At 37.2% G+C, this 47,439-nt stretch carries 46 protein-coding genes, 2 tRNA genes and 1 pseudogene; 7 read left to right on the forward strand and 42 right to left on the reverse strand.

Annotated elements, in window-relative coordinates; genetic code table 11:
- The 5 genes and pseudogenes from WMO42_RS13450 to WMO42_RS13470 all read right to left on the reverse strand — a co-directional run.
- Window positions 1-916, reverse strand: a 916-nt coding sequence (locus WMO42_RS13450) for a restriction endonuclease subunit S (RefSeq protein ID WP_349192550.1), incomplete at its 3' end; no start/stop codon positions are given.
- Window positions 916-2,346 (reverse strand): N-6 DNA methylase, encoded by a 1,431-nt coding sequence (locus tag WMO42_RS13455; protein ID WP_349192552.1) that lies wholly within the window; start codon window positions 2,344-2,346, stop codon window positions 916-918. The genes WMO42_RS13455 and WMO42_RS13450, both read right to left, overlap by 1 nt.
- Window positions 2,343-5,612 carry a type I restriction-modification system endonuclease gene (gene hsdR, locus WMO42_RS13460; RefSeq protein WP_349192553.1) on the reverse strand — a complete coding sequence of 1,090 codons (3,270 nt, stop codon included), beginning with the start codon at window positions 5,610-5,612 and terminating at the stop codon, window positions 2,343-2,345. Before hsdR ends, WMO42_RS13455 begins: the two co-directional genes overlap by 4 nt.
- 114 nt (window positions 5,613-5,726) lie before the next feature.
- Window positions 5,727-5,927, reverse strand: coding sequence for a helix-turn-helix transcriptional regulator (locus WMO42_RS13465; RefSeq protein WP_349192555.1), 201 nt, complete (start codon window positions 5,925-5,927; stop codon window positions 5,727-5,729).
- Between the two features lie 338 nt (window positions 5,928-6,265).
- Window positions 6,266-6,367 (reverse strand): annotated as a pseudogene (locus tag WMO42_RS13470) (AbrB/MazE/SpoVT family DNA-binding domain-containing protein); the annotation flags it as partial.
- Between the two features lie 425 nt (window positions 6,368-6,792).
- Here WMO42_RS13470 and WMO42_RS13475 point away from each other — a divergent pair.
- Entirely contained in the window at window positions 6,793-7,632 is an 840-nt protein-coding gene (locus tag WMO42_RS13475; protein ID WP_318255858.1) for an amidohydrolase family protein, read from the forward strand.
- Between the two features lie 357 nt (window positions 7,633-7,989).
- Here the strand turns inward: WMO42_RS13475 and WMO42_RS13480 are convergent, their stop codons facing one another.
- Both WMO42_RS13480 and WMO42_RS13485 read right to left on the reverse strand, forming a co-directional pair.
- Entirely contained in the window at window positions 7,990-9,657 is a 1,668-nt protein-coding gene (locus tag WMO42_RS13480; protein WP_349192557.1) for a SulP family inorganic anion transporter, read from the reverse strand.
- Between the two features lies 1 nt (window position 9,658).
- Window positions 9,659-10,822: an FKBP-type peptidyl-prolyl cis-trans isomerase gene (locus WMO42_RS13485; protein ID WP_055173834.1), complete on the reverse strand. Its 1,164-nt coding sequence runs from the start codon at window positions 10,820-10,822 to the stop codon at window positions 9,659-9,661.
- A gap of 133 nt (window positions 10,823-10,955) precedes the next feature.
- Here WMO42_RS13485 and WMO42_RS13490 point away from each other — a divergent pair, with 133 nt between their 5' ends.
- The 3 genes from WMO42_RS13490 (at window position 10,956) to WMO42_RS13500 (ending at window position 13,362) form a co-directional block, all read left to right on the forward strand.
- Window positions 10,956-12,011, forward strand: coding sequence for an FAD:protein FMN transferase (locus tag WMO42_RS13490; protein ID WP_349192559.1), 1,056 nt, complete (start codon window positions 10,956-10,958; stop codon window positions 12,009-12,011).
- A gap of 39 nt (window positions 12,012-12,050) precedes the next feature.
- Window positions 12,051-12,782, forward strand: a complete 732-nt coding sequence (locus WMO42_RS13495; RefSeq protein WP_349192560.1) for a lysophospholipid acyltransferase family protein — start codon at window positions 12,051-12,053, stop codon at window positions 12,780-12,782.
- Between the two features lie 130 nt (window positions 12,783-12,912).
- Entirely contained in the window at window positions 12,913-13,362 is a 450-nt protein-coding gene (locus tag WMO42_RS13500; RefSeq protein ID WP_022501440.1) for a hypothetical protein, read from the forward strand.
- Window positions 13,363-13,499: 137 nt separating this feature from the next.
- On the opposite strand, the gene WMO42_RS13505 is transcribed toward WMO42_RS13500, so the two are convergent.
- The 14 genes from WMO42_RS13505 to WMO42_RS13570 form a co-directional block, all read right to left on the reverse strand.
- Complete coding sequence (locus WMO42_RS13505) at window positions 13,500-15,734, reverse strand: PBP1A family penicillin-binding protein (RefSeq protein ID WP_349192563.1); 2,235 nt, start codon at window positions 15,732-15,734, stop codon at window positions 13,500-13,502.
- Window positions 15,735-15,747: 13 nt separating this feature from the next.
- Window positions 15,748-18,285 carry a hypothetical protein gene (locus tag WMO42_RS13510; RefSeq protein ID WP_349192565.1) on the reverse strand — a complete coding sequence of 846 codons (2,538 nt, stop codon included), beginning with the start codon at window positions 18,283-18,285 and terminating at the stop codon, window positions 15,748-15,750.
- Between the two features lie 13 nt (window positions 18,286-18,298).
- Window positions 18,299-19,447 (reverse strand): SAM-dependent methyltransferase, encoded by a 1,149-nt coding sequence (locus WMO42_RS13515; RefSeq protein WP_349192567.1) that lies wholly within the window; start codon window positions 19,445-19,447, stop codon window positions 18,299-18,301.
- A gap of 117 nt (window positions 19,448-19,564) precedes the next feature.
- Window positions 19,565-20,356, reverse strand: coding sequence for a YwmB family TATA-box binding protein (locus tag WMO42_RS13520; protein WP_349192569.1), 792 nt, complete (start codon window positions 20,354-20,356; stop codon window positions 19,565-19,567).
- A gap of 62 nt (window positions 20,357-20,418) precedes the next feature.
- Complete coding sequence (gene atpC, locus WMO42_RS13525; RefSeq protein ID WP_055173823.1) at window positions 20,419-20,823, reverse strand: ATP synthase F1 subunit epsilon; 405 nt, start codon at window positions 20,821-20,823, stop codon at window positions 20,419-20,421.
- 54 nt (window positions 20,824-20,877) lie between these two features.
- Window positions 20,878-22,269: a F0F1 ATP synthase subunit beta gene (gene atpD, locus WMO42_RS13530; protein ID WP_022501446.1), complete on the reverse strand. Its 1,392-nt coding sequence runs from the start codon at window positions 22,267-22,269 to the stop codon at window positions 20,878-20,880.
- 77 nt (window positions 22,270-22,346) lie between these two features.
- The gene (gene atpG / locus WMO42_RS13535) at window positions 22,347-23,207 is read right to left on the reverse strand and encodes an ATP synthase F1 subunit gamma (protein ID WP_055173821.1); all 861 of its coding nucleotides are present in this window, start codon (window positions 23,205-23,207) and stop codon (window positions 22,347-22,349) included.
- Window positions 23,208-23,255: 48 nt separating this feature from the next.
- Window positions 23,256-24,764, reverse strand: coding sequence for a F0F1 ATP synthase subunit alpha (gene atpA, locus WMO42_RS13540; RefSeq protein ID WP_022501448.1), 1,509 nt, complete (start codon window positions 24,762-24,764; stop codon window positions 23,256-23,258).
- Window positions 24,765-24,799: 35 nt separating this feature from the next.
- Window positions 24,800-25,348 (reverse strand): ATP synthase F1 subunit delta, encoded by a 549-nt coding sequence (gene atpH / locus WMO42_RS13545; protein ID WP_022501449.1) that lies wholly within the window; start codon window positions 25,346-25,348, stop codon window positions 24,800-24,802.
- Window positions 25,336-25,887 (reverse strand): F0F1 ATP synthase subunit B, encoded by a 552-nt coding sequence (atpF, locus tag WMO42_RS13550; RefSeq protein ID WP_321774656.1) that lies wholly within the window; start codon window positions 25,885-25,887, stop codon window positions 25,336-25,338. The genes atpH and atpF overlap by 13 nt, the downstream gene beginning before the upstream one ends.
- Window positions 25,888-25,945: 58 nt before the next feature.
- Window positions 25,946-26,203, reverse strand: coding sequence for an ATP synthase F0 subunit C (gene atpE / locus WMO42_RS13555; RefSeq protein ID WP_022205028.1), 258 nt, complete (start codon window positions 26,201-26,203; stop codon window positions 25,946-25,948).
- A 41-nt stretch (window positions 26,204-26,244) separates the two neighbouring features.
- Entirely contained in the window at window positions 26,245-26,973 is a 729-nt protein-coding gene (gene atpB, locus WMO42_RS13560) for a F0F1 ATP synthase subunit A (protein WP_022501451.1), read from the reverse strand.
- Between the two features lie 4 nt (window positions 26,974-26,977).
- Entirely contained in the window at window positions 26,978-27,394 is a 417-nt protein-coding gene (locus tag WMO42_RS13565; protein WP_349192573.1) for a hypothetical protein, read from the reverse strand.
- Window positions 27,378-27,641 carry an AtpZ/AtpI family protein gene (locus WMO42_RS13570; RefSeq protein ID WP_022501453.1) on the reverse strand — a complete coding sequence of 88 codons (264 nt, stop codon included), beginning with the start codon at window positions 27,639-27,641 and terminating at the stop codon, window positions 27,378-27,380. The genes WMO42_RS13565 and WMO42_RS13570 overlap by 17 nt, the downstream gene beginning before the upstream one ends.
- Before the next feature lie 209 nt (window positions 27,642-27,850).
- On the opposite strand from WMO42_RS13570, the gene WMO42_RS13575 reads away from it, so the two are divergent.
- Window positions 27,851-28,333, forward strand: a complete 483-nt coding sequence (locus tag WMO42_RS13575; RefSeq protein ID WP_022501454.1) for a DUF402 domain-containing protein — start codon at window positions 27,851-27,853, stop codon at window positions 28,331-28,333.
- A 25-nt stretch (window positions 28,334-28,358) separates the two neighbouring features.
- Here WMO42_RS13575 and WMO42_RS13580 read toward each other — a convergent pair whose 3' ends face one another.
- The 8 genes from WMO42_RS13580 to WMO42_RS13615 form a co-directional block, all read right to left on the reverse strand.
- Window positions 28,359-28,844 (reverse strand): dCMP deaminase family protein, encoded by a 486-nt coding sequence (locus WMO42_RS13580; RefSeq protein WP_022501455.1) that lies wholly within the window; start codon window positions 28,842-28,844, stop codon window positions 28,359-28,361.
- Between the two features lie 5 nt (window positions 28,845-28,849).
- The gene (rpiB, locus tag WMO42_RS13585; protein ID WP_055173813.1) at window positions 28,850-29,278 is read right to left on the reverse strand and encodes a ribose 5-phosphate isomerase B; all 429 of its coding nucleotides are present in this window, start codon (window positions 29,276-29,278) and stop codon (window positions 28,850-28,852) included.
- A 42-nt stretch (window positions 29,279-29,320) separates the two neighbouring features.
- Window positions 29,321-29,782 carry a low molecular weight phosphatase family protein gene (locus tag WMO42_RS13590; RefSeq protein ID WP_022501457.1) on the reverse strand — a complete coding sequence of 154 codons (462 nt, stop codon included), beginning with the start codon at window positions 29,780-29,782 and terminating at the stop codon, window positions 29,321-29,323.
- A 58-nt stretch (window positions 29,783-29,840) separates the two neighbouring features.
- Window positions 29,841-30,896 carry an L-threonylcarbamoyladenylate synthase gene (locus tag WMO42_RS13595; protein WP_116444161.1) on the reverse strand — a complete coding sequence of 352 codons (1,056 nt, stop codon included), beginning with the start codon at window positions 30,894-30,896 and terminating at the stop codon, window positions 29,841-29,843.
- Between the two features lie 92 nt (window positions 30,897-30,988).
- Window positions 30,989-31,729, reverse strand: coding sequence for an N-acetylmuramoyl-L-alanine amidase CwlD (cwlD, locus tag WMO42_RS13600; protein WP_082421489.1), 741 nt, complete (start codon window positions 31,727-31,729; stop codon window positions 30,989-30,991).
- A 127-nt stretch (window positions 31,730-31,856) separates the two neighbouring features.
- Window positions 31,857-33,551: a glycosyl hydrolase family 18 protein gene (locus WMO42_RS13605; RefSeq protein WP_349192577.1), complete on the reverse strand. Its 1,695-nt coding sequence runs from the start codon at window positions 33,549-33,551 to the stop codon at window positions 31,857-31,859.
- Window positions 33,552-33,955: 404 nt separating this feature from the next.
- Window positions 33,956-34,648 carry a hypothetical protein gene (locus WMO42_RS13610; RefSeq protein WP_349192579.1) on the reverse strand — a complete coding sequence of 231 codons (693 nt, stop codon included), beginning with the start codon at window positions 34,646-34,648 and terminating at the stop codon, window positions 33,956-33,958.
- A complete protein-coding gene (locus WMO42_RS13615) occupies window positions 34,605-36,281 on the reverse strand; it encodes a serine/threonine-protein kinase (RefSeq protein WP_349192588.1) in 1,677 nt (558 codons plus the stop codon). The genes WMO42_RS13610 and WMO42_RS13615 overlap by 44 nt, the downstream gene beginning before the upstream one ends.
- Window positions 36,282-36,528: 247 nt before the next feature.
- On the opposite strand from WMO42_RS13615, the gene WMO42_RS13620 reads away from it, so the two are divergent.
- Window positions 36,529-37,440, forward strand: coding sequence for an adaptor protein MecA (locus tag WMO42_RS13620; RefSeq protein WP_022501463.1), 912 nt, complete (start codon window positions 36,529-36,531; stop codon window positions 37,438-37,440).
- 205 nt (window positions 37,441-37,645) lie between these two features.
- Here the strand turns inward: WMO42_RS13620 and WMO42_RS13625 are convergent, their stop codons facing one another.
- The gene (locus WMO42_RS13625) at window positions 37,646-37,852 is read right to left on the reverse strand and encodes a DUF1858 domain-containing protein (RefSeq protein WP_022205867.1); all 207 of its coding nucleotides are present in this window, start codon (window positions 37,850-37,852) and stop codon (window positions 37,646-37,648) included.
- 194 nt (window positions 37,853-38,046) lie between these two features.
- Here WMO42_RS13625 and WMO42_RS13630 point away from each other — a divergent pair, with 194 nt between their 5' ends.
- A complete protein-coding gene (locus tag WMO42_RS13630; RefSeq protein WP_022501464.1) occupies window positions 38,047-38,217 on the forward strand; it encodes a 4Fe-4S binding protein in 171 nt (56 codons plus the stop codon).
- Window positions 38,218-38,359: 142 nt separating this feature from the next.
- Here WMO42_RS13630 and dnaB read toward each other — a convergent pair whose 3' ends face one another.
- The 12 genes from dnaB to WMO42_RS13690 form a co-directional block, all read right to left on the reverse strand.
- Window positions 38,360-39,700: a replicative DNA helicase gene (gene dnaB, locus WMO42_RS13635; RefSeq protein ID WP_349192581.1), complete on the reverse strand. Its 1,341-nt coding sequence runs from the start codon at window positions 39,698-39,700 to the stop codon at window positions 38,360-38,362.
- A gap of 23 nt (window positions 39,701-39,723) precedes the next feature.
- Window positions 39,724-40,170 carry a 50S ribosomal protein L9 gene (gene rplI, locus WMO42_RS13640; protein WP_022501466.1) on the reverse strand — a complete coding sequence of 149 codons (447 nt, stop codon included), beginning with the start codon at window positions 40,168-40,170 and terminating at the stop codon, window positions 39,724-39,726.
- Between the two features lie 42 nt (window positions 40,171-40,212).
- Complete coding sequence (locus tag WMO42_RS13645) at window positions 40,213-42,267, reverse strand: DHH family phosphoesterase (RefSeq protein WP_349192583.1); 2,055 nt, start codon at window positions 42,265-42,267, stop codon at window positions 40,213-40,215.
- Window positions 42,268-42,569: 302 nt separating this feature from the next.
- Entirely contained in the window at window positions 42,570-42,833 is a 264-nt protein-coding gene (rpsR, locus tag WMO42_RS13650) for a 30S ribosomal protein S18 (RefSeq protein ID WP_022205046.1), read from the reverse strand.
- An 18-nt stretch (window positions 42,834-42,851) separates the two neighbouring features.
- Window positions 42,852-43,301, reverse strand: a complete 450-nt coding sequence (locus tag WMO42_RS13655; RefSeq protein WP_055307073.1) for a single-stranded DNA-binding protein — start codon at window positions 43,299-43,301, stop codon at window positions 42,852-42,854.
- A 48-nt stretch (window positions 43,302-43,349) separates the two neighbouring features.
- Window positions 43,350-43,637: a 30S ribosomal protein S6 gene (rpsF, locus tag WMO42_RS13660; RefSeq protein ID WP_022501469.1), complete on the reverse strand. Its 288-nt coding sequence runs from the start codon at window positions 43,635-43,637 to the stop codon at window positions 43,350-43,352.
- Between the two features lie 106 nt (window positions 43,638-43,743).
- Window positions 43,744-43,941, reverse strand: coding sequence for a DUF951 domain-containing protein (locus WMO42_RS13665; RefSeq protein ID WP_022501470.1), 198 nt, complete (start codon window positions 43,939-43,941; stop codon window positions 43,744-43,746).
- A gap of 4 nt (window positions 43,942-43,945) precedes the next feature.
- Window positions 43,946-44,530, reverse strand: coding sequence for an AAA family ATPase (locus WMO42_RS13670; protein ID WP_022501471.1), 585 nt, complete (start codon window positions 44,528-44,530; stop codon window positions 43,946-43,948).
- Window positions 44,531-44,548: 18 nt separating this feature from the next.
- Entirely contained in the window at window positions 44,549-45,931 is a 1,383-nt protein-coding gene (locus WMO42_RS13675; protein ID WP_349192585.1) for a hypothetical protein, read from the reverse strand.
- Between the two features lie 36 nt (window positions 45,932-45,967).
- A complete protein-coding gene (locus tag WMO42_RS13680; protein WP_022501473.1) occupies window positions 45,968-46,849 on the reverse strand; it encodes a hypothetical protein in 882 nt (293 codons plus the stop codon).
- A 285-nt stretch (window positions 46,850-47,134) separates the two neighbouring features.
- Window positions 47,135-47,205 (reverse strand) — tRNA-Cys (locus WMO42_RS13685).
- A 33-nt stretch (window positions 47,206-47,238) separates the two neighbouring features.
- Window positions 47,239-47,310 (reverse strand) — tRNA-Glu (locus tag WMO42_RS13690).
- Window positions 47,311-47,439: the final 129 nt, after the last annotated feature.

Below are 47,439 nucleotides of genomic sequence, written 5' to 3' on the forward strand. Positions count from 1 at the left end.
ATTCCTTCTTATCACGCTTGATTTTACCCGCTTTTATGAGTTCCTCTTTCTCTGCCCGAATGCGTTCAAGCAGAACCAAAGCAGGTTCATCATTAGGGTCTTGTGGAACAAGTTGACCTCTAATTGCAAGGTCGAGGATTTTTGCTTTTGCCAACTTAATATAGTTGACTACTGATTCTTGGTTAAGTTCAACAGCTGAAACAATTTTTTCTGTTTCTATCAATTTGTTGGATATTCTTGTCTGTTCTGAATATGGTGGTATCGGAATTAATTTAGGCTTTATTCCAGGCACAGTAAGCTGTGGAATACTTGAGCCTTCCCCTGTTTCAATTAGTGCTTGGAATACAATTCTCAAATATTCAATATTTATCCCCTCAGCAGGAACAATAGTAATTAACCTCACTATTGGTACAAAGGGCATGTGCCTAATACAGCAAAAGCCAATAGTTCCTCTTGCAGAGACGGTAATTGCAGATTTATTTACTCTTGCTTTATTGGTAAAACCATACAGACCATCATTTTCGGCGCCATTAGCAAATATAGGAATGGAAAACTCATCTGTTTGTGTCTTGGAGTAATTTTCAGGCTTATCTCCACCAGCAAAGATTTCAAAAGTAATCTCCGTTAATCTACACCATTCCCACCCTTCCGGCACATCAAAAGGTATCTCATCTTCAATACATTTTACGCTACCATCTTGAAACTTCTCATAATGTAAATTATCCTCACCAACAAAGATAATGGTATCATTCTTAATATCCTTAGGTTTTAACTTGCCATCCTTGACCATCTGTTGTTTTTCAGCCCTGATACGCTCCAGCAATACGGATGCTGGTTCATCGTTTGGATCCTGTGGAACTAATTTACCGCGAATAGCAAGGCCAAGAATTTTTTGTCGTAATGCTTTTGTATCCATTATTCTTCCACCTCTCCTATAAGTGCTTCCAATTCCGCAACTGCCTTAGATATGTTGGAGGATTTTTCCTTTATTTGTTCTAACAATTCTGCAAGAGTGTAATCATCTGTCCCCGAATCACTCTTCATCCATGTAATATCAAGACTTGTTTTATCCCTTGCTAAAATTTCATCATATGTGAATTTTCTCCATCTTCCATTCGGATTTTCTTCACTATATGTTTCTTTACGTGCTGACAAATCACCATCCGCATAGCAAGCAACAAAGTCATCAAAATCTTCTTTCTTCAAAGGATTTGTCTTTCCAAATGATGGCATGTCATTTCTAAGGTCATATATCCAAACTTCTTTAGTATTCGCCTTGTCCGTTTTACCTCTCGTAAAGAACAATACGTTTGTCTTTACTCCCTGGGCATAGAAAATACCGGTAGGCAGTCTAAGGATTGTATGCAGGTTACATTTTTCCATAAGGTCTTTACGGATTTTTTCGCCATCTCCATCTGCAAATAAAACATTATCCGGCAATACAACTGCTGCTCTTGCTTTTCCATCTGTATTCAAGCTTCTGTAAATATGCTGCAGGAAATTGAGCTGCTTATTGCTTGTTGGGAATGTAAAGTCGTCTCTTGTAGCACGTTCTCCACCCTTCTTGGTTCCAAAAGGCGGATTCGTTAATACTACATCATATCCTTTCATTTCTTTTCCAGCATTAGACAAAGTATCTGCCAGCTTTATTTCACCTTCAATATCATGTAGCATTGCATTCATCAATGCAAGCCTATGTGTATCATGCACAAGCTCACAGCCGGTAAATGCCTCTTCTCTTTCGAATTTTGCAGTATCCGCATCTAATTGGAATAAATCGTCTGTATTCTCTCTCACATACTGGCTTGCAGAAATCATGAATCCAAACGTTCCGCAAGCTGGATCATTACAGCGTTCTCCCGGCTGTGGTTTCATTAATCTTGTCATCACATCAATAAGAACTCTAGGAGTAAAATACTGACCTGCTCCGGATTTCTTTTCATTCGCATTTTTCTCCAATAATCCCTCATAAAGATTGCCCAATCCCTCTTCACGAGCTGAAAACCAATCAAGTCCATCAATCGTCGTAATAATTTTTTCGAGGTTCTTCGGCTCCTCAATATTAGTTGCGGAACCCTGATAAATCTCTCTTACGTGTCCTGTACAGTTTTCTCCCAGATGATTCAGCAATTCTTTGTAAAATTTCTTTAATTCAACACCACTTTTTGATTTTAATACATCCCAACGATAACCTTCCGGTATCTGCTTCTCTGCACCGGTTTCCTTTGCCATTTTAAGAAACAGAATATATGTAAGCTCAGTTACATACTGATGATAGGTAATTCCATCATCTCTTAATACATTACAGAGATTCCAAAGTTTTGATACGATTTCTTGTGTTGTCATGCAGTTCTTCCTCCATCATCATATAGATACTCATTGAGTTCTAAAACGACACTTTCTAATTTGTCACTAAATATTTTATTTATCTTGGTGAACCCACCCTGCGATTTAAAACGACTGTCCTCATCGAATACTGTAATATTCAATACCCATTCATTCAGCAAATAATCTTCCATTCTCTTAATCCAATTTTGTTCCTGCATAGTAAAAGAATGTGCTTTTCGCAATCGATCCACAGCCTTTCTAATTCTTGCCTCATGGCTGATAAGCACTGAACCTATAGCATATCTGCGAATCAAGCTTATAATATCTGCTGCCATTTCCTCATTTGACAATTGTGATATTGCCGTATTTAATTGCTGTGTTGTATATCCCTCTCTATCCAACGTAAGCATCAGGGACTTCAAGCTATCCCTGGTAAGTTCACACGGCTTTGTACAGATAATTTTTAATGCTGCAATCTCATTGATATTATTTTGAATATAGCTTGAGAATGCATCTATGTAATCTTCTGGGCGGGCATCTTTATTTCCGTAACCCCTTCTCTCTTCGATAAAAGTATCTTGTTTATCAGAAATAACAACAGGTCGTCCACCATTTGGCTTACTTTCCTGAAGCATACGAAATAAATCGTAATATGCCAACAATCTCTTTTTAGCATCTTCCGGACTGCGTTTTTGAATATCAACTACAAACTGTGTCGGATCCATTCCTCCTGACATATCAATGAAATGCTCCATCGTTTTTGCATCAATATTTTTCTTTTTACGCTGTAGCTTTGCAATTACCTGATTAATCTGATTCTTTACCTGTGCTTCATCATTCAATTCCTCTAAACCATCTAATAACTGTGTAAATGATGTGCTTGGATTTGCTACTACTGGTTTCATTGTATTGACATCCTCTAAAGCATCGTAAACACCAACAGGGTCATAAATATCAAAATGTGTCTTGTGAATCTCTTTGCACAAACGTGTAGCACGTCCCAACATCTGCTCAAACAAAATACGTGATTTAACACGGCGCATAAACACTAACGTTGAAATCGAAGGTACATCAATACCCGTTGTCAACAAATCAACCGTGACAACAATGGATGGATAATCTTCATTTTTGAAACGCTTTATTGCCTCTTGTATTTTCTTTTTATTTCCGTTGGCTACACTGCCAGTAATCTTCATAATTGCATCATTATCAACACCATATTCTGTGTAAATATCCTTAAGTATTGATACAATCATATCTGCATGGTCATCATTAACAGCATAAATCAATGTTTTCCCCTGTTCCCTCGGAGATTCCGGATCTATATTTTTTGCTATTTCTTCCAAAACCGTTCTATTAAAGGATTCTACTATAACCTGCTTATTAAATGAATCTACATCAAAATCCAGTTCATCCTCTATCAACTCACTATTTTCGATTTCTCCGGTGATTGGGTCATATATTGTAACCGCATCACCCTTTTTATAATGAATACCTTCTGTATTTAATTTAGTCTTTAACTCATGAGGTGCATCATGATCTACCAAATATCCCTCAATAACAGCCTCACGGTAGGTATATTTAAAAACCGGTTCTCCAAAGATTTCTGTAGTCTGTAATGCCGGTGTTGCTGTAAGTGCAATTTTCACAGCATTAAAATATTCTATAACTGACCTATACTTACTCTGATATTCTCTTTGGTCTCTATAAAGAGCCTCATCTTCTCCCATTTCTTTGTCTAGGATGTATCCGCGGTGTGCTTCATCTATTATGAGCAAATCATAATCTGAAACAGCAGGCATGGTTTCACCATCATTGTACATAATTCGCTTAACCATTCCCTGAACAGTCGAAATGTGGATACGAGTCTCCTTATCAATTGTTTTGTCTTCTAAACCTTTAATATTATAAATATCATCAAGCGTGAGGAGATCTTCCATTTTTACTTCTTCGAAAACATCCTGAGCCTGTTCTCCTAATGCTGTACGGTCTACCAAAAACAAGATGCGACGAAATCTCTCTGTCTTAAGGAAGCGGTAAATCATACCTAATACAGTTCTTGTTTTACCTGTACCGGTAGCCATTGCTAATAATGCGGTTTGCTTTCCGTTAATAACAGCCTCCTCTGCCGCCTTGATTGCGTTCAGCTGATAAGGTCTCAAATTCAGTCCGTCTTTATCTGTCAAAAGGTCATATGACATTTCCTTCAGATTCTTATTCTTACCTTCTATATCCGCAGCAAGCAATTCTTCCATTCCGTCAGGACTCATCCAACCCCGCAATGGCATCGGTGAATTATCTGGTTTTCTTAAATCCAAAAACCAGATACCGGATTTTGTTTTGTACTGCTCAAGATATGGTCTTCCGTTTGTTGCAAAGGTAAAAGGAACTTTAAATTCCCCCCATGTATCTATAACGTATTTTTCATCTTCTTTTCGAATACATCTAGGATAGTCTTTTCCCTGATAATCAATAACAGAAGGGATATCCTTATGAATAGCTTTTGCTTCGATAATACCAACTAATTTCTCTCCTACAAAAAGTGCATAATCTGTATATCCCCTATTTCCCACTTTAGAATTCGTAGGATATTCAGCGATTGCGAGATTTCTACCTTTTGTAGGACGAGTTCCCTTGGAGTAGCGCAGATTTTCGGTATCTGCATCCCATCCTACCATTCGTAATTGTTCATCAATCAAGAAACGAGTTTCCGCTTCTGTTTTTGGTCTTTGATTGGCTGCTTTATAAGCTTGCTTCTTACGCTCTGTCTGTTCAACAATCGGAGCCGCTGCTGCCGTTTGTTCTGCTAACTTTGTGAGCTCTGATTCCTTTTTCTCTTCAGCCTCTTTATCAACTGTAACTGATACTGTATTTTCTTCCGGCATGACAAAATCTTTATGAGAATAGTTCCAATCTCCATAGGTCTGCATAAACCATTCGCAGAGACTGTGTGCCATCGGCAAAAATGTTTTGTCATCTGCTATCGAAGCATAATTTTCATGTACTGCTTTATTTCTTACCTTTCTAAGACCATGCAAAATAGTAACTAAGTCACTTGTAAGTAACCCTTCTCTACTTAATGTGTCTATACGTGCAACTGCTGTGTTATCATGTGGAAATGCAATTCTATCATATGTAAACATTAAATTTACAATAGTTTCTCCAATCATACCCAACTTCATTAAACATGAATTTGAATCAGAGTAACAATATTTCTCAGCCATTTCTCCAAAATTTGAAAGAACCGGAAAATCTTTCTTCAAAAAATCAAAATTTGAAACCATCGCTACCTCCTTCACGCATCTTTAAACTTCTCATAATTTTGTATTATCGGAAGTTCAAGTAAACAAAAATTCCACTATCCCATATAAAATCTTCTCACAAACCCTGTCCCATTATCAGGACTCTATCTCTACAATATCATCCAACTTACACCCTAGCGCCACACAAATCTTTGCCAATACTGCAACTCGGACATCTTCATTTTTGCCCAACTTTGCCATAGCATTTGTGCTTATCTTTGCCTCTTTTATAAGCTCCGTTTTCATCATTCCACGCTCATTTAATATGTTCCACAACTTATCGTAATTAACTGTCATCGTTATCCTCCAAGAATACCTAACACGAAATGTCTAACTATATCTCAGTATACCACCATTTCTATTCTTTCACAATTACAAATTGAACATTTCAATTTGCAATTTTCAATTTATTTGAATGCAAAAACACCGGTCAGATTTCTCCGACCGGTGCCATAATACCACCTTCATCCTTTCCCCACTCTCTCTGCCAGTCCAATCATTCCCCCAACAAACAATTCTCTTTTTACCTGTCTGATTCTCTCCTCCGCCAGTGCCCTATTCTCATTATCCGGCACCTTTGAATTCTCACAAACGCCCTGTTTATCAGCATTTCGGCACTGTGTCAATGTTGTCAATAGCGGGTCAGTTTCCCTTATTCTTAATGTTCTTCTTATCTCCTTTGGTATTACAATTCTTCCTAAATCATCTATACGACGAACAATTCCAGTGGCTTTCATACAATCCTCCTTATTTTCAACATAATCCATACACGCTGTTTCTCTATGCTCATTCAATGGTTTATCGAACTATTTTCCATATATTGCGTTGTATGGGTAGTATGTGAAAATTGTGAAAAATTATACATTTTAAAAAGGCTGGTCATCTAAATTCTGCCATTCTTCTCTTTTACTGACTATATCCATATTGCCAGCATATAAACCACCTAGTATAATACAATAATTATCTGTGGTTTTTCCACATAATATGCAACACGAAATCCATATAGGCAGGTTGTTCTGTGCGTTTTGACCTGCTCCTTTTATTATGTTATCATTTAATTATTAAATGTTTAAATGCGTTCTTAAATGGTAAAAATATGAATTAGTGTTATGCGCACCCGACACGCTATACTTATAACTGGGGCGCAGAAATGAGGATATTTATGATTATAGATTTTCATACTCACAGCTTTCCTGATGACATTGCGGACCGTGCCGTAGGACGACTTGCTCAAAGCGGCGGTATACCTAATTATCTGGATGGACGTGTAGACTCTATCAAAGCTTCTATGAAAAAAGCTGGCATTGATTACTCTGTCTTACTGCCTATAGCAACAAAGCCGTCACAGCATACGACTATCAACAAAATAGCCATAGAAACTAATAAATCCTTTAAATCTACTGGAATAATATCATTTGGTACAATTCATCCTGATAATGATGACTACAAGACTATAATAAGTGACCTTGCCAAAGCTGGTGTTCCAGGAATTAAGCTTCACCCTGTATTCCAGCGCACCAATATAGATGACCCAAGATGTCTTAGAATAATAGAATGTGCAAACGACAACGACCTTATTGTATCTATCCACTGCGGTATGGACATAAGCTTTCCTAACTGTGATGAGGCAAGTGTCGAACGTCTTGCCAATATGATAAAAGAAGTCCCACCACACAAACTTGTATTAGCCCATATGGGTGGCTGGTCTATGTATGACGAAGTATGTGACCAGCTAATTGGAACACCAAATGTATGGCTCGACACTGCACTTGTCTTAAAAAGCACTCCGGACAACAACTTCCTCTCCAAAGAGAAATTCGTCCAGATGGTCCGCACACATGGCTCTGACCACATTCTCTTTGGAACAGACAGCCCCTGGTCCGACCAGTCCGAGTCCCTCCACCTCCTAAGGACAAGCGGTCTCACCCCGGACGAACTCACCGCGATTGAAGGCAGCAACGCCGCCACACTGCTCGGCAGTTTCCTGACAAATACACCATAACCATTTTTCTCCTTCCACAAGGGCAACAGCACAGCGCATTGCCCGCCCCGCCCCGCACGAACTGGCAACGAACAGGCGAAAAGCAGGACAGCCCCCTGCCGCGTGGCACTGCATTATAAGAGAATTGTGATATTACCAGTGTTTCCGCCCCCATAAACAGCAATGACCAGACACGAGGTCTGGTCAAGCGAATACTGAGGCAGGATGCCGAATATGAGCGTGTGCGTCCACCGCCACAACACTCCCTCGGAAACACCCGGTAATATCCAATTGTCTTATCCGCAGTTCCACACGGCAGGGGGCTGTCCCGCCTTTCGCCGTCCATCCGTCCGTCTGCCAGCTCCGCTCTTGCCGCTCTTACCCCACTATCTCCTGTGCATATGCCAACGCCGCATCAATATTAGCACAGAAGTTATCTTCTCCAACTTCTGCCGCAAATCCAGCCTTCTCCATCATAGACTTAGGCTGTTCCTGGACGTGGGATAATACCATAGTTATACCACGCTTCTTACATACATTGTGTATATTCTTAAGCGAACGCAATGCTGATATATCCATAGCTGGAACACCACGCATTCTGATTATAACTACTTTTACATCTGACTCCATATGTATATCCATAAACTTATCCGCTGCCGCAAAGAACATTGGTCCGATTATTTCGTATACTAAAGTCTTATCAGGAACTTTCTTTAAATTAATACTCTCAGGGTCGTTATTCTCATCAATATTTTCCCCGATATATTTCCAGCTTCTTACTTCTGTTACGTCTGCCATTCTCTTCAGGAAAAGAAGTGCAGACATAACAATACCTACTTCTATAGCCACAACAAGGTCAAATACAACTGTAAGCACCATAGTTGTAAGTAATACTAATGTATCTGACTTTGGTGAGTGCTTAACAAGATTAACCATCTCTCTCCAGCCACTCATATTGTATGCAACAATAAATAAAATTGCCGCAATGGCTGGCATTGGTATCCAGGCCGCATATGGCATAAGCACCACAAGCACAATAAGAAGTGTAACTGAGTGAACCATACCTGCTATAGGTGTACGTCCACCATTCTTGACATTAGCCGCTGTTCTTGCAATAGCGCCTGTCGCTGGAATACCACCGAAAAGTGCGGATACGATATTACCTGCTCCCTGTGCAACAAGCTCCATATTAGGCTTATGTCTTGAACCTATCATTCCATCTGATACTACACACGAAAGCAGACTCTCTATTCCTGCAAGAACCGCTATTGTAAGAGCATCTGGAAGAAGTGTAAGTATCATATCCATATTAACTGATGGTACTGACACTCCTGGAAGTCCTTTCTTTATTGTATACAGACTTCCGATTGTATTGACATCTTTTAATGGTCCGATGAATTTAACCATAAGAACTGATACTATAACCGCAATAAGTGATGGTGGAATTTTATCAAGAGACTTGAACTTAGGCCATATAATAAGAATTGCAAGTGATACCGCACCAACTATTAATGCTTTTATATTAAATGTTCCTATATTGGCAATTATCGCCTTTAACTTATCCATAGTTTCAACTGTAGCAGTTCCTGCCGGATAAGTAAGGCCAAGAAAATCTTTAATCTGTCCTATAACAATAGTCACAGCAATACCAAATGTAAAACCTGTAGTTATTGTATAAGGAATAAATCTTATAAGGTTACCGAACTTAAGAAGCCCCATAATAACAAGTATTATACCTGCCATAATTGTAGCAACTATAAGTCCATCCATACCATTTTTCGCAACTATACCAGCTACTATTGTAGCAAATGCTGCTGTAGGTCCAGCTATCTGAACCCTGCTTCCTCCTAAGAAGGAAATAACAAATCCAGCAAATATTGCTGTATATATACCCTGCTCCGGGCTTACTCCTGATGCAAGTGCCAGTGCAATGGATAATGGCAGGGCTATTATCGCAACAATAATCCCTGCCACTATATCCTTTACTAACTGGTCCTTGGAATATGTCTTCATTACATCAAATATCTTTGGTACCAATTCATTCATTTTACTGTTCTACCTCTGTAATCTGGCTGCACTCAAATTCTACAACTTTCTGATAAAGTATTTCATAACCTATCTCTGATACAACTTCACTGCCGACTGCATCTACAATTGCATTGAAGTCATCGTAACCATAATACTGAGCTAAATCGTTACCATATGAGTTAATTTCATCTTCTGACACATGAATATCATTATCTGCGGCAATAATGGTTACTATCATTTTCTGTAAAAGATACTGCTGTGCAGATGATGTAGCATATTCATTAAATGCGTCAATTGAATCAAATCCATATACTGATTTCTTATATGTATCTAAATCTGATATGCCATAGTATGAACCATAAGTGTTAAATTCACTCTCAATATTAGTATTAAGTACTTCTACCAATGAATCTATTTCATCCTGTGGATAATTAACATCTCCGATATTCTCGCTTATAATCTGGTATGCTGATGTAAATGTGTTATTAAGATAAGTATCATTAGCATTAGCTTCTACTATCTTTCTTACTTCTTCCCTGAAATCTGCAACTGTATCACCTGAAAGATTAAGACTTTCTTTGTTATTAACTACCCATTCATCTGTTATCTCTGGGTAAGTTGTCTTCTGGATTGCTGTAACCTTTACTGTGAATATTACACTCTTACCTGCAAGGTCTGATGTGTAATTATCTGGGAAAGTACAAGGAATATCATATTCCTGGCCTACTGTAAGTCCTACAAGTCCTTTATCAAGGTCTGATATAAAGTTACCTGAACCTATTGTATATGTAGTATCTGTTGCTGTACCACCTGAGAATGCCTCGCCATCAAGCTTACCTGAATAATCAAGTATAACTGTATCCCCATCAGCTGTTACACCACTTGTAACATTCTCTGTTGTAGCTTCCGCTGATACTATATTCTTATTGATATAATCGTCAACGTCACTTTCTGCAACATTGAGTACTGACTTATCAACTGTTACCTGAATTCCTTTGTACTCAGGCATTGTAAATGCTTTTTTATAAATTGCTGCATCTGATGTAATAGCAGCATCATATTCTGCAGCTGTTATGCTCTTATGTACTGTAGAAGTTGGTTCTTCTGTCTTTTTAGAGCCACATGCTGTAAGTGAAGCTGTCATAGCTGCCACTAACATAAGGCTTACTAATTTCTTTTTCATAAAATATCCTCATTTCTTTATTTTTGACACTTTATTTGTTATAACATAATCCAATACAAAATAAAAGTGAATTCACATTTTTTTCAATATTTGATATACTTTATACATATGTATAACTTATTTAAGGAGTAATATGAATAATTTAGTAATTTTGCAAAAACCTGCACATCTAAGACATCGGACAGCTTCTTTAGTTCTATGTATTGTTATTATAAACTGTATGCTGTCAGCACTGACGGGCTGTAACAGTAAGAAGCTTGCTCTGAGTTCGCCTATAAGCGTAACTGATTACAAGCTTAATACTTATGTACAGATTGACTCTTATACTAATGTCAATAAAAATGTATTATCCGATGCTCTTGGCCTGTGTGATTATTACGAACACATTTTCTCAAGGACCCTTGAAACAAGTGAGCTTTATAAAGTCAACACCCAGCAGACAACTGCTATAAGTGATGAACTCTACGAGCTTATTGAACTTGGGCTTTACTACAGCCAGCTATCCTATGGTACTTTTGATATTACAATAGGAAGCGTGTCACGTTTATGGGATTTTAATACTGATACCCCAGATGTACCTGACAGTTCTGCCATAGCAGATGCACTTGCATATGTCGATTATACCAAGGTTTCATTAAGCACCGACAATGACGGCACTCATCACATATCCATACCTGACGGATACTGTCTTGACCTTGGTGCGATTGCCAAGGGCTACATTGCCGATAAGATTAAAGCTTATCTTATTGATAATGGCGTCGAACGTGCTATCATTAATCTTGGCGGCAATGTATTATGTATAGGTCAGAAGCGTAACGGCTCAGATTTCAATATTGCGGTAAAGAAGCCATTTACTGAAACCGGCGAATATATGGAAGTACTTCATATTAATGATTATTCGGTTGTATCATCTGGAACATATGAAAGATACTTCTATTCAGATGACGGTACATTTTACCACCATATATTAAATCCAGCCACTGGCTACCCTTATGACAACAACTTATGTGATGTGACTATTATTTCAAGTGAGTCAACGGTTGGCGACTGTCTTAGCACAACCTGCTTTGTATTAGGACTTGATGACGGTATGAAACTCATTAATTCGCTTGAAGGCATTGAGGCTGTATTTATGACTAATGATGGTTCTAAATATTATTCAGACAACGCGAAAGCGTATATTAATTAATTATTACGACAGATTATTATCTGTAGAAATGAGGATTATATGATTCGACTTATTATCGTAGTGCTGTTATTGCTTATATTTGCAGTATTCAGCTTAATTGCACTTCCTATCTTATGGCTTATCGGAAAGAAGAACCCTGTTGTTAAGGAGAAAGCTTCTAATGCGGTTGCACGCTTTATGTTCAGGCTTATATTGTTCGTATGTGGAACTAAGACGACTGCTATTGGTGTTGAGAACATTCCAACAGACAAGCCTGTATTATTTGTAGGTAATCATCGTGGTTTCTTTGATGTAATTATTTCTTATACTTATATAAAGACAAGAGCGGCTTATGTTGCCAAAAAGGAGATGGCAAAAGTACCTATACTTCGTGTATGGATGCGTAATATCCGCTGTCTTTTACTCGACAGACAGAACACAAGGGAAGCCCTCAAATCAATACTTTCTGGAATTGAATATATTAAAGACGGCACCTCTTTAGTTATTTTCCCTGAGGGAACACGTAACAAGGGTGAGGGGGTTATGGAATTCCACGCCGGAAGCTTTAAGCTTGCTGAGAAATCACACAGTCTTATTATTCCTGTAACACAGAATAATACTTCTGCAATATTTGAAGACCAGAAGCCTTTCCTTAAGAAAGCCCACACTGTTATTGAATTCGGAACGCCGGTAGATATGTCATTAATGTCACCTGATGAGAAGAAAAATGTAGCAGCATATATACACGATATTATACTTTCTACTTATGAGAAAAACCAGAATCTTGTGTAAGCATTACACATTTTCTTACGCATTTTCAATATATTATTCTTTTCATTATTTATATTCCGTGATATAATGGACTTTGCGAATTCAGTTTGAATTGTGAATTATTTGTATATTATACAGGAGGAGAACTTATATGCCAGTATGGTCGATAGTTTTATTAGTTATTATAGCAATCCTCGTTGTTGCTTTAATAGCTCTTATTATTGTTGGTAACAAGCTTCGTAAGAAGCAGACAGAGAACCAGGCACAGATTGATGCCGCTAAACAGATTATGTCTATGTTGATTATAGACAAGAAGAAAATGAAACTTAAAGAAGCAGGACTTCCAAAGATTGTTCTTGAACAGACACCTAAGTATCTTCAGAGAAGCAAAGTTCCTGTAGTTAAAGCTAAGATTGGTCCTAAGGTTATGACACTTATGGCTGATCCTAAGGTATACGACCAGATACCTATCAAGGCGGAAGTTAAGGCTGAGGTAAGTGGTATCTACATCACAGGAATTAAGTCAGTTCGCGGTGGCAAGATAGTTGTTGAAGAAAAGAAAGCTAAGAAAGGCTTATTTAAGAAGTTAAAGAAGAATTAAGCCTGAAATTAAACAAAGGCAATTATTAATATATTAATGAATGTTAATAACATTTAATATATTAAATATAATAATCACGGTCAGGTATTGTTAATAACACACCTGACCGTGATTTTTTATTTAGACCTTATGATTAATTAATACGGACTTATATTCTGTGCAGGTGCATCTTCCTTAGTAGGTGCTTCCCACTCTCCAGTCTTTTGTTCCTTTGTCTGCTGTGTCTTAGTAGCAGCCTGCTGTGTCGTTGGCGTCTGTGCTTTAGTAGTAGCCTGCTGTGTTGTCGTTGCCGCCTTTGTCGTTGGAGTTACAGTAGTAGTTTCCTGCTGTGTTGTTGTCTGTTCTTCTGTCTGGCTCTGTGTCTCAGTTTCAGTCTGGTTCTTCTTCGTATAAGAACCATTTGCCGTCTTGAATTCTACCTTTTTCTTATCTTTATGTATATCATACATAAAATCCTTAAATATAGCCAGAGTCTTAACTGAGCTTAATGTCTTAGGATAATCATATCCCATCCATATAGCTGTTGTATAATACTGGCTGTATCCACAGAACCACGCATCCTTATTAGAATTGGTTGTACCTGTCTTACCAGCTACAATTGCATTAGATGGTTCTGCCCCAACACCTGTTCCGCTTGTTACCACAGTACGGAGCATATCTGTCATCATTCTGCATGAATTAGTATCATATACTCTTGAACCTCTCTTAGAGGTATCTACAATCGCTTTTCCTGATGTGTTAAGTATCTTCTCAACACAGGTTGGCTGTCTGTATTCACCATCATTGACGATTGTTGCATATGCACCAGCCATCTCCTCTGTCGATACGCCATAAGTAAAGCCTCCAAGTGCCGCAGCATTGGTTGATTTATCCATCCATATTTTATGGAAGCCCATATTAAGAAGAAAACCAATACCAGCCTTAGGTGTTATATCGTCCCTGTATATCTTCCATGCAACAGTATTCTTAGATTTGCTTACTGCTGTTCTAAGTGTCATCTGTCCAGAATATGTGCCGTCTGCGTTAGATGGACCACCATCTATCCTTTCATCATTAACTATTGTGTCTGGATTATTACCAAGCTGTAGATATGGCACATATACAATCACAGGCTTAATACAGCTTCCGGGCTGTCTATAGCTCTGGTATGCCCTGTTAAGTGTATATCCATCAATATCATCCTGTGACCTTGAACCTACAATTGCAACTACATTTCCTGTGCTATTATCAATGCATGTCGCTGCACCCTGTAATTCATATATTCCGTCATCTGACACCTTCTTAAATGATGAAAGATTATTATCTATGGACTCCTGAAGTGAAGCTTGTATATCCGGATCTATGCTTGTATATATTGTATATCCACCATTAATAAGCATCTGCTGGCATGATGAGTAATACTGCTGGTACAGTTCCTCATATGTATTATATTCATCTTCTGTATCAAAGTTATTACGCATTGTAAAACCGTAATATTTCATAAGTTCTTCCGTTGCACAATGCCTTGCATAGGTTTCAACCGAGCTGTTCTTATTAGCAGCTTTCTGTCCTGTTATTGTTATCTCCTCAGCAATCGCTGTATTATAAGTCATTGAATCTATATAATCTGCATCACGAAGTTCTTTTAAAATGAGATTTCTTCTTGTAATTGTCGCATCATAATTAGTCAACGGATTATACTTGGTAGGGTTATTAGGTATAGCCGCAATAAATGCCTGCTGTGATACTGAAAGCTCTGAGGCTGATTTGCCAAAATATCCTCTTGCCGCAGCTTCTATTCCATAGTATCCATTACTGAAATATATGTTGTTAAGATAGAATTCCAAAATCTGGTCCTTGCTGTATTTCTTTTCCAGATGTTGTGCTAAGAATATCTCCTTAACCTTTCTCTCCCATGTAACCTCCTGGCTTAAAAATACATTTTTGGCAAGCTGCTGTGTAATTGTACTCGCTCCCTGAACTATCGTATCATTACGGCTGTTGATTATAACCGCCCTTATAATCGCCTTAATATCAATTCCTGAGTGGTTGTAAAAGTCCCTGTCTTCCATTACAACAAATGAATTTGCAAGTGTCTTTGGTATATCACTCATCTGGATATAGTACATATCCTTAGAAGCTTTCATAGTACATAACTGTTCACCATTAGTATCGTATATTATAGTCGTCTTTCCATCTTTAAATGTATCTATTGTACTTTCATCTGCTATTCTCTTAGCATCATTCGCAAGCTGAATTACTGTTACAATCTTAGGTCCTGCATATATGCCGCCCGCTATAAGAAGAATAAGTATTATTGATAGTATTATAATTTTTATAATCTTTATCTTTTTGCTCTGTCTTTTCTTTCTTTTCTTAGTTGATTTAGCCATCTGCATATCCTCTTTAATTCTTGTAATATGTTATAAATACATTTTCCCACTGGTTAAACATCTTGCTGGCATCAGTTAATGCAACTGTTACCGTTGAATTAGAAGCAGTATCTATATATGTTACATTTTTAGAATCATAACCTGTAATTATTACATATGACTCACTTCCGCTCTTGCCTATAACCGGACAGCCATTATCAATAAAATTGAGCATTTTATCGACTGTTACTGACTTCACACTAAGTCCTGCAACACCTGGAATAAGGCTTAATATCTCGTCAGCCGTTTTATCCTGTATATAAGCATTAATATCAAACTGTGCACCTGCATAGGAAGCCACTGTCTGTAATGCCGTTCTAAGAGATGAACCCGCATCAATTATACTAAGTCCTTTAATCTGTGCTGAGGTGTTCCTGTAACGCTTCCATATTGTGTTAGCATTATAATCATTAACTGAACCATATGTGTCATTGGCAAGTATTATAGCCTTTGATATCTGGGTTGTACTATCCTGAAAACGTCCATACCCATATACATAATATCGTCCATCACCGGCAAAATCATTATCAAGCTCCAGCAGTGCATTATCCTTATAACTTACCTCAGAAGATGTCCTGAATTCCACACTGCCTGCCGGAAGTGCTTTCATAAGCTTAATTGCAAGCTCCTGCTTTCTGTTATCTGTAACTATAGTTTCCAGTGTAAGTCCATCTTCTTGTTTATTCTCATCTTTATTAATAAGCTGGTCAATACTTGTACTTTCATAATCACCATCACCTGATTTCACAACTCTTGTAAGATTGATACGCATATCACTTACCGAAGCATCACTTACATATACACCCGGCTGTTCGTATTCCTTTATTACATTGTAATCAGAATCCATTATTTCAAGCCTATACATTGCAAATGTCCTGCTTCCATCCTCTTTTATAAGAATATCAGCTTTATCAGCTATGCCATATACGAAATCTCCATTAATATATCCCAGACATCTTATATATTCATTGTCGTCAGCCTTAATTATCTTCTCGCTGTCCGTACTCATATTGAATATTCGTATTGAGTCTGTACTATATAATCTGCCATTCATACTGTAGGCTATGGCATCTCCATTTTCTGATACAGCATATGTTCCGTCCACAAGCCCAGACACTACTGTCATAACTTCCTTACTTACAATATCTATCGAATACAGTGTATCGTCCATTAATATATAAAATGTATTCTCATCAGCAAGATAAGCTATTCGGCCAACATTCTGTGACAATATGTCATATGGCTTATCCATTGGAATATACAATCTTTCTTCTACTATATTATCTTCATATGAATACTTGCACAAAGATACGCCCGACTCGCCCTCATGCTCACCTCTGTTCATATATCCATATACTATAAAATCGCAGTTGCCATCGTTACTTACATTAAGTATCTTTATTCCGTGCTGGTTATAGTTCTCTCTTATGCCATCTGTTTCATCGGCGTTAAATGAGAATACTCTTGTATACATATTAGTATCAATATTGTAGCACCACAGAGAACCTTCATTGACAAAGTATGAATAAGTTCCCTTCTCGTCAGAATTAAATTCAGCTGTTGTTCCTGACTGTATTCCAAGATTAATCTTAGCTGTTGATAAGAGGTCGTTTTTACCGTCAAATATCTGGTTAGCTTCTCTTTCATAATTAAGCAGATAAAATCCGCTTGTAGTCTGTCTTATACGGTAATATTCATACACATTATAAGAGTCATAAGATTCATATTCATTAATAGCACCTATCTTATAATCAAATGTTATTACAGCCACGTCTTTGCTTATCTCCTTAATAACCGGTATAAGCTGGCTTTCTACATATGGTCCCATATCACCCCAGCCAATCTGGCTTAATGTGCTGTTGATATTAACCTTTCCAAAATTATTATTATTGCCAGCAGACGAAGTTTCTATATACTTCTGTATTTCACTTAATCTGTCCTGATTAAATGTACAGGCATTAAAGTCCTCCACAAATGCAAACTTATCATCTATTGAATAGTCTTCACCTGTAATAATTCTTGTATAATAGTGAATTTCTTCGTGTGTGCTTGTCTCTAATATTATCTCAAGAGCATACTGCGTATTATCATCTATAAGATTCTTGATATTCAGTGTGGCAGTAATTGTTTCACCATTATTAACAAGCTCTGTAACTTTGGTATTCTCTATCAGTCCGTTATCTGACAGATTTCTTATCTTATATGTAAGCTCCTGCACCTCAGCTCCATAATTGTGAATAATAATAGGAAGCTGTCTTGTCTTTGCCACTGGAGTAAGATTATCATTAATCAGTGCCTGATTAATCTCCTGTGTAAAACCGTGCAATGAATTGAACTCATTGCCCTCTTCTGACTGCATAGTTATAACAGGAATTGTCGCCGCAGACATAGTTGTTGCCGATGGTGTAACTGACTCAAAACTCATTGACAAAAATGTGAGCACCATCGTAACTATAAATATTATTCCAAGTACAAGATACTTAGAACTTACCTTTTTATCAGATTTTCTCATATTATCTCCATTCTTATATAAGCTTGTCGATTGTCAGTTCCAAATTCAATGCCTCTAACATATCTTTAGTCTTTTCTCTGGCAGAGATGTCTTCTTTACTACTCTTAACTGCCCTTATAAGAAGATTTTTAGGAGTATGCTCCATATCTATGAATTCCAATATCTGTGTATCATAGCCATTAGCTGTAAGAAGCTTGGCTCTTGCCGCATCTGTTACTATAGCCGCCATTCTTTCTTTTAATATGCCATAGTCCATAACCGGCGATAATATATCGCTCTTTATTGTCCTGTTAGCTTCGTGCTGGCAGCAAGGCACTGATAATATAACCTCCGCCCCCCACTTAACTGCCTTGGCAAGTGCATAATCCGTTGCTGTATCACAGGCGTGCAGTGTGACCACCATATCTACCTTGTCCACATCTTTGTACGTTGCTATATCTCCAACATAGAAATCAAGCTTATCATAACCATACCTTGTTCTAAGTTCGTTACAATGTTCTATCACGTCCGCCTTAAGGTCAAGTCCTATAATTCGTATATTATATCCTTTAAGCTCCTTAAGATAGTAATACATAGCAAATGTAAGATAAGACTTTCCACAGCCAAAATCAATTATTGTAAGTTCTCTTTCCTTATCAAGCTTTGGAAGTATATCTTCTATATATTCAAGAAAACGGTTAATCTGTCTGAACTTATCATATCTTGTTCTTATAATCTTACCATCTTGTCCCATAACACCAAGGTCTATCATAAATGCCACAGGCTTTCCTTCTTGTATTATATATTTCTTGGTTCTGTTATGGCTCAGATCTCTCTGTACCTTTAACTGTCCTGCTTTTTTATATTTGCAGGTCAATGTCTTACTCTTGCTTGAAAGTATTGTTGCAGCCGCATCAGTCATATTAATCTGTGCCTGCTTGAAATCCTCTGTCATATAATCAATTATCTTCTTCTTTACATCAGCAGCACCATGGTTAGAATGTAACACCTTTCTTCCTACAAATTCAGACACCTGGTATTCAATCTCATTCTTAAGAATAACTGGTCTTATTCTTACCTTTACTGCCTTATCTTCGCTTTTATTCTTCTGTCCGCTTATAACCATATCTATAAGCTTATCGCTAATACATATATCAAGTAATTGTGTAATATCCAATATCATAACCTCCATTTTAGGCTTACTGTACTATTTTAATATCTTTGCGGACAATACACAAGTAGCAATTAATATAAGCCTATTATCTCAATAAATGTAGTGGTCTGATAGTCTGCAATTTTATTAATAGTCCCCTCTGTTAATTGGGGTCGCCAGATATATATTAGTCTTGTCTGTTGTTTCATCATAATTCATTGATATATTAATATTGGTCTTTTTCTTTCCAATGTACATATAGCCATCTGTGTCTTTATCATAGGCATATATTGTATACAAGTCCTTAGTTCGGCTTGCTTCTGCTTCTTTTGCACCAAGCTGGCTTAATATGTTACCGGTTATCTGATTTCTTTCTTCTATGCTTTTATCACCATCACACTGGCCTGTTATACATACGTTAACATTACTATCAATTCCGTATATATTGCATATTTTTTCAAGCTTCGCCTTGTATGCAGTTGTTGATGTTACTCCTTTGCCTAGCTTTATGTGGATACTTACATAGTTCTTATCCTCATCTGTCGCTTTTATCCCCATAACTACTGTTCCATATAAAGAATCCTGCGTTAATACACATTCCCGTGAAATATAACGGTTATTATACACATTTTCATAAGAGTTATTACCAGAATACTGTATATTATAGCGGTTAATTCCTATCTCTGATGCCATTTTCTCAAGTATAAGGCACATTGCCTGCTCAGATAAGTAATTATCTGACAGCTCTGTATCCACACTTATGTCAGATTGGACATTGTTATCCACATTTTCGCTGAATATACTAACAATATCACTGCCTGTATTATTAACCGCATATATACTTCTTTCCATAAAGCTTCTCACTGCTGTAACAATCCACAGAATAGCCGCTATTGTAACAGCTATCCGCTGTAATTTATATTTTCTGCATTTATACATAAAAAACCTCCCATTAACTAATAACATTATTACCAGTTAATGGAAGGTATATACTTTAATTATTAATCAGCAGCACCTAAACGTGCAAGTGATCTCTTTAATGCCATCTCAGCTCTAGGAACATCAAGATTACTGTCCTTGCTGGCAAGTCTTCTCTCTGCTCTTATCTTGGCATCATTGGCACGATTGACGTCAATCTCATCAGGCCATTCAGCTATCTCTGCTAATATTGTCACTTTATCCTTAAGGACTTCAACAATACCGCCGTGTACAGCCGCCTTCTTAATTCCGTCATTCTGGTGAATAGTCAGCACACATGGAACTAACACTGCAGTAAGTGGGATATGCTGTGGATACACACCTATCTCACCTTCACTTGTAGCTAATTCAACAAATGTGGCTTCACCATTAAAAAATACTCTTTCTGGCGTATTAACCAGAAGCTTCATTGTACCTGTATCCGCCATATCTATTCTCCTTATCAAGATATCTAATTATACTTTAATATCCGTGTCTGATACCTATTTAGATACCTTAGCAAGTACATCATCAATACTTCCACAGTTAAGGAAATAACTTTCTGGTATATCATCATACTTACCTTCGATGATTTCCTTAAAGCCCTGAATTGTGTCACTGATTGGTACATAACGTCCTTCAAGTCCTGTGAACTGTCCTGCAACGAAGAATGGCTGAGAGAGGAATCTCTGTACCTTTCTTGCTCTTGATACGACCATCTTATCTTCTTCTGAAAGTTCGTCCATACCAAGGATTGCGATAATATCCTGAAGTTCTTTGTACTTCTGTAAGATTTCCTGAACATCTCTGGCAACCTTATAATGTTCTTCACCAACGATTCTTGGATCAAGAATTCTTGATGTAGACTCAAGTGGATCTACCGCTGGATAAATACCAAGTTCAACTATAGAACGAGAAAGAACTGTAGTTGCATCAAGATGTGCAAATGTTGTTGCTGGTGCTGGGTCAGTTAAATCATCCGCTGGTACATATACAGCCTGAACTGATGTGATAGAACCATTCTTAGTTGATGTAATACGCTCCTGAAGAGCACCCATCTCTGTCTGAAGAGTTGGCTGATAACCAACGGCTGATGGCATACGTCCAAGAAGGGCTGAAACCTCTGAACCTGCCTGTGTAAATCTATATATGTTATCGATGAAAAGAAGTACATCCTTTCCACCCTTATCTCTGAAATACTCAGCCATAGTAAGTCCTGTAAGACCAACTCTCATTCTAGCTCCAGGTGGCTCATTCATCTGTCCGAATACCATTGTAGTCTTCTCGATAACTCCTGAATCCATCATTTCGTGGTAAAGGTCATTACCTTCACGAGTACGCTCACCAACACCTGTGAATACTGAATATCCACCATGCTCTGTAGCGATATTTCTGATAAGCTCCTGAATAAGAACTGTCTTACCAACTCCGGCACCACCGAAAAGACCGATCTTACCACCCTTCTGGTAAGGACAAAGTAAATCTACAACCTTAATACCAGTCTCTAACATTTCTGTATTAGTAGCCTGCTCAGCAAATGTAGGTGCCTTTCTGTGAATAGGCATATGCTCTACTTCTGGAGCTGGCTTATTATCGATAGGATCTCCTAATACATTAAAGATTCTACCAAGTGTCTGCTCACCAACAGGTACTGAAATAGGTGCTCCTGTGGCTTCTGCTTCCATACCTCTAACAAGACCATCAGTAGGTCCAAGGGCTATACATCTTACTGTATCATCCCCAAGATGCTGAGCAACCTCTACAACGAGCTTGCCGCCGTCTTTGGTCTTTATATTGATGGCTGAATTGATTTCTGGCAGATTACCTTCTGCAAATTTAATATCTATTACAGCACTGATAATCTGAGTAATCTTACCGATATTCTTCTCTGCCATTGTTACCTCCATCTATTGTTAATTAATTGTACACGGGCTGAATACACAGACCCGCCAAGAGTTATAACAAACTCTAATTAGCCGATAGCATTTGCACCAGCAATAATCTCTGTAAGTTCCTGTGTAATAGAAGCCTGACGGGCTCTGTTATACTTAAGTGATAAATCAGAAATCATCTCATCGGCATTGCTTGTCGCATTATCCATAGCCTGCATACGTGCACCATTCTCACTGGCAACAGCTTCAATAAGTGCACCATATATAAGACTGCACACATACTTAGGTATGATAAGATTCAAAGCTTCATCTTCGGCTGGTTCATAATTCATAGGTGTTGTATCTTCCTTATCAGCACTCACGCTCTCAGTATCAACTGATACTGGAAGAAGCTTAATAAGCTTAGGCTCGTGAACAACTGTATTCTTAAATGATGTATAAGCAAGGTATATTTCACCTATCTGTCCATCCGCAAATCTTTCAAGAAGCTTATCACATATATCTCTTGCATCCGTATAAAGTGGTTCGTTAATAACATCTGAACAATCATCTGTTATATTGTAACCTCTTCTTGCAAGATAATCTCTTCCCTTAGTTCCTATTGCAATTATATCAATATCTTCCTTAGGAATTCCGCTCTCTGTAATAAGCTTGGTTATATTAGTATTGTAACCACCAGCAAGTCCACGATTGGCCGTTATTGTTATAACAGCTTTTCTTTCAGACTCACCAGCCTGAAGATACTTATGATTGATGTTACCTGATCTGGCAAGCATATTGCATATCGTTTCGTACATCAGATCTGAATAAGGCTTTGTGCTCTCTGCCTTTCCCTTTGCTTTTTGAAGTTTAACAGTGGAAACAAGCTTCATAGCCTTGGTAATCTGACCTGTACTCTGAATACTATCTCTACGCCTTTTTATATCTCTCATTGAGGCCATAGAATTTACCTCCATTCCAAGCATTAACTGCTGTTAATCATTGATCAATCAGCAGTTAAATGTCTTCTTAAACTCTTCAATAGCACTTACAAGTAACTTCTCTGTATCTTCTGAAAGTTCCTTAGTCTCCTTAATAGATTCTGGAATCTGTGGATACTTAGTATCTATAAAATCGAATAAGCCCTGTTCAAAATCAAGAATCTTATCAACTGGAATATCTATAACGAACTTCTTAGTAACAGCATATATTATAATAACCTGATATTCTACAGGCATTGGCTTATACTGTGGCTGCTTTAACATCTCTCTGATACGTTCGCCCTGTGCAAGCTTCTCCTTAGTATCAGCATCGAGTTCTGAACCAAACTGTGAGAATGAAGCAAGCTCTCTGTACTGGGCAAGCTCTGTACGGATAGGTGCTGCAATCTTCTTAATAGCCTTAATCTGAGCAGAACCACCAACTCGTGATACTGAAAGACCGGCATTAATAGCTGGTCTGAAACCAGAGTTGAACATCTCTGTCTCAAGATATATCTGTCCATCTGTGATAGATATAACGTTAGTTGGAATATATGCAGATACATCACCGGCCTGTGTTTCAATAATTGGAAGGGCTGTAAGTGATCCTCCGCCGTATTCATCTGACATTCTTGCAGCTCTCTCAAGAAGTCTTGAGTGAAGATAGAATACATCACCTGGATAAGCTTCACGTCCTGGAGCTCTCTTTAAAAGAAGTGAAAGTGTTCTATATGCTGCTGCGTGCTTACTAAGGTCATCATATACAACAAGTACATCTTCGCCATTCTCCATCCACTCTTCACCGATAGCACATCCTGAATAAGGAGCGATATACTGAAGTGGAGCAAGTTCACTGGCTGTTGATGCAACTACTGTTGTATAGCTCATTGCACCATATTCTTCAAGTGTCTTAACGATACTTGCAACTGTTGATGCCTTCTGTCCAATAGCAACATAGATACAATGAACTCCCTGACCCTTCTGGTTGATAATTGTATCGATTGCTATAGCTGTCTTACCTGTCTGACGGTCACCAATAATGAGCTCTCGTTGTCCTCTTCCGATTGGAACCATAGCATCGATAGCCTTAATACCTGTCTGAAGTGGAACACTTACTGACTTTCTTGTGATTACGCCTGAGGCAACTCTCTCTATCTGTCTTGTCTTATCTGTATTAATAGGACCTTTGCCATCTATTGGCTGTCCAAGTGCATTAACAACTCGTCCTGTTAACGCATCACCTACTGGAACTTCTACAACTCGTCCAGTTGTCTTAACAGTATCACCTTCGCTGATGTTTCTTGAATCACCAAGCAGAACTGCACCTACATTGTCTTCCTCAAGGTTAAGTACCATACCGTATACTTCTCCTGGGAATTCAAGAAGTTCTCCCTGCATAGCTTTCTCAAGTCCATGAATTCTTGCGATACCATCTGCTACCTGAATTACTGTACCTACTTCTGATACTTCAAGTTCGGCTGAATATCTTTTTATCTGTTCTTTTATAACTGAACTGATTTCTTCCGGTCTTAAATTCATTAGCCTTATGCACCTACTTTCTATTAGCTTAAAGCTTACGCTAACTGGATATTCTTTAAATTCCTGGTAAGCTCATCAATTTTATGTTTTATACTGCTGTCTACGACTCTGTCACCGATTCTTATAACCATACCTGCTATAAGTGATTCATCGATGTCATAATTCATCTTGAAATCCACATAATCAGTTGTTGAAAGCAATCTGCTTACAATCGACAGCTTCTGATTATCCGTGAGAGGTCTGGCTGTAGTTACATAAGCAACACCAATCTTCTTATACTCATAAATTCTCTTTATGAAATATTCAAGTGTACTTACTATCTTAGTCTGTCTGTCCTTAGATACCATTATCACAAGAAGTCCTGTAATATCCTCAGATACAAACTTCTTAAAGATATTCTCAATAAGCTGTTCCTTTTCTTTCTTCTCAACCTTTGGAGATTTAAGAACATTTACCAAATCTTCATTATCTTTAAAAATATCAATTACAGCCTGAGCTTCTTCACATAGTTCATCAACCTTAGACTCCTGGACAGCAAGTTCAAATAATGCCTCACCATAAGTTGTTTCTACTAATTTCGCCATGTGTTCTCACCCATTTCATTTAAAGTCTGTTCAATAATTGCATTGCTTTCACTCTCATCGATAGATTTAGCAATAAGCTTTGAAGCTATCATAGCTGACACTGCAACTATCTGCTGTTTAACATCGTCTGCTGCCTTCTGCTTCTCAAGTTCTGCTTCTTTATTAGCTCTCTCGATAATTCTTGCAGCTTCTTCCTTGGCTTCATCTATAATCTTCTGCTCATTATGAACTGCTGTCTTTCTGGCATCACTTAATATAAGCTCTGCCTCCTTATTAGCAGCCTTAAGCTTCTCTTCATACTCTGCCTTCATAGCAAGTGCTTCTTCTCTGCTCTGGTTAGCAGTTTCTCTGTCACTTGTTATCTTGTCCTGTCTTTTCTTTAACATATTACGTACAGGATTAAAAAGAATAACTGACAAAAGCAGGAATAATATAAATACGTTGATAGCTGTTATAGCAGCATCAAAAAGCAGCTGATAATCAAGGCCGAATAATCTTCCTGATGTTTCAAGAGCCACAAATGTACTTCCCAAATTCAATTGTTGGCCTCCTTTCCGTTATCTTAATAAATTTGTCGTCAAGACTAAATGTCTTATATTAGCCCTTAAATGGCTGAACGAACATTAAGATAATAGCTACGGCGAAACCATAAAGACCTGTTGTCTCGGCAACGGCCTGTCCAAGTAACATTGTTGATGTAATATCTGACTTAGCACCTGGATTACGTCCAACTGCTGCTGCACCATGACCTGCTGCAATACCCTGTCCAACACCAGGACCAACACCTGCGATCATCGCAATACCTGCACCAATGGCTGACATAGCCTGAATAAATTCCTGTCCACTAATATTCATCTTAAAATCCTCCGTTAAATAAATTATTATGACCAGCTAAACTAGTCTGCAATCTTATCGTTAACATATACCATTGTTAACATACAAAATACATACGCCTGAATACAACCTGAGAACAAGTCGAAGTAAGCATGTAATAATGCAGGATATCCTATAGTAAATGGCTTTAATAAGTCATATATAAGTCCCATAAGAACTGTTCCTGACATGACATTACCAAACAGACGCAGTGAGAGTGACAGCGGAACTGCAAACTCACCAATCAGGTTAATTGGAAATAAGAACCAGATTGGCTGGAATAAAGCAGCAAAGTGTCCTCCCTTATTCTTCTTTATGCCGTTGAACTGAACAAGTATAAATGTTATAAGACCAAGGCATAACGTCACACCATAATCGGCTGTAGGTGGCCTTAGACCAAAAAGTCCGGATATGTTAGATATAATTATAAATAAGAATAATGTTGAAATATAATTGACAAACTTATTAGCATTCTTACCCATAATTCCATCAACCATAGTTCCAAGCATCTCCACTATAATCTCTATAGCATTCTGGAACATTCCCGGTGTGTCGTCAGGCTTGACCTTATTAATCTTCACCCTGGCAACTATGGCCATAATAATTATGAAGACTGAAACCAGCAGCATAGCAACGTGTGTCGTGTTAATACTAAAAGTATAATCAATGCCTGGAATATGGAATTCCTTCAGGCTTTGAATCATAAAACTCGAATCACACGCTACAAGTGTGTTAACATAAGAGCTTCCCACCTTCTCACCTTCCTTTTTTAGTTATTAATTTATCAGTGAACGGCTGTAAATAAGCCGCTACCTTCATAGAAAACATTCCAATAACCGCACATAGCAGATCTCCAATATTAAGGAAATATAACAGTACGAATAATATAAGCATAACCAAAAGACGGATAAGATAACCAATAATCATAGTTGCTCTTGACTCTGCACCACCATATACTATCTTTCGTATTCCAATGCTCATATGAAATGTTGCAAATACCGAATATATAACTCCCGCCATAAATCCTATGGCACACCGCATTGTATTCGGAACCAATGCAATTATTATAATCTCACCAAGTATAAGATATATTAAATTAATAATAAGCATACCTGGAATTGAGGGATTAATATCAATAATTCTATCAAGGATACGTCTACTTATGAGTTTCATTATACTTTTCAACTTTCTCTGCAATTTCTTTATCCTGCTTGTGCTTCTTCGCCTGCTCATCCTGTTTTATCGAATTCATAGCAAGCACATAAGCATTTCTTGCACCTGCAGCAATTCCAATAATAAGCAGAGGAATTGTAAAATATGTTCCAAACTTTCCGTCAAGCCATAATCCTATAGCAAGACAGAGAAACGTAGGAACCATTACACATATACTAAGCTGGGATATTAATACTATATTCTTCATAGCATTTCCTCGTTCATATATTCTTCTTATAACCCACTCATTTTAATTATATATTCGATTATAACCTTTAATTGTTAAATTGTCTACAAATTTTCTTGTCCAAATATGTCCAAAAAAAATTGAATTTCACACGTTTACTTGATATAATTTTGATAATTAATATGTGAATTTTAATTATACAAATTTAATATTTTTAAGGAGAAATGCGTATGACAACTTTATTCCGCAAACGCCTGATACCTGATGAATGTGTAAGTCTTAAGGACGACATTATAATTCATCAGGATGACAGCCACATTATAACAAGCTGGAAAACTTTCCATCCTAAGGCAGAATTCTCTCACGGAATATCATATTACCTTATTAATGATGGTTTCAAGGTAAGTAAATTCTACAAAGAAGATAATTCACTTGCCTATATATACTGTGACATAATTGACACAGCCTATGACGCTGGCACAGATACCTATGTCTTTACCGATCTTCTGGCTGATGTAATTATTGAGAATTCTGGATTTGTCCGTGTTGTAGACCTTGACGAGCTGGCTGATGCAGCAAGTGCTAAGCTTATATCTGATGCTATGCTTGTTAACGCCCTCCACAAGCTTGATAAGCTTCTTAAGACAATATATGACGGAACATTTAACGAATATATTAATACCATTAACGAATATGAAGCTGGCATACACTAACAGTATGTCTGCTTCATATTAATTCTTATAATTCTATAGTTATCTCCCTGTTAGTATGCTCATAGCGGTAATATCTTACGCCTGCCGCATTAAGCATTCTCTTAGAGGCAATAACTGAGGCTGTATCTGCATATTTATCACTGTCATACACAACAGTCTTTATTCCTGCCTGAATAATAGCCTTGGCACATTCATTGCAAGGGAACAATGTGACATACATCTTTGCCCCATCAAGCGTACCTCCACGATAATTAAGTATAGCATTAAGTTCACTGTGAGTTGTGTAGAAATATTTATTATCCAGAGGGTCACCTTCCCTGCACCATGGAAACTCATCATCTGAACAGCCCCTTGGAAGTCCATTATAACCCATAGAAAGTATTTTATTGTCACTGCTTACAATACACGCTCCAACCTGTGTATTAGGGTCTTTGGAACGAAGTGCTGAAAGCTTTGCAACACCCATAAAATACTCATCCCACGATATATAATCCTTTCTTTTATCGCTCATATATATTACTCCTCAAGCATTGATATTCTTCTTATATGTCTTTCATCATTGCTAAAGCCTGCCTCTAAAAATGTATCTGCAATTCTGAATGCAAGCTCTGGTCCTATAACTCTTGCACCCATACAGAGTACATTTGCATTATTATGCTCTCTTGTTGCCTGTGCACTAAAACAGTCACTGCATAATGCAGCTCTTATTCCCTTAACTTTGTTAGCAGCCATACTCATTCCAATTCCTGTTCCACATAAAAGGATACCAAGCTCACACTCACCACTTGTTATAAGGTCTGTAACCTTGTGTGCGTATACAGGATAATCGCACGACTCTGTAGTATAAGTTCCTACATCATTACACTCATAACCTTTCTTCTTAAGGTGTTCTATTAACTGGTTCTTAAGGTCTATTGCTCCGTGATCACATCCAATTGCTATCATAATTATAATCTCCTTGTGTATTTTATTAACTTCTATATAACTTTAATCAGCTTCATTCTTAGGTGCTGATATTACCTTCACTACTTTTTCAACATAGCTGTAGAGCTGTTCAAAACATTTGTTATACTCTTCCACACCCTTGCCATATGGGTCTGGTACTTCAACATCACCCTCACCCGCAAGCTCACTTAACGTAAATACATTAATTGCCTTGTCAAAGGTATCATATATTTTCTGTTTCATTGACGAATTCATCGTAAGAACAAGCGTATCTATGCCAAAATCATCATTAACAACCTGAACCGATACATTACTTGGCATAATCATATCGTGTCTTGCCGCCACAGCTACAGCCTTGGGATTGTATGGCTCTGGAAATAACACAACCATCCCCCTTGATTCAACTCTTATATCCGGCATAAGCTTGGTCATTATAGTAGCCGCCATAGGGCTTCTGCAGGTATTACCCATACATATAAATATAACTTTATTAAATCTGTTCATAATTTGACACCACCCAGTTAATGAATAATTAAGCTGGCATATGATTAACCATTGATCTTTAAACATTAATTATAGTATGTCCAGCCGCTTTTATCAATCGGTTCATAACTGCACGTCCAACATTATCTGTCTCGAAGCTCTCTGAAAATACATAGTCTACATTTTCATTATCAAACTCTCTTAATACTGCATACAGATGTCTTGCCGCACTCAGCTCATCATCTTTATGTCCCATCGAAACAATTATTCCCTTGTTATAATTGTGCTTTCCTTCTTCTGTTGTCATTACAGCGACTTTGTATCCCTGACTTATAAGTCTGTTCACATTATCGTTAATATATTCAACAACCTTAGCCTCATCACCCTCAACAATCTTAAGATCTGCATCAGGTGCATAATGCTTATATTTCATACCCGGTGCTTTAGGAACTACTCCAGACTTAACACCTTCAGTTATCGCAGGGTCAATTCTTACCACGCCTATAACCTCTTCAAACATCTCCTTAGTTATATATCCGGGTCTTAATATTGTGGGAACCTCTTCACTAAGATCAATAATTGTAGACTCAACACCTATGTCAACAGTATCATCTTCAATTATCATATCTATCTTTCCGGACAAATCCTTTATTACATGGCTTGCCCTTGTAGGGCTTGGCTTTCCTGATGTGTTAGCACTTGGAGCTGCTATATACACACCTGATGTTCTGATAAGCTCTGCTGCAACCTTATGGCTTGGCATTCTTATCGCAACTGTTCCAAGACCACCTGTAATTGAATCTGGAACTATATCCGATTTCTTCAATATCATAGTTAATGGTCCGGGCCAGAATTTATCGGCAAGCTTTAATGCCTTGTCTGGTACTTCACAGGACAGCTTATATAAAGCCTCTATATCTGCAATATGAACTATAAGCGGATTGTCTGAAGGACGGCCTTTGGCAGCATATATCTTTGCTGATGCTTCCTCGTCAAGTGCATCTGCACCAAGTCCATATACAGTTTCTGTAGGAAATGCTACAAGCCCTCCCTCTCTTAAAATCTTTCCAGCCTGTTCATATATTTTCTTATCCGTAAGACTGTCATTAGTTATTTTCGCAACAATTGTATCCATTGTTACACACCTCTTTTTCTTAAAATGTTCTTAAATGAACTATATTCTGATGTAAATGGCAGATTTCAATTCTGGAACTTACGTCATAATCTTTAATTCTGTCCTAGATATTCAATTATTCCACAGTATATGCTGTACGCAGTCTTCTGCTGGTATTCATCATTGTTAAGCTTATACGCTTCTTCCCTGTTAGACAGAAATCCACACTCGACAATAACCGTTGGCACCTGCGTATTACGCAGCATATAGTAAGCAGAATCGGGTTTTTCAACTCTTTTATTAGTATTATCAAGCTCTTTAATCATATTCTTCTGAATAATTCCAGCAAGCTTCTTTCCCTCCTCAGACTGCTTGTAATAAAATACCTGTGCACCCTTAGAGGCTTCTCCTACATAACTGTTCTGGTGTATGCTTACTGCAATATCTGCTTTGCTTCCATTAATAATACTACATCGTTTCTTCATATCAGCTGCTTTCTTATTACTGTCACTTTCCTGATACAATCCGTTATCGTCTGCCCTAGTCATTATAACAGTAATTCCCGACTGTTCAAGTAATATTTTCAATTTTGAAGCAATTGCCAGATTGACATCTTTTTCAAGTATGCCATCAGCACTTATCTTTCCAGGGTCAATACCACCGTGTCCGCTGTCTATGGCAACTGTCTTTGCCTCATAATCAATATTTTCCTGTGCCCCGCCGGAGTATTCACCGCTTATATATCCTTTGTCTGAATTTTCAGAACCTGTGCCACATTGCTCTAATGCTAAAGCTGCGGCTATAACAACAATAATCTCAACTGCTACCAGTACTATTTTTAATTCAGGACGCATAACTATCACACAACTACACATTTATTAAAATGTATGCACCTTGTGCCACCGCAATTCCTTTAATCTATTTAATACTATTCATTAATTGTAAGTACTTAAAGCATTTCCGACATACTAATATTTATAATTAATCATTAATATACTGGTTAATTACATTCCACACAGAAGCTTTCTCTAGTCCTAGCTTCCATACCGCAATTCCTGCCGTATTGTTATCAACTACGACCTTAAGTTTCTCCTCGATTGATTTGTCTTCCTCAAACCATATCTTCCTGGTTACTCCATTTTTATCATATGAGCATACATACTGCCCTGCATCATCATTCCATATGGCTGTCTGTCCGTCTTTGTTAAGCTCATCAATAGCCGCCTGCATACCAACTGCACTGCTTGTTGTCGAAGTCTGTGATACGCTCCATATTCTTGTAAAGAAAGGTATACCCACAACAACCTTATCAGCCGGTACTAATGCTGTCATATCTTCAACTGCTTCCTTAACAAATGGAAGTGAAGCAACTGAACCGGCCTCAGAACCTGCATAATGCTCATCATATGCCATAACAATTGCATAATCCACATAATCTGACTGCTCCTTAAGATTATAACAGCTGTTATATGCCTCCGGCTTGTAATTATCTGTTGACAATATAATATTATTCTTATGGCACTCAACCGACAACTCTCTTACAAATTGCAGGAAATCCTTAGCATAATCACTCTTAACATTTTCCAAATCAAGATTAATTCCGTCATATCCATATGCCCTCGCATCTTTAATAAGCGTATCAATCATTGTCTTTCTTGCTGTCCTGCTTGAATATAACGCCTTAAAATCTACTGACTTATTAAAATCGTCCACTAAAGGCCACACCTGTAACCCTCTGTTGTGCATAGCATTAACCCACGAAGTCGATGAGTAATTACTCATACTGCCATTTTCTGATGTAATGCTGTACCAGGTTGGAGCGATAACATTTATATTAGACAGACCTGTAAGCTGTGAATAGTTATCATTGCCAGCCATACCAGCAACCTGGAACCAGCCAAGCTTAACCTTCTGGCTTATTGACAGACCTGCATATTGTGACTCATATGTATTATCCGGAACTTCTGTATACACTTCACTTACATCACTGCTCTTTACATAACCCGTGTACCCTGTCGCACTTATTACCTTTATCCAGTCGTCATAGCTTTCTACATAATATACGCTGTCACCTTTATTAATCTGCTCTAAAATGTCACTTTTGATGCCGCCTCTGTATCGTATATACATATCTTTCTTCGCTGTAACCCTGCTGACCTCTCCGTTAATCATATTAACAGACAATCTTGAAGGCTTGCTTCCATATGCATATGTGCAGTTCGTATAATCTGCCACATACTGAAATGCTATATACATTGTACCATCTATCTCACACGCTATCTTATATTCACTATCATATGTATTACCATCGCTGTCCTTATACCCTGTACTGTCAGGCTCGTATGTATATGTCCTGCTGTCATCTGTATACAAAACAGCGTTACTTTCTTTGTCATAATAAAATCTTACATTAATATAATCAGCCACAAAATCCACCGGAAGATACAGCACATCATCTCTCATAACTCCGATATCACTGTAACTTTTATTATCAATTATAACCAATGTCTTATCGGTATTACTATCCACCTCAAAATATTTATAACCGTCCATCCATTCCTTAGATGGAGCGTATCTTTTTACTAAAAATGTGCCTGCTGCCAGTGCGGCAAGAACAACCACTGCCACAACCGCTATCAGTCCGGTTCTATATCTGTGTTTCCTTCTGCTTCTCATTCTTATCTCCATTCCTGTCTATACTGTTATTTATTACGCTCACGCTCTGACACTAAATAATTGACTTTATTGTATTTCTTCATTAAGTATACGAAGTGCCCGCTCTGACATTAAATATATGCCTTTATTGCATTAACAATAATATTTATTATTCTGACTATATACAGTATCTTTGCAGAAGTATTGTATCATTTAATACTGGCAGGGTCAAAATATATTTAACCCCGCCTTGTATATTGTATGGCGAAGGGACGCCTTTAACTTATATTAATGTATTTTCCTGTTATATTTATTAACATATTTTTCATTAATACATTTTTCTGAATATATCTTTAATTAATCTATTATAAATAATATTGATATACTCATTTTATTAAATTGTCCGTGATATTATTTTTGTGATATTATCTTATTTCCCCATTATAACCTTTATAAGAAGGTACTAACAGTTTCATAAACCAGTGAAGATTTTCTCCACTTAACATAAAAGGATTGCGCTCTATCGGTGTTAATTCCACCTTCACTCCATAATCCTGCAATAACTGCTCATTCTCTTTTGTGCCATTGGTCAATGTATACATAGTTAATCCCTTTATATGAAGAAATCTGCCCATTCTCTCAATCTTTTTAATACACTCCTTGAATTTCCACGGAAGCATTGACCCTATAAGCATTTTCTTGTCACACCCTGCCAGTGTAGCAGTCATTCTTGCAAATGTATCCTTGGCATCACCAAAATCTATATCTATTATTACTATATCATAATTATCTTTTAATATATTAAAACTATTGTCATTCAGAACCCCGTAAAAGTCTATCCCATTAATACTGTAGGCATGTCTTGATACCATCTTCTTACAACGTACTGTTCTTCCTGCACACATCTGCTCTTTCATAAGCACATATGTCTTAATGTCACCTGCAACAGCCGTCTTTCTCTTTAATACACTTGTAAAAAACACTGCCAGCATAATAGTCACATAAGTTGCACCTGCACTGTCACAAAGCCCTGCTACTCCTATAGTCCTTACATTATCAGATATTCTCACATTTTTATACTGATTTAGTAATTCCCTGCTCTTTCTTTTCTGCTTCAATCCCTTTATATGTTTTAATTCTTTTATTTGTCTTAATCTTTTGCATGATAACCCATATTTTTTCATATAATATTTTATATAACTCCTTTTTTTGTCCTGCATCTATGTTCTCCCATAAAGCAGTAAGATTATCCTGCATAAAATCCTTCATAATTAAAGTCCACGCAGCGTTATTCTCGTACCACTCATATATACACGGCACTCTATAACAGCTTTTCTTATCTGCTATAGTATTAGAATACCCATAAAACTGCACTTCATTAACAAGATTAACAAATATTATGCTGTTATGGCATATTTTATCAGTTTCATCTATGAGGCTGCTCTCACTTCTGACATCATATTTTCCGCCAACAACACATATATTTATTATTTTTGAATTATTATCATTCATTATTGCCTCATAGCCATAACTATCTATCATTACTCTTTCGTTACAACTATCCATATGAATATTTTTTAATTCATTATCACAATCCTGAAATAATGAATTAACTCCACTGTCAATAATTACAATGTCAAAATTATCCTGTATATCATAATTAACACCCTGCGTTTCATCTCTGCCATATGACGGCATCAGCCATATTCCCCTGCAGATAAGAAGGCCTTCTGATGTAGAACATATACTATTATCTGCCAATGCCGTCTGTAATATATCCGTTCTTCCCGAACCTTCTATTACCAGACATTTCAAGCCATAATCACCGAGGCAGTGTGCCATACTAAGCACAGTATGGGTAACTCCAATTCCTCTCCTGCTACCTGATACTTTAATTATATAAGAGTAATTCTTAATTCCATAAATGCTGTTTATTTTGTAATTTTCTAATACACTGCCTGACACATTTTCACTGCCTGACACATATGTATTATTTAATGCTATGCTGCTGGTTTTATTTATTGCATTTTTATTGATAAATTTTATTTTCTGAAAAAATGTAATATCAGACCTTGCAGTTTGTTCCAGTTCCCACCTTAACGCTTTAACATTTTTATAACGTCTGTATTGATTATGACGGGTACATTTATTAATTACCGGGTATAATTTATTATGGACTGTGCTATTGCTGTCAGCCATAAACTTAAGAACCATTCCAACACTGTAAATATCAGTCTGATAAGTAAGCTCCTTTCCGCCGTACTGCTCAGGTGCAGCATAACCTGGACTTATCATACCAGCCTGCGTTAATCCAGCTTTGTGAATCGAACTCCCAAAATCTATAAGTTTAACATTATTATGCTCATCAATTATGATATTATCAGGTTTAATATCAAGATGAATTATTCCATTATCGCAGTTATGCAGATACTCCAATATGTCACATAATTTAACTGCTATATCACAAATCTCACTTGTCTTTATATTGTCTGTATCATTAATATATGACCTTAAAGATTTACCAGATATATATTCTTCAATAATGCAGATACTTATATCATCTTCTTCAATATCGTAAATTACTGGAATGTGGGAATGTTTAAGATTCTTAATTAGACGGGCTTCTCTTAAGATAGTGTCACTATCCATATCAGCCTTTCTGATAACCTTGGCAACTCGCAATGTATCAAGTGCGGTATGCCTTACTAAATATACATTAGAATGATTGGTCTTGGCCAATTGCTTTATTATCTCATACTTATCGCTAAATTCCTGTTATTCACCTCCGTTGACTTATAGAATTAAATTACTCTGATTAGTTTATATCATACTTTTAATATATTATCAATACAATTTTACAACTTCTTGTCGAAATTTTTAAAATTTAGAGATTTTTTATTTTATGAAACATCCAGACTCCTTTACATATCTATGAAAAATGAGTATTATATTTTCATAGATATAATTAACTATGCACTTCGCAAGAAAGGAGATTGTTATGAAGATTGAAAGAGTTAATGAGAATCAGATACGTTGTACACTCAATCAGGCTGATCTTGCTTCTAGACAATTAAAGATAAGCGAACTTGCGTATGGCAGTGAAAAAGCAAAAGAACTTTTCAGGGATATGATGCAGCAGGCTTCCTATGAGGTTGGTTTTGAGGCTGACGATATTCCGCTTATGATTGAAGCAATTCCTATTTCATCTGATTGTATTGTTCTTATTATAACAAAGGTCGAGAACCCTGAAGAATTAGATACACGCTTCTCTAAGTTCTCCCCTTTGGATGATGGTGAGTATGATTATGACGATGATTATTCAGATATAGAAACTATTGATGATAATTCCTATAATGATACTTCTGTTCCGCCTACCGCAGGTGATGAGCTTGATGCGGATACCAAGACCACATCAGAGGGTGGGATTATCGGTGATGACCTTATGAATTTATTCAGCAAGGTAAGAGATTACCTCAACAATTCCAAAGAGAATACAGTCAGCACTGGAAGCAGGCATACTGCTCCTGACACCACTGCTATCCCTGAGGAATTTGCCAACAGCGACAGAAGCAGTTCTGATAATAATACTGAACACAAAGCTCCCGCTGCACCTGTTCCTAAGACAAGAATATATTCTTTTGAATCTATGGACGATTTTATTGATGCTTCCAAGGTCATTAATCATATTTATAATGATCCAAGCTATCTTTACAAGAAGTCAGGCAGTGACAGATATTACCTTATTATGCAGAGATGCTGCTGCTCATCTGTAGATTTTAATAAGGTATGTAACATATTATCAGAATATGCCCTTAAAGAAACTTCAAACGAAGCTTTATTTGCTTTCTTTAAAGAGCACGGTGACTGCATTATAGCCAAGCACGCGATAAATGTTGCAGCTAACCTCTAATACAGCCGCTGGTGGAGTTAACATTACCATATGCACATTTTTGATTATCTGCATACAGCTTTATAATCCGGATAATTATACCAATATATACCAAAATAAAAAATACCCCATTGTAGTAACACCAGTCTCCAGTTATAAACTGATTGCAGATGTTACTACAATGGGATATCTTTTTAATATTAAGCAGCCTTTAGCTTTTTTAATATTAGCCTAATGACTGAAGGTAGCTCTGGATTTCTTCTACGAGCATATCGCTGTCAATACCGTGTACCATAGCAGCTTCTTCTAATGTCTCTCCTGCTGATGAAGGACATCCAACACAGTGCATACCTGCACCCATAAGAATTGGAATTACTCCTGCATCAATCTGTATAACTTCACCAATTGTTGTGTCCTTGGTAACTCTTGCCATACCTGTTTCCTCCATATATATTAATTCCTGTTATAATCAGGTTGTGTGGTCTATATTTCCGACACATACAACTACTATAATATTACCCAATAAAAATGTCAAGAATACCTGATTTGTGTTAATTTTTTTGTCTTGTATTTTTTCTTACTCTATCGTATAATATGGATACAATAAATCCAAGGAGGAATATTATTATGGCATATGTAATTAGTGATGATTGTATCAGTTGTGGTGCTTGTGCTGCTGGATGTCCAGTTGAAGCTATCAGCGAAGGTGCTGCTCATTATGAAATCAACGCAGATGTATGTGTAGATTGCGGTGCTTGTGCTGGTGTATGTCCAGTTGGTGCTCCAAACCCACAGTAGTTTGAAGATACATAACTAACAACAGCAGGTGTGAATTATCACACCTGCTGTTTTATTTTAACCATTAACTTTTAATCATTAATTCCTAAACAGTTATATTAACCGCGTTTTTCCTAATCGATACACTTTATCATTATCAATTCTATAAACCCATATTCTTTGCAAGGTCTGCAAATCTTGTCTGTTCTGGTATCCAAGCCATCTTAACAGTTCCTATAGGACCATTTCTTTGCTTAGCTATGATAATCTCTGCAATACCTTTAAGTTCTGTGTCCTTATTATAATAATCATCTCTATAAAGAAACATAACTACATCGGCATCCTGCTCTATCGCACCTGACTCTCGCAGGTCCGATAACATAGGTCTGTGGTCTGGTCTTTGTTCTACCGCTCTTGAAAGCTGTGACAGTGTAACTACAGGTACATCAAGCTCTCTGGCAAGTGCCTTTAATGAACGGGATATATCTGATATTTCCTGCTGTCTTGACTCCGTCCTTCCATTACCACTCATCAACTGGAGGTAATCGATTATTATTAAGCCAAGATTATTTTCCATTTTGTACTTTCTGCACTTAGACCTTAACTCCGATATCGTGATACCCGGTGTATCATCAATAATAAGCTTGGACTTTGCTATTCCATCTGCACCTTCAATAAGCTTGCCCCAGTCATTAGAGTCAAGACGGCCTTTTCTAAGCTTGTCGGCATCTACTGATGACTCAAGCGAAAGCATACGGTTTACAAGCTGTACATTTGACATTTCCAGACTGAATACGGCTGTTGTTATGCCCTGTTTAATAGCAACATTTTCCGCCACATTAAGGACAAACGCAGTCTTACCCATAGATGGTCTTGCGGCAACAAGCACAAAATCTGATGGCTGTAATCCGGATAAATAGCTGTCCAGATCCTTAAAGCCTGTAGGAACACCAGTTACGACACCTCTGTTCTTAGCCGCTGTCGATATCTTATCAAGTGCTTCAAGAACAACCTTATCAATAGGAGTATAATCACTTGCACCTTTATTTCTTACAAGCTCGAATATACGCTTCTCTGTCTCTGCAAGTATATCCTCTGTGCTGTCTTTACCTGCATAACAGTCATTAGCTATCTTTTCATTAACTTTTATAATATTTCTTAAAATGGACTTGTCTTTAACTATCGTTGCATACTGTCTTATATTAGCAGAGGTTGGCACTGATGAAAGCAATTCCCTGACAAATTCAAGACTATACACCTCTGGAGGCACATCTTTTTCTTTAAGCTTCTCCTGTAAAGTAACAACATCTACAGGCTTGCCTTCATTATTCATCTCCACCATAGCCTGAAACATAATCCCGTACTGCTTATAATAGAAATCATCCTGCATAAGCATTTCGCCCGCAGTAATAATAGCCTGCCTGTCCCATATCATAGAACCTATTACCGATTGCTCAGCTTCAAGACTATTAGGCATAGTTCTGGTAATATTTAATTCTTCCATAGTTCCTCACTTATACAAATGTATTATTTCTCCACTACTTTAACAGTCAATTTAGCTGTTACATCTTTATGAAGCTTAAGTGCAATTATATGTGTACCTAAAGTCTTAATAGGCTCATCAAGCTTCATCTTCTTCTTATCAACTTCAAGTCCAAGCTGTTCCTTAACAGCTGCGGCTACTTCCTTAGTTGATATTGTTCCAAATGTTCTTCCACCCTCACCTGTCTTCATATATACTGTAACGGATTTATCTTCGATAGTTGCAGCAAGCTCTTTAGCCATCGCAAGCTCTTCTGCTGCCTCTTTTTCTTCTCTCTTCTTCTGAAGCTTAAGGTCATTAAGATTTTTAGGTGTAGCTTCTATACCAAGCTTCTTAGGTATAACATAATTTCTGGCATATCCATCATTTATCTTAACAATCTGTCCCTTTTTACCTAATGTTCTTACATCTTCTAATAAAATAACTTCCATAATTAACCTCTTTTCTGCACTTTACCTGTGCTTAAGCTTATACTAAATCTCGCCCTCAGCAAGCATATTGTCGAGAGTAAGTTTAATTGTATTAACTGCCTGCTGTATTGTACAATTCGTAAGCTGAGCACCGGCAATACTCATATGTCCGCCACCGCCAAGCTTTTCCATAACGAGCTGTACATTTACCTCGTCTATGGATCTTGCACTTATATATAATTTATCTTCATATTGTGTAATAACAAATGAAGCCTTTATTCCTGATATATCAAGAAGCTGGTTCGCAGCCTTTGCACCACCTATAGTCGGGCTTTCAAGACCTTCTCCGTCAAATACAGTAATAGCAAATGCAGACTTGTATACCTCTGATTTGCTTACTGCCGAAGCTATCGCCTTATATTCATTCATATCATTCCTAAGCATTTTCCTTACTCTTGTAACATCTGCACCGTGTCGTCTTAAGAATGCCGCGGCCTCAAATGTACGTGGACCTGACTTGCTGTTAAATCCATCTGTATCTATTGATATTCCCGCATATAGTGCATCTGCCTCAAATGCTTTAAGCTTAATTCCATCATCAACATACTGTATCATCTCTGTGACCATTTCACAGGCTGATGAAGCATATGGGTCTACATAAGAAAGCACCGCACCAGTAATTGTATCGCTTGAACGTCTGTGGTGGTCAAATACAATTATAGTCTTACATTTATCAAGAAGCTGCGGACACTCTGTTCTCTGTGGTCTGTTCACATCTACAACTATAACTACCGTTGATGCTGTAAGATAATTCTCTGCTTCCTCTTTCTTAATAAACATATCATCTGGATATTCTTCTTTATCTATAAAACGGTTCATAAATGGTCTGACACTGCTTGAAATCTCGCCAAATACAATATGAGCTTCCTTGCCGAACTTCTTGGCAATAATATATATACCAAGTGCAGAACCAAATGAATCTATATCTGGCAGATTATGTCCCATAATAAGCACATTGTCATTAGCCTCTAATATCTGTCTTAAAGCGTGGGCTTTTACACGTACCTTTACTCGTGTATTCTTCTCCATCTGCTGACTCTTTCCACCATAATAGTATATCTTCTCACCATCTTTGATAACTGCCTGGTCACCGCCACGTCCAAGTGCCAGATCCATAGCCGCCTTGGCAATATCATAATTTCTAGCATAATCAGCCGCACCAGTTCCTATGGCAATACTTAATGTAAGTGTCTTTTCATTACCGACTTTTACGCTCTTTATATCTTCCACAAGACTGAATTTATCTGCGAGAAGCTTCTCAAGGAACTTATATCTGAATACAACAAGATATTTATCTTTCTCCAGTTTTCTTATAATAGCCGCACCAGCTGAGAAATATTTATTAACTCTCTTATCTACAAGTCCGACAAATAAAGAACGACGCACATCATCTACACTTTCAAGTGCATCTTCATAATTATCTATATATACAAGCCCGACTACAAACCTTTCATCTCTTATCTTCTGTATGTACTGGTTAATATCCGTTTCATCAAACATATACATAGCTACAAGCGAAGAATTATAATCTTTGGCAAGAATATTAACACCTTGTGTGATTATATCAGCACTTATTCTCTTCATTTCAACACGGTAGTCCCTGTCATTAAATGCGACCCTGATTTCTTTGAAATCCTCAAAATTCCTGAATACATTGGCTGATAACTCAGGTATGATTGTAGAAATATTTTTATTAAGATCATTCTTTCTGTTAATACTTGCCTGCATAGAAGCATTCATCCATAAAATATTACCTTTATTATCCAAAAGGCAATAAGGTATGCTTAACTCATACAGCAGCTGTCTTTGTACCTGAGAATAATTGGAAGAAAATTCCACTATCTCCTTTATTATTCTTGGACGAAAATAGCATATCATCATCGCACAGACAAAGGCATATATAACTATAAATACTGCAACAATTGACGCTGCCACACTACTCACCAAACATAATAATATATCAAGTAATACAAGTAATATACCAAGACCTACAGGCCATAAAAATATAGAATTAAGCCTGCCAGATGGTTTGAATGACTTTGTTTGCTTATTATTCATATTAATTCCTCAATTCCTGCTTGCTTATATACAGCACACTACTATGCCCAAACGCATATGCAAATTATAACACAACTTCATCTGTCTTAAAAGCTATATTAAATAATTATCTATCCCAAAGCTCAATTACACAATTATCCTTATCTTCATTAAGATACATATTCTAAGCCTTACCTACAGGCAAAGTTAATAACCAAAATATATTTAAACATATCTGTATAATAAAATTAAAAAAGCTTTCACAAACATATACGTCTGTGAAAGCTCTTTAAACCGCAGATTATACTAACCTACAATTATAATTATTCTACTGTGTAAGGTAAAAGTGCTACATGTCTAGCTCTCTTAACTGCAACTGTAAGTGCTCTCTGGTGCTTAGCACAGTTACCAGTAATTCTTCTAGGAAGAATCTTACCTCTTTCAGATACATACTTCTTTAATAAAGCAACATCCTTATAATCTAATGCCTTGTTTGCATCAGCACAAAATGCACATACTTTCTTTCTTCTGCGCATTGGTCTTCTTCTCATCTGACCCTCTGGTCTTTCAGCCTTCTTATCTGGCATATCAAGTTACCTCCTATCTTAATTGAAAGGTAAACCCTCGTCTTCAACGCCATCAGGAATATTCATAAATCCATCCCCAGCAGCAGCGCTTGGTTCTGGTCTTGATGGTGTATATGCTGCTGTCTCACCTGACGCAGCGGATTTACTTTCAGCAAATTCCTGTTCTTCAACAACAACATCAGTAGTGTAGACTCTCTGTCCATCCTTATTAGTATAACTACCTGTCTGGATACGTCCTGTAACAACAATCTTAGTTCCCTGATGAAGATACTTTTCAGCAAATTCTCCAGATCTACCGAAAGCAACACAACTGATAAAATCAGCTGACTGCTCATCATTATTGTTTCTTGCACGTCTTCTGTCTACTGCTAATGTATATCTTGCTACTGCCATAGAGCCATCTGCATTCTGCGAATAGCGTACATCTGGTTCTCTTGTCAGTCTACCCATTAATATAACTTTGTTCATACTTATTCTCCTCTTCTATAAAGAGTTGTAAGCCTAAACGTCAATCAATTATTCTCCATCTTTAACGATTAAGAATCTAATAACGTTCTCCATAATACGAATTCTTGACTCAACTTCTGCTGGTGTAGCTGCATCAGCCTCAAACTTAATGAAGTTGTAGTATCCTTCGCTCATATGCTGGATTTCGTATGCAAGCTTCTTCTTCTCGCAAGTACCTGGATCAGTAATTGTACCGCCAAAACGAGTGATTAATTCCTTAACCTGCTCTACTGTAGCGTTTCTTACTTCATCCTCGACGTTTGCGCTAACAACTAATGCTAATTCATACTTATTCATTCTACGTCGCACCTCCTTCTGGTCTTTAGGTCCCTTTTATTAAAATATAAAAAGAACAAGGATTAATAATATCACGAGGACTGATTATAGCACATAATTATAACTCTTACAAGTCATTATTGACTGATTTTTGTATTTTTTTTGTATTTTTTTCAACAAGCGAACGCTTTAAAATTATCTCATGCATACAGCCACAGCATTTTAACTTAATATCCGCACCCACTTTAATAACTTCCCACTCGTCACTGCCACAAGGGTGTTTCTTCTTCATTTTAATAATATCGCCACATTCTAATTTAATCATAGACCTATTCTCTTATAATAACTCCTAATACATTACACTCCTTATCTTCTAACTGTATAACTCTGTTATTAAGCTCGTCCTCATCGTAAGTTTCCTTTTCAGCTATTATTGCCGCATATCCACAAAATGCAGCAAGTGTTCCATCCTCATCTGAGTCCACCACAATATAATCATATTCTTTAGAATACTTATCTATAAGTGACTTAAATATCATTATCTCATCATCTGTCACAACACCATCTTCATTGATACCTGTAAATATAAGGCTCAAATTCTTGTGATTAGTTACACAGACTATTTCTTCATTCTTCTCAGGTCTTTTAATATAATCAAGCACACCCTTCGCACTCTTGCCAAGCTTATACTTTCCAAGAAATACATCTGTCCTTATATCTCCGTCCACAAAAAGCACTTTATTGCCTTTTTCCATAATATTATAGGCTATTTTAAATGTATCCACCTTACCGCCAAGCACTGCAAATGCTTTGTGATTTCCAAGTCCCTCTATAATATTATCTGTTATTTCTAAAAGACTTTCTGCTTGTGTTTCTGATGTTTTAACTAATTTGTCAACATTTACACTATACATACGACTTCACCCTTTTAACTACTTTCTTATTGTACCTAAAATTCTGAACTTTCTGCTTTCAGAATTAACCTCTTCGCTATCATTTATATCTGTATTATTGTTCAAATCTATATTATTGCCTGCATTATTAAGCTGAGCCTTGTCAACTTCTGCTCCAACGGCTGAAACCACTGGTTCACTTACAACATTAGCTTCCTTGCTGGCTGCATCAGACTCTTGTGCTGACTGGTCTGCCTCATTGACTGGCTCTGCAGCTTTAACTTCCTGTACTGGCTTTTCTACTTCTACAGCACTAGCTAAGGTCTCCGTGCTGACTGGTACTTCTGCACTAGAGGATTGTTCTGCATCGACTGGTGCTTCTACGCTAGCAGACTGTCCTGCATTGACTGGTGCTTCTACGCTAGCAGACTGTCCTGTACTGGCTGGTGCTTCTACACTAGCAGACTGTCCTGTACTGGCTGGTGCTGGCTTTACGTTCTTGTTGGCATTATCCAGCTGTGTGCCTGCATTATCCTCACTTATAGTAGCTGCCACTTCCGCCTGTGCCTCATAATCGGCTTCGTCCTCTGCTTCTTCTATTGTATCTGTATCTTTTAATATATCTTCGTCCTGAGCAGCCTCGCGAAGAATATCCTCATCCAAATCTTCTTCATCATCAGCTTCATAGACTGTCTTTTCATCCTCTATATTAATAAGGATATCTTCATCTTTATTCTTCTTATTAGAATGTTTCAAAACCTTTTCTTTCTTATCTTTAGATGTTTCAATTAAGTCTGGCTTGTGGTCAATATACTCCACATTACCAAATCTTCTCTCGTATTCAAATTCGTGGTTAAAATCTTCATCCTTTGACTTAAATGCACTTATGCAAAGGCATACAATTATCTCTATAAAAAGACATACTGCACTTGCAATGGCTGTAATTATAATTGTATTTCTGTATAAATCCGGCTTAAATGCTACACCTGTAGATGTACCCTCTGATAATATCTGAATTGACTTAACCGGTATTATAGATGTTGTCTTAACTGCTGTTGTAGCTACCGCATCAACATATTTTTTTGCTGTGTTCTGGTCTGGATTAACACATTTAATCTCTACTATATTACTGTTAGCAGGCGATGAAACTGTTAAATACTGTGCTATATCCTCTGATGTTCCTGCCACTCTCTGTGCTGCAGATATTACCACACTGCTCTTGAAAATAATAGTAAAATCTTCCTTCAACCCACCATTATTGGCTCTTATTGAAGCCTCATTTTCTTCTCCAGGCACAACATATAACTGTGTTGTCGATTCATACATTGGATATATCATCTTGTTCTCGTACATATATCCGCTTACTCCACTAAGAATTGCTACTAATATTAATATTAGCACACACCTTGAAAATCTCTTCATGTCCTTCTCCTTCTTAACATATTATCTTAATTTCCACTACTGCTGTGGATAATAGTACCATCTTATAGCTGTTATTACGCCATTGTTATCTATATCAAATGCTATCTGTGCAAAATCATCATCTACTGATGCAGTTCCATTTTTATAGTCAGGTGCAAAATATGTAAATTCTATTATATAATTATCTGCTGTTTCATCACTGTCATAACCATTAAAATTAATTAATCCATAAGCAATTGCATCTTTGGTATTAACCTTGTCAAGCTCATCTAGTGTAAAGCTTCCATATAGATATTTACCCAGCACTGCTGTGCTGTCATCTGATGTATAATAATTATTCTTATAGTCTTGATCCCTGTAATATACGCTTAATATTGAGTCAACCGACATACCGACCTTAAGTCCTCTTGAAAATACATCCTTATCGCTTACTGATGCCGCCGCTGTCAGCTTATATGTACCATTTTCATTCTTTCCAGCCGTTCTTCCGTCATCTGTGAACTTTACAAATATAAGCGTTAAATCATTGTAAGAACATACCTTTTCTAAATATTCCGCTTCAGCATTAGTGTCCTTCTCTGTAGACTCATATTCTGATACCGGTGTGCCATATATATTCTTAACTGCCGCTTCTGTCATCATATATTTAAGCGAATTAATCGTTAAATCTGTATATTGGAACTTGGAAGCCTTGCTTTCTTCCACTGTAGCATATTCCTTATAACTTGTTATATCTTCATTATCATCTGTTATAACTGCTTCTGTTCTGTTACCACAGGCTGTCGTCCCTGCCATTATTGATATAATAGCGGCAATTCCTGTAATCTTTCTTATAGTACCGTTCTTTGTGAATTTAATTCTTGTAAACTTACCCACAGTATTCTTAATGAACTGCTTAAAAATGTTAGTTGTATTCATTATTCACCATTACCTCTGACTTATTTATAAAACCTATTTAATATATTATAACATATCAAAAATCTTTGTAAAATAATATATCTCAAATATCTTTCTCAAATATCTTTCAAAATAAATAATACATCACATTGCAAAAAGAATGTGCAACGCACATCCTAGCACAGAGTGCGGTCACCAGTGACTAACTACATCTTTGCACGAGCGTACATCAGTATAATAGGGAATTCTATCTGAATTTTCTATTACACAAAAAAACCATCTCACATAATTGTGAGATGGTTAAAGAGGCGACAACCAGATTCGAACTGGTGATCAGGGTGTTGCAGACCCACGCCTTACCACTTGGCTATGTCGCCATAACATATTATATTCATAGTAAGAACAAAAAATGACTCCAAGGGGATTTGAACCCCTGATACCACCGTGAAAGGGTGGTGTCTTAACCGCTTGACCATGGAGCCTTAATACTGAACTAGAAGGACAACATGCCCAACTTGCTTAACTATCATAATTATTCTTACAGCTCCCCGAGTAGGGCTCGAACCTACAACAACTCGGTTAACAGCCGAGTGCTCTACCATTGAGCTATC

The sequence above is a fragment of the Lachnospira sp. CLA-JM-H23 genome (assembly GCF_040096425.1).
Taxonomy (GTDB): Bacteria; Bacillota; Clostridia; order Lachnospirales; family Lachnospiraceae; genus Lachnospira; species Lachnospira rogosae.

Bases quoted from the DNA above. Each gene is read 5' to 3' on its own strand.
- WMO42_RS13455 (WP_349192552.1), bottom strand. From the start codon at position 2,346: ATGACAACACAAGAAATCGTATCAAAACTTTGGAATCTCTGTAATGTA.
- hsdR (WP_349192553.1), bottom strand. From the start codon at position 5,612: ATGGTTTCAAATTTTGATTTTTTGAAGAAAGATTTTCCGGTTCTTTCA.
- WMO42_RS13465 (WP_349192555.1), bottom strand. From the start codon at position 5,927: ATGACAGTTAATTACGATAAGTTGTGGAACATATTAAATGAGCGTGGA.
- WMO42_RS13475 (WP_318255858.1), top strand. From the start codon at position 6,793: ATGATTATAGATTTTCATACTCACAGCTTTCCTGATGACATTGCGGAC.
- WMO42_RS13480 (WP_349192557.1), bottom strand. From the start codon at position 9,657: ATGAATGAATTGGTACCAAAGATATTTGATGTAATGAAGACATATTCC.
- WMO42_RS13485 (WP_055173834.1), bottom strand. From the start codon at position 10,822: ATGAAAAAGAAATTAGTAAGCCTTATGTTAGTGGCAGCTATGACAGCT.
- WMO42_RS13490 (WP_349192559.1), top strand. From the start codon at position 10,956: ATGAATAATTTAGTAATTTTGCAAAAACCTGCACATCTAAGACATCGG.
- WMO42_RS13495 (WP_349192560.1), top strand. From the start codon at position 12,051: ATGATTCGACTTATTATCGTAGTGCTGTTATTGCTTATATTTGCAGTA.
- WMO42_RS13500 (WP_022501440.1), top strand. From the start codon at position 12,913: ATGCCAGTATGGTCGATAGTTTTATTAGTTATTATAGCAATCCTCGTT.
- WMO42_RS13505 (WP_349192563.1), bottom strand. From the start codon at position 15,734: ATGGCTAAATCAACTAAGAAAAGAAAGAAAAGACAGAGCAAAAAGATA.
- WMO42_RS13510 (WP_349192565.1), bottom strand. From the start codon at position 18,285: ATGAGAAAATCTGATAAAAAGGTAAGTTCTAAGTATCTTGTACTTGGA.
- WMO42_RS13515 (WP_349192567.1), bottom strand. From the start codon at position 19,447: ATGATATTGGATATTACACAATTACTTGATATATGTATTAGCGATAAG.
- WMO42_RS13520 (WP_349192569.1), bottom strand. From the start codon at position 20,356: ATGTATAAATGCAGAAAATATAAATTACAGCGGATAGCTGTTACAATA.
- atpC (WP_055173823.1), bottom strand. From the start codon at position 20,823: ATGGCGGATACAGGTACAATGAAGCTTCTGGTTAATACGCCAGAAAGA.
- atpD (WP_022501446.1), bottom strand. From the start codon at position 22,269: ATGGCAGAGAAGAATATCGGTAAGATTACTCAGATTATCAGTGCTGTA.
- atpG (WP_055173821.1), bottom strand. From the start codon at position 23,207: ATGGCCTCAATGAGAGATATAAAAAGGCGTAGAGATAGTATTCAGAGT.
- atpA (WP_022501448.1), bottom strand. From the start codon at position 24,764: ATGAATTTAAGACCGGAAGAAATCAGTTCAGTTATAAAAGAACAGATA.
- atpH (WP_022501449.1), bottom strand. From the start codon at position 25,348: ATGGCGAAATTAGTAGAAACAACTTATGGTGAGGCATTATTTGAACTT.
- atpE (WP_022205028.1), bottom strand. From the start codon at position 26,203: ATGAATATTAGTGGACAGGAATTTATTCAGGCTATGTCAGCCATTGGT.
- WMO42_RS13565 (WP_349192573.1), bottom strand. From the start codon at position 27,394: ATGAAACTCATAAGTAGACGTATCCTTGATAGAATTATTGATATTAAT.
- WMO42_RS13570 (WP_022501453.1), bottom strand. From the start codon at position 27,641: ATGAAGAATATAGTATTAATATCCCAGCTTAGTATATGTGTAATGGTT.
- WMO42_RS13575 (WP_022501454.1), top strand. From the start codon at position 27,851: ATGACAACTTTATTCCGCAAACGCCTGATACCTGATGAATGTGTAAGT.
- WMO42_RS13580 (WP_022501455.1), bottom strand. From the start codon at position 28,844: ATGAGCGATAAAAGAAAGGATTATATATCGTGGGATGAGTATTTTATG.
- rpiB (WP_055173813.1), bottom strand. From the start codon at position 29,278: ATGATAGCAATTGGATGTGATCACGGAGCAATAGACCTTAAGAACCAG.
- WMO42_RS13590 (WP_022501457.1), bottom strand. From the start codon at position 29,782: ATGAACAGATTTAATAAAGTTATATTTATATGTATGGGTAATACCTGC.
- WMO42_RS13595 (WP_116444161.1), bottom strand. From the start codon at position 30,896: ATGGATACAATTGTTGCGAAAATAACTAATGACAGTCTTACGGATAAG.
- cwlD (WP_082421489.1), bottom strand. From the start codon at position 31,729: ATGCGTCCTGAATTAAAAATAGTACTGGTAGCAGTTGAGATTATTGTT.
- WMO42_RS13605 (WP_349192577.1), bottom strand. From the start codon at position 33,551: ATGAGAAGCAGAAGGAAACACAGATATAGAACCGGACTGATAGCGGTT.
- WMO42_RS13620 (WP_022501463.1), top strand. From the start codon at position 36,529: ATGAAGATTGAAAGAGTTAATGAGAATCAGATACGTTGTACACTCAAT.
- WMO42_RS13625 (WP_022205867.1), bottom strand. From the start codon at position 37,852: ATGGCAAGAGTTACCAAGGACACAACAATTGGTGAAGTTATACAGATT.
- WMO42_RS13630 (WP_022501464.1), top strand. From the start codon at position 38,047: ATGGCATATGTAATTAGTGATGATTGTATCAGTTGTGGTGCTTGTGCT.
- dnaB (WP_349192581.1), bottom strand. From the start codon at position 39,700: ATGGAAGAATTAAATATTACCAGAACTATGCCTAATAGTCTTGAAGCT.
- rplI (WP_022501466.1), bottom strand. From the start codon at position 40,170: ATGGAAGTTATTTTATTAGAAGATGTAAGAACATTAGGTAAAAAGGGA.
- WMO42_RS13645 (WP_349192583.1), bottom strand. From the start codon at position 42,267: ATGAATAATAAGCAAACAAAGTCATTCAAACCATCTGGCAGGCTTAAT.
- rpsR (WP_022205046.1), bottom strand. From the start codon at position 42,833: ATGCCAGATAAGAAGGCTGAAAGACCAGAGGGTCAGATGAGAAGAAGA.
- WMO42_RS13655 (WP_055307073.1), bottom strand. From the start codon at position 43,301: ATGAACAAAGTTATATTAATGGGTAGACTGACAAGAGAACCAGATGTA.
- rpsF (WP_022501469.1), bottom strand. From the start codon at position 43,637: ATGAATAAGTATGAATTAGCATTAGTTGTTAGCGCAAACGTCGAGGAT.
- WMO42_RS13665 (WP_022501470.1), bottom strand. From the start codon at position 43,941: ATGATTAAATTAGAATGTGGCGATATTATTAAAATGAAGAAGAAACAC.
- WMO42_RS13670 (WP_022501471.1), bottom strand. From the start codon at position 44,530: ATGTATAGTGTAAATGTTGACAAATTAGTTAAAACATCAGAAACACAA.
- WMO42_RS13675 (WP_349192585.1), bottom strand. From the start codon at position 45,931: ATGAAGAGATTTTCAAGGTGTGTGCTAATATTAATATTAGTAGCAATT.
- WMO42_RS13680 (WP_022501473.1), bottom strand. From the start codon at position 46,849: ATGAATACAACTAACATTTTTAAGCAGTTCATTAAGAATACTGTGGGT.